Source organism: Paenibacillus sp. MMO-177 (genome assembly GCF_037147795.1).
Lineage (GTDB): Bacteria > Bacillota > Bacilli > Paenibacillales > Paenibacillaceae > Pristimantibacillus.
Genome location: NZ_JBBCUR010000005.1, coordinates 287,363 through 345,033 on the forward strand (window position 1 = coordinate 287,363; position 57,671 = coordinate 345,033).

Here is a 57,671-nt window from a genome sequence, read left to right on the forward strand (position 1 = left end):
CGTCATAATGGCCGCGGTTCCAGCCGCAATTGCCGCGCGGAACGGTGCCAGCTCGATCGCATCCAGCCGCTCCCGGCTATGAGGCAGTACCGGCAAATCATGATGGGAGTCTACCGAGGTGTCGCCATGGCCGGGGAAATGTTTAACCGTTGCCGCAACCTTTGAAGCCTGATAGCCCAGCAGGGCAGCTTTCCCCAGCTCGCTTACGATTTGCGGCCGGTCGCCGTAGGAACGGACGTTAATAACCGGATTATCCGGATTATTGTTAACGTCGAGGCACGGCGCGTAGTTCATCGTAACGCCTAACAAGCGAAGCTCTTCGCCGCATACGCGCGCTGTCTCGCCCGCTCCTTCTGCCGAGCCCGTTGCCCCAAGCGCCATATTGCCGGGCATCAGCGTAACGCCGTCCACAATGCGGGCCACCATGCCGCCTTCCTGGTCAATCGCGACAAGCATGTTTGGCCGGCCGGCACGACCGGCAATGTCCTTCAGCGAGCCGGACAGCTGATGAACCTGCTTGGCATTGCGCACATTGCGCCCGAAATAGATGGTGCCGCCGATGCCGTACTTTTCAATTAACGAAGCGATCTCTTCCGTAGGTTCATAGCCGTGAAATCCGAATACAAACAGCTGTCCGACCTTCTCCCGCAGCGACCAGCCGTTCCAATTATACTCTCCCATTAACGTCCCCTCTTCCCCGGTAATCTAGCTTTCCTGCTCCTTCTGAACCTGCTGATGCTTGCTCCGGTAATCCGTCGGATTCTCCCCGGTATACTTCATAAATACTTTTGTAAAATAGCGCCGCTCCGCGTAACCAACTTCCTTCGCGATCTGCGCGACACTTTTCATCGAATCCGCGAGAAGCGATTTCGCCTTCTCCATCCGTTCGCGGGTGACATATTCAATAAAGGTTTCGTTATAGGTTTGTTTGAACAGCAAGCTGAAATAAGAGGTGCTTAAGCCGACATGAGTCGCTGCTTCCTCAACGCTCAAATCCCGGTAGAGATTGCGTCCCAGGAACGCCTTGGCTTCCGCCATGGAGCGCTCGGACTGTTTTTTCTTATCCGTCGATTTCTCGGCAACGGCCTTTGTCACCTGCAAGATGACCGACAGCAGATCCTTAATGCCAAACCTCCTGTCGAGCTTCAGCCAGAGAAGATCCTCCTGCTCGCGCGAAAAAATCCCCATTTCCTTCGTTTCGCGCATCAGGTTGAGCACAAAGAAATGCAGCATCGGCTTAAACCGTCCAAGCGAGGTCTCGTTCATCATCTGCAGCTGGGCAGTCAGATGCTTAAGCTCCTCGTCAACAACCGCCGTATCGCCGCGTTTGACTGCCCCAATCAGCTTCTCGGAAGTATCCCAGAAAGCCTGGTCTTCTCTCGAAGCACCGACACAATCGTTCGGGTAGACGCAAATCTGTTCCTGCACCGGCGTAAGCTGCATACCCTGCTGTACCATTTTGTACGCCTGCGACAACGCCTTGATATCCGCGTAATCCTTGTAAATACCGGCATACAGCGATAACTTGACGTGGTTTTTCACCGCCGTCAGCAGCAGCTCCGTCCAGAGCGTAATTTGCTTCAAATCATAGGCTAACGTCTTCTCGCATTCGATAAGCACGCACCATTCGCCGTCGCGGATTTGAATCACCGCATGATGAAGGCCGTTCTGCTGAAGCCTCTCCCGCAGGACATTGCAGACCGCGAAGTTCCACAGCTTCCGCTCCTTGTCCGACCATTCCCGCCAGTCCTTGGTGCGTTCCGAGCTGACGTCAAGATCAAGCACGATCAGCACATACTTCTTAACCAGCTCCTGCTCTTCCCCGTTAAACAGCCAATTGCCGCTAGTGACTTCGGTATAATCCATCAAAATATCGTATAAAACCTTCTCGCTCGCAAGGTCGATCATGCGGCCGATCTTCTGCTGTTCCTCGCTTTGCTGCTTTTTCTTCTGGCGTTGATTGGCCATTACCCGGGCAATAACTCCCGTTAATTCGTCGTAAGGGATAGGCTTTAAGACATAATCCTTCACGCCATATTGAATGGCTGCCCGGGTATAGGCGAAATCCTGATAGCCGGACAGCATAATAATGTCGCTTTCCGTCCCTTTTTCCCGAATATGCCTGACGAGCTCGAGCCCGTCCATAACCGGCATCCGAATATCGCATAGCACGAGATCAAACGATTCCGATTCCAGAAGCTCAAGAGCCTCCATCCCGTTTTTTGCCGTTCCGCCAACGGTTAAGCCAAGCATCTCCCAAGGAATAACCTTCTCGAGATTTCTGGTAATGTGCGGTTCATCATCCACGAGCAATACTTTGCCGTTCATAATCGTTCACCTCTGTTTTTCGGAATGGTGCAGCGAATAACTGTGCCATATCCTTCCGCGCTGCAAATCCTTAATCCGTAAGATGGACCATAATGAATACGAAGGCGATCCGCCACATTGCGGAGCCCTAGTCCCCGCCGTTCTCCAAGCTCTGCGGCATTGCGCCGCTTCCCGATTGGCTGCTGCTCCCGCTCGGCGAATTTTCTGAGCGTCTGCTCATTCATGCCATGTCCGTTATCGCTGACCGTAATAACAATCCGATGGGCTTCGACCGAGACATCGATCGTGATCATACCGGCCCCGTCTTCCAGCCCCTCAAAGCCATGCTGAATGCTATTCTCAACAAGCGGCTGAAGCGTCAGCTTCAGAATCGAATATTCGAACGCTTCTTCCGTTACGTTTAATTCATACGCAAATAAATCCTCGAATCTGTACTTCTGAATTTCCAGGTAACTGCGGACATGCTCGATCTCTTGGCTGAGGAAAATCTCTTCGCTATGATGCATGCTTGTGCGCAGCAGATTGCTGAGCCGCCGCACCATCATCATAATTTTCCCGCCCTCATTCTGGGCGGCTAGCGCATTAATGGATTCCAGCGTATTAAACAAGAAATGAGGCTTGATCTGCGCCTGCATCAGCATCATCTCGGCATGCTGCTTGCGCTCTTGCTCCGTTCGCACTTCCGTGAGCAGATCGCCGATCCGCTGCACCATGCTGTTGAAGCTGTTGGCGAGAAGCACCGTCTCATCCTTACCCTGCGCGTTAACGCGGATATCGAGGAGACCTTGCTCAACGAGGCGCATTTTGCGGACGACCTTAATGATGCTTTTCGCTACCCGGTTCACAAAAAAGATATTAAACAATATGGCCGACAGGATACACAGGATCGTAATCATCCCAATCCATTGGACAAACCGTTCGTTCTCGTTCGTCAGCATATCCCATGATTTTACGGATACGAGCACCCAGTCGTTAAAGCCGAGATTATAGGAAGAGACGAGACTGTCTTCTCCGTTGAACCGCAGCCTTGCGCTGGAATAATCGGCCGTTTTTTGCGGTAAAGCGCTGGAATATTCCGATATATTCGTTCCTTCGAAATGCTTGCTGCTGTCCAGCATCACAAGTCCTTCGGAGTTTACGATCACATACCTGGAATTGGGGCCTTCGGCCTCCGGATTGAGGAAGGTATTCAACATGGAATAGACCTCTTCGGTCTTATATTGCGTGATCATAAGCCCAAGATCGTCTAAGGTCTCATAATCTTTGACAAGTCTGAGCTGGGTAAACAAAGGCGGCTCCACCCCGGTCAGCTCCTGATGCTCATAAGGGCCAATCCATTTCGGGCGGCCTCCAAGCTTAATCGTTTCATTATATAAGGGCTGGTCCTTTAACGCTTCGAAGGCAATGGGCCGAAACGTTGTCGGGTCATTGCGGAAGGCGCGGAACATCGTGCCATCCATCGCATACAGCACGACAAAGCTGACAGCCGGGTGCTGGAATAAGATCCGCTTCATTTCCTTTTCCGATTGGTTAATGGCAATCAAGGTGCTGGCATCGTCGCTGGAGTAATATTTGGTGTAATTCAGCGTGTCCTGCACCTCGGAGCTCGTTAAATTACCGTCGGAGAGCTGATCAAGCTCCTTGAAGAAGTACTTGATATTCCCTCCGACAGCCTTGAGAGATATTTCGGTCTGCTCGCTGTACTTTTTCTCCAGTACGGATTCCGTATTAAGAAAAGACACGATGCCAAGGCCAATCATCGGAACCACAACCAGAAAAATAAATGCAAGCATCAGCTTTGGTCTCAAGTTCATCTAGCGGGCCCCTTCCGGTCGTCCTCAGCCCTTCACGCTCCCCGCCGTCATGCCTTCGATAATTTGCTTCTGCAAGAAGAAGTACACGACAAGCACCGGAATAATACTCATAATAACGGCGGCCGATAAAGCGGCAAAATTCGTGCGGTAGCCGTCGTTAAAACTGGCCATGCCCGTCGGCAGCGTGCGGAGCGATTCGGATGTTATAAATAATTGGGATAAAATGTATTCATTCCAGTTGCCAATAAAATTAAGAATCGTAACCGTAACGAGCGCCGGCATGGAGATGGGCAGCACTACCTTTACGAATAAGCCGCCAGCCGTAAGCCCGTCCATAATACCCGCCTCTTCGAGCTCGGCAGGAATAGATAACATAAAGGCATAAATAATAAACACGGTAATGGGCAATGCATATGTGCAGTATACCAAAATAAGGCCAAAATGCGAATTGTATAAATGGATGCCGCCAAGGCTCATTTGCTGAATCAGACGGTAGAGCGGAATGAACAGCGCCCCCGGCGGGACAAGCAGGCCAAACAGGATAAACTGGTACACCGCTTTATTCATCCGCGAGTATTTCATGCGGGACAACGCAAAGGATGTCATCGCCGCAAAAAGCAGCGTTACTAAGCACGCGATAACCGTTACCTTCAGGCTGTTCAAGGCATAAAGACCAATCTTTGCCGTTTCCCAAGCTTGCCTGTAATTGTCAAAGTTGAAATGCTTCGGGAATGCCCAAGTATTGACCGTAATCTCGCGGCTCGTCTTGAAGGAAGACATGAACAGCCACACGAGCGGGAATAACGTTGCGACAATGTACACGATCAAGGAAAAATGAATCCAGAACTTCCCTTTGCGCAGGCCCGTAATTGCTGCATTCATCAGTACTGCACCTCCTCATGCTTCGTCAGTTTCTGCAGGATGCCCGTAAGCACGAGAATCAGAATAAACATCGTAACGCCAATCGCGCTGCCGTATCCAAGCTCCATCGAACGGAAGCCAACCTTCAGCATGTACGTGGACATGACCTCGGTCGACTGGAACGGACCGCCGTTTGTCATAATCTGAACGATATCAAGCACCTTCATCGTGCCGGACACCGTAAGGAGCAGCATAACGAACAACACGGGACGGATCAGCGGAAGCGTAATAAGCCAAGTCTCGCTCCAGCCATTGACGCCGTCGATTTTCGAAGCTTCAACGATTTCTTTCGGAATGTTCAAAATGGCAGCGAGACAAAGAACGATAAAGAAGCCTATATTCTGCCATGCATTTGCGATCAGAATCGAGAGCATCGCGAGCTTTGGATCCGACAGCCATTCGCGTGCCCAGCTGTCCGGAGCGACAAGACGGATGAACTGGTTGATAAGACCCGAATCGTAGTTGTACAACACGCCAAACAATATAGCGACCGTTGCCGTCGAGATAACGACGGGAACAAACACGGCCGACTTGTAAAAGTCACGCATACGGCCAACCTTACTGATCAGAACCGAGATAAGGAAGACGAGCGGAATATTCACGACCAGGGAAAACGCCATAAAATAGAAATTGTTCGCAAGCGATTTCAGGAATACATGGTCTTTCCACAGCCGGGTGAAATTGTCCAGGCCGATAAACACCTTCTGCGTAATGCCATCCCATTGAAAAAATCCGTAAACAAACGATACGATAACCGGATACACAAAAAACAAAGCATACAATACAAGCGTTGGTAGAATGAACGCGATATAAGTATACGGATTTCTGAGAGCCTTGTTCATAACTTCGCCTCCTGCTTCCTTTGAAAAAACCTTTATCGAAGCCATTCGAAGATGAGCGACTTACGATAAAAGGCGGGTTTCTGTAAAAAAGCTAAGGTTCGCAGAAAACCTTAGCTTTTTCCCTTCTTATTTCCCTTGCCTGTGAAGTTGTTTTAGAACTGGATCTCCTCGCGAAGTCTTAGCGGAGCGGAAGTATCATTCTGGAGAAGCGTAGCGTTCGCTTTTGCCACCCGAATTTCATCCGCTATGCGGATTATAATGAAGAAATTCGGTGGCAACGGCGATCGGAAGAATGATACTTCCGCGTAGCGGTCATCATGCGATTCAATCCATTCTAATTCTTACTTCGCAGCAGCGTTCGCCTTATCTTGTGCGGCCTGAATATCCTTAGCAACCTTCTCAGGCTTGCTTACCTTACCGATCAGCTCTTGCAGACCCACGTTTACAACAGCGCCAACGGCAGGCTGAACGATAGCGTCATAAGCTTTCCAGGATGTCGAAGCGTTAGCCATCACCGTCAGCACTTCGGAGATCAGCGGATCTACGCCGGACAGGTCGGACAGCTTCATCGAAGGAAGAACCTTGTCTTCGAGCAGCGTGCGTTTTTGGATTTCTTCATTAAAGAAGTTAGCGATGAATTTCTTAACCATGGCAATTTGATCTTCGTTCAGGTTAGCCGAGAAGCCGAAGCCGTTCGAGTACGAAGCGTTGATCGACGTTTGGTCGCCTGCGCCGCCTGCGATCGACGGGAAGTTGAAGTAGCCGATTTGGCCCTTCAAATCGCCGGCCTCGTCGCCCGTGAAGCGGTTGGCATCCCATGAGCCCGTGAACACCATGGCTGCTTTGCCGGACAGGAGCTGCGCTCCTTGATCAGCGTAAGCAAGACCAAGCGCACCTTTGGTGAAGTAGTCTTTGTTTACTAGCGTTGCGTAATCCGTAAAGCCTTTGATAAAGCCTTCATCCGTCCATTTGGTTTCGCCGGTAACAAGCTTGTTGATTGCGTCAATGCCTACGTTACGCTCCATAACGGTGTTCCAGAGCATGCCGTTAACCCAGCCGTCTTTAGCTGCCAGACCAAGCGGAGTAATGCCGGCTGCTTTGATCTTGTCTGCTGTTTCAAGCAATTGATCCCAAGTCGTAGGAACGGAAAGACCAAGATCAGAGAAAATTTTCTTGTTGTAGAAAATACCTTCCGAATAGCCGCCGAACGGCAAGCCGTATACTTTGCCGTCAACCGTGAACTCGTCAAGGCTGGCGAATTTGTCTTTAATGCCAAGCTCTTCAATGATTGGCGTCAGGTCGAGCATGCGGCCTGCTTTTACATACAGGTTCAGGTCGGCGCCGCCGAACACTTCGAAGATATCAGGCGGATTGCCTGCCGTCATTTCCGCTTTCAGCTTCTGGTCGCGGTTGACAACTTCGTCGATGCCCTCGAGCTTGAAGGTCAGGCCAGGGTTCTCATCCTGCGTTTTCTTTACAACATCCTCGAGAATTTTTAAGCGGTTTTTGCTCGTCTCTTTAATTTGCGTATGGCGGAGGGACAACGTTATGTTTTTCGCTTCCGGAGTAGGGGTTGCTTCAGTTGTAGCTGCCGGCTCTTGCGAAGCTTCTGTGCTTGCAGGAGTCTTATTTCCGCCGTTATTATTGTCCGATCCGCAGGCCGAAGCGACCATGGTGAATGCGGCAAGCAACGTGGCGGTGAGCAAAGTACTTTTTTTCATTGAAGAAGACCTCCTCGATATGATATTGCTTGTTTGCCTTGCACCCTTATTATAGATTCGATAATTCCTTGCTCGGGAGGTCGAAAATAAGCCCGACGAGGGATACAATTCTATTTTTTTTAGAAACAGGGATAAAAAAACACAGCTTCTCGGGTTACTATTCCGGGCAAGCTGTGTAATGATAGATCACCTATTACTTACGCATATCTTCAATATGAGCTCGGATTGCCTTATAAAAGGCTCTCCATTCTTCATTTCCTTGCTCAGAACCTGACGTATCGGGCATCGGGCTCCCCTGATCCGGCTGACCGGGCCCAGGGGAACCGGTGTGACGCTCGCTCATCGCTTTCGCCCACTTGTCCTTTTCTCCAGACATTTATCCCCCTCATCCCTTCAGCCAGTTTTTGCGAAGAGCGAACAGCTCCTTCAGCTCATCCGTGGACAACTCGGTAATCCATTGCTCCGACTGCCCAACGACCTGCTCGTTCAGCTGCTGCTTCCGTTCAATCATCTCGTCGATTTTTTCCTCAAGCGTGCCAAGCGTAATAAACTTATGGACCTGTACCTGCTTCGTCTGACCAATCCGGAAAGCACGGTCCGTCGCCTGATTCTCGACCGCAGGATTCCACCACCGGTCGAAATGGAAGACATGATTCGCGGCCGTAAGGTTAAGACCGGTACCTCCGGCTTTAAGCGACAGCACAAATGCGCAGCATGGCTCCTCCGGATTCTGAAACTTCTCGATCATTTCATCCCGCTTGGCCTTAGGCACTCCGCCGTGCAAATACGGAACCGGAAGCCCCAGTCGTTCCTCCAGAAGCTTCTTAAGCTGCTCGCCCATATCCACGAACTGGGTAAAAATCAGGCAGCGTTCGCCTTCCGATGCAATCTCCTCGACCATCTCCAGCAGCCGAGCTACCTTGTTCGAGCGGCTGTCATCCCACTGCTGCTGAAGCTCGCGCTCTTCATTCAGCATTGCCGGATGATCGCATAGCTGCTTCAGTCTCGTAAGCGAAGCCAGAATCAAGCCACGGCGCTGCATCGGGCCCAGCTTATCCAGCTTCTCGAGCAGATCGGCAACGATATTTTCGTAGATCGCCCCTTGCTCCGCCGTTAAGGTCAAATAAGTCTTTGCTTCATTCTTTTCCGGCAGCGACAGCTGAATCGCGGGATCCTTCTTCACCCTGCGGAGCATAAACGGCTTCACCCAGCGCTGAAGGCCGCTGATAACCTGTTCGTCACGGGTGCGTTCAATCGGAAGCACAATAGCCTTGCGGAACTCGCCCATGCTGCCAAGGTAACCCGGATTAATGAAATCGTAGATCGACCAAAGCTCGGTCAGCCGGTTTTCCATCGGCGTGCCGGTCAGCGCGATCCGGTGATGCGCCGGCAGCGCGCGAATAGCGGCAGACTGCTTCGTGTATACGTTTTTTATATTTTGCGCCTCATCCAGACAGAGAGCATCCCACTCGATCTGATTCAGCTCTTCTTCATCAATTTGGGCAAGAGAGTATGACGTGATGACGATATCGGCACCTGCAACCGCTTCTTGAAGCTCCTCCCCTTTTTCCCTTTTTGGGCCGTAATGGAGATAAGCCGTAAGGGATGGTGCGAACTTCTCCAGCTCCTTCTGCCAGTTGCCGATGACGGAAGTCGGACAAATCAGAAGAGAAGGTCCGAGACTCTGGTTTCCGTGCTCCTTCACATAGGACAGATAAGCCATGAATTGAATCGTCTTGCCAAGACCCATATCATCGGCAAGCACGCCGCCAAGGCCAAATCTGCGGAGAAACAGCAGCCACGAAACTCCCTGCAGCTGGTACGGCCTTAAGGAGCCGCGGAAGCTTGCAGGTATATCCACCAGTGGAATTTCAGCCGTGTGCTGAAGCTGCTCGAGCCATCTCGTCAGATGATCGTTCAGCTCAACCTCTGCCCGCAGCGCGATGGAAGCATCCTCTCCGTCTTCCATAACGGAGCCGCCTAGCAAATGCATCTCCATCACGTCGCGGAACGACAGCCCTTTGCGCTTGCCGACCCGCTTGATCCAGTCGCGAATCTGGGCGACATCCTGGGGATCTAGATGAACCCATTCGCCGCCAATATTCATGAGCCTCCGGTTCTCCTCGGCTAGCCGCATGAACTCGGACTCCGACAGATCGACATTGCCAAGCGCCATTTTCCAATCGAATTGTACGATCTGGTCAAGGCCAAACATCGGCTGCGCATCGGAGCCAACCGATGATTTCATCTTGGCTTTCAGCCTTAAGCGGCGGGAGCGTACCGCCTCCCACCAGCTTGGAAGCAGAACCGGGCAGCCTGCCTCAAGAAGCTGCAGGCTCGCCTTCTCCATAAAGAACCAGGCATCGTTATCCGTGAGCTGTCCGCGCAGCTTCTCCGGATCGGCCTCATCTCTCCAGTCCGGCAGGGCAGCAAGCCATTTGCCTTGTTCCTTCGCCAACCTGGCATCCAGATGGGGCTCCCAATCCGCGGGAAGCGGACCGTCCTGCGCAAACAAAGCCAGCCAGCGCCCTTTGACCCGCTCAACGGGAATCCATGGTCCGCCATTGCGGTCCTGCAGCGCGGGCCGAAGCTGCCAGCTCGCGCCTTCCACAGGCTCCGCCAGCTGCAGAGCCACCTTGAACGGCATCGTATCTTTATGAAGACCAAGGGCAATCAGCCAGTCCTCTTCATCGGCTGCCTTATGAAGCAGCACGGATTCTCCGCCTGCGGCGGCGGCAATTTTGCGCCAAGCCGCCGCGGCGTCGCCGTTTTGGGCCAAAATGTCTTCGACAGCCTCGCTTAACCACTGATCCGCACCGGTTATCCCGGTAACGCTAATAAGCTCCTGCCAGTCCGCGGCAAAAGCGGCCTGTTCCGCCGGAATCTCCAGCCGCCAAGCACGCCGGTGCTCGGACCATCTGCCCCAATCCGGTTGGAACCATCCCTCAAGCAGCGCTTCGCGGAGCTTGCCTGCCACACGCATCAAGCCTTGCAGCCGATCCGTCCATTCCACTTGCAGAAGCCGGACATGACGAGGCGAGGACAAATAATCGATTGCAAGCAGGGGAGGCAGCTTAAGCGCCTTCCCGATCTCGGAATCCATCTCCTCTACCTCCGCGCCATACCAGGAAGCCTGATGCCAGGCAAAGAGCACCTGCTTCAGCCTTGCGGGACTGTCCCCGCGGTCGGCCGCCGCGAGAATAATCGCACTGTCTTCCGCTTTATCGCCTTGCTTCCAATAACCGTCCACAAGTAACGTCCGAGCGCCGATGAATGATTTCATGTTACGATTTTTCCTTTCCACAACTCTTCCTGAAACGCGCGAAGCCGTTGATACTTGCTTGCGATTCCTTCAATGTAATGCTCCCATTTGTCCGCATGCTTATCGGCCTTGTACAGCCTCTCAAGCTTCTTCAGCTCTTTCACCGCAAGGCGGTAACCCTGCCGGTTGCGCGAATTAATGGCCTCTTCGATCGACTGATGATAGAGGGGAATCATGACGCTTGGAGCTGCTTTCGACACCTCGCGCACATTCTGAATGCCAAGATCATCCGGCTTCATGCCGATCAGAAGCTGAAGATCCGCCCATTCCTCGTACTTTTGCACCGCCAGCCAATGATCCGACAAATCCGCGTAAGAATGCGGAAGAAGGTCTACCATGTACCGGGTCCAGCGCGGTTCATCCGGCTGATCCGTATCGGCTCTTCGGCACAAAGTCATAAACGGTCCGATGGTTCTCGCATTTTTCACCCTGGAAATATGGTCGTACAGGAAGCCCATCCAATGGCCGATCAGTTCCCAGTCCCCTTCCTCAAGCCGCTGCGCGACGCAAGGATAGATCACCTTCTGCGAACGTTGGAAATCCGTCTTGCCGAAATGCGCCAACGCCTCTTCGTCATTGCGTCCGAAGAAACAGAGCATGGCCGCCGCCGTGTGCAAGAAGGTCTTATCGACAGGCTCCTCCGAATCCCGGAGCTCTTCCTTCCTCATGGCATCCAGCTCATGCTCATACCATTCGGCGTCCGCGGACATCCGCTCGCAAATTGCCAAATAAATATAGGTCCAATCAAACAGCTGCTGCTCGTTTTTCATAGCTCTGCTCTTGGCATAACCGGCTGCATAATCGACCCAGCTGCGGTCATGGCCGGTCACCTCGGAAGGCTCGAGCTCAAGCGCCAGCGTATAATAATGCTCTACCCATGGCTCCGCCATGCGCAGAAACGACATTTCGTGATAATAACGGCTGAACGAATCGACCGTCTTGATCGCCTGCTCCGCCTGATCGAGCACAAACAAAATCACGCTCATCCAGTGCAGCCGCTGACTCTTTTTGTCCCAATGCTTCGTTGTTCCCTTAAGCGCGGAAAGAACCGGCTGAAGGGCATGAAGCGAATGCCGGCAGCTTCTCCAGGTTTCACCGTATTCGGCGTCCATCCACAATCCCCATTGTTCCGGCGGCGCATCATCGGGCGGCTGGACTTGACGGCCGCTAAACTTAGGTACGCTTACGGTAACCGTACGCTGCTGCTTCTGGTCGCCGCCCAGAATTCGATCGTAAGCCGCTTTGGCCGCCGCCTCGCCGTCCAAACTGTGGCAATAGGCGAAATAGACAGCAGCCATATGTTTGCAATAGTCATTATAGGGACAAGTGCATTTGCTGTATCGAAAATGGTCTGAATCAAGCAACACCGAATAAACGTCAGACCCCTGCACGGCGCCGTATAACGTATCCTCGTCTGCCTGCTTGACATTCAGCACCTGGCCGCTCCGATAATAATTCCATCCGCGGCGAATGATCTCTTCGTTTAAATGCTGCCCCAGACTGTGTTCAAGCGCTGTATGAAGCTTATCATCAAGACTTGCCAAGTTCGTTCACCTGCCCTCTTTCCGTTCACCTAGCATCTTATTAGTATACCACAAAAAATGCGCCCTCTGAAAAGACAAAAGCAGCCCATTTCACTTCGTTGAAAGTGAACGGGCTGCCGAGTGACGAATGTTATTAGTGCGGGATACGGATAAAGAAGGTAATTCGGTCTTCTACGTCAGCATAGATCTGTATGGTACCTTTATACTGCTCGGTAATGGACTTGACGGTAAACAATCCAAGTCCTTGATGGGCGTCATCCTTGGTGGAGAAGCCCGCTGCAAAGAGCGGCTTTTCCTTAACCTCCCGCGCATTCGAGCATGTATTGGCGATGGAGAACTCGATAAAACCGTCTACCTGCTTTCCCGTCAGCTCAACCATGCGGCGTTCCTCGGGATATTTCATAACCTCATCAAAAGCGTTGTCGATCAAATTGCCAAGCATCCGGTTCACATCAAGCGTCTTAATCCCCATCTCCAGACGGTTAAGCCCGCTGAAGGAGCAGGTAAAAACTATCCGGTAGCTTTCCGCCTGCGAGATTTTCGAACGGATCAACGCCGCAATCGCCGGGTTGCCGATATTAATAATATCGTTCATCAGCCGGATCTCTCCGGTAAGCTCTTTCGTATACGCGACGAGCTCCCTCGATTTGTTCAGCTCCGCGAGAGAATGGATGGTCTGGACATGGTTCAGGAAATCATGCCTTTGCGCCCGGATGGACTGGAACATGCTGTTGATCTCGTCTACGTAAGTCTGCTGAGTCACCTCAACCACTTTCTCGCGAGTCTGCCTGAAATAACGCATCGCAAAAGCAGCGATCAGCAGACTGATGCCCGTAACGAGGAATATGATAATTCCGATGTTCAGAAACTGGCTGTCGAGCCTGTCCTGAATGATCTGATAATCGGACACAAGAGAAAGAACGTAGCCCTGAATCGGCGTCCCATTCTCGTCGACCAGGTTTACCCCTGCATCTGCCGAGACGGGTATAAACATTTTGAGCACATGCTTGCCGTCGATCGTTTCTTGAACGGAGACATTCTTGCCGGTATTAAAGGCTTTCTGCACATAATCGACGTCTTTATCCGCCTTATACCGGTACGTACCGTAGAAAACATCCTTCTGCAGCAAATGACCTTGGACTTCGCCGTCTTCATTTATCGTATCGAAGGAGCCCTTGCCAAACGTCTTTGGATTAATAACCGTCGCTTCGAGCAAGGAGTCGCTGCTTCCGATCGATTTATTGATCAGCTCGTTGATGCCCGTCAGCTTCTCGTATTCGGCAAGCGTCGTATAGTTCACGTACGGATCGATAATATAGTTCGTTGTTCCGTCGTAGTAGTAGCCCCATTTGTAAATGCTTTTGGGATCGGTTGACGCGACTTCAAACGGTCCGCTCCAGAAGTTCGGAAGCGTCTGGCCCAGCCAATCGATCTTAACCTCATGCTGGTCAAATAGCTGATTAAAGGCGACATACCAGGGATCCCAGGTTTTTGTCCCCTTTCCCAGCTCTTTCTCGTCCGAGGATTTGTATAAGATAATATTGTCTTTCGTCCGCTTCATCAGCGTGATATGTTCGACACCCAGCTTGGCGCTTAATTCCTTCAGCTGGTCGTTTGTCACCTTCTCCACATCCGGATCAAGCGCATATTGCGCCGCGATCGATACGACCCGGAGCTCCTTACCGATCTGCTCCTGAAACTTGTCGGCGCCAAGCCGGGATTGCTCGACGGAAAATTCAATCTGCTTCGCAACAGCCAGCATCTCATGGTTTAGCGCATCTTCCAACGTTTTTTTGGTTAGAAAATAATAAGCGGCATTGCTTAGTAAAACGATGATAACGCTCAAGCTAATCGCCATGAGCCAGATATTGCGCGGCATATGATGCTCCTTTAAGCTCTCGTAATGTAATTCGATTATGGATGATTTTCACGGAAACAACAATACGGCATGCGGCAAAATAAACAAGCAGTTCTTTCCATCACCCGCGGGTCTTCCGAATGAACAAACGAATCGCCCACTTGCGCTCGACCCGCTTCTTGTATCGGGGCAATGACCGGTAAATCCGCAGCCCTTCCCTAACCGCCTCCATTGCATCCTCTTTGCGGTTCATCTGCTCGTAAATATCCGCAAGCCGATAGTAGGCTTCGCAAGAGGACGAATGAATCTCCTGAAACGCTTCAATATAGGAGAGTGCTCTTTCCGCATCCAGCTTTGAATAATAGGCAGCCAGCCGCAAATAAGGAGCGCCGTATTTCACTCTTGGATTAAGCAGCAGCGCCTTGCTCATGGCCGCCTCGCCGGCTTCCGGTTGTCCGGTCTGCATCAGGCAAAGGCCAAGATCATCCCAATATTCGGCCGAATCGTCCAGCATCCGCTCCAGCGGCTCAAGCAGATTAAGCGCCTCCCGGTATTTCTTTTTTTCAATGAGAATCCGGGCGATTTCAACCTTGGCGGACGTATCGTTAGGAGATTGGGAAATATGCTTCTTCAGCTTGCTTAACCGCGAGGAACGGCGGATCGGCTTCAAGAGGCTTGGGGACAGACCGATAAACCGGCGATCTATGACATAAACGATAACCAACAGCGCAATGATGGCGATAATGGGATTTCCAAACAACCAGGTAAAGAAAACAAACAATAAAAAGAGTTTTCCCATGAGCCCCTCCTGAAAAGAATGTAAGATGAATCATTTTTCATAGCATAAATTTATTTTTTGCGTCATTTTGTGTCGATTTTTGCATCGTACATGCGCTGATTAGGGGAAATTTTGGTGAATTATGCATTAATAATAGTAGCATAAATCCTATCATCTTGAGAAATAGATTTCATCGATAACCTTATCTACTGAAAGCATTAAACGCCTGTTACAGGATATTCCGCAAGCAGTCCGATTAACATTAATAATCGGCGAAATTATGATTATAACACGAAAAAAAGAGCTGTCTATACAGCCTTTAGAAAGGGTGTATAGACAGCTCTTTACATTTCCGCAGCAACGGGTATTAGCTATACAGACTCCGGTCTTCGGCTTCGCGCACCCAGACCTGCATAAATCCCGCTTCCCGGTTATCCCACGCATAATAAGGAATCAACTCGCATGAACGTCCATCATCCGTCCTGCCGCGCAGTACCGTTACTCCGCCTAGCCGGTCGCCGGCATATTCGACAACAAACGGCTCAGCCGCTTTAAACGCGAACTCGTCATAGATAAGCTCCTGATTTCCCGTCTGCTCGATGCAATAAACGACCGGACCGCGCTGGAAGGCGATTCTTCCGCGGTTCGCTTCCACTTCTTCGCGGGAACGCACAGCGGTTACCGGCATATCCAGCTCCAGCACAACCGTGTCGCCGGGCAGCCATTGCCGTTTAAGCACAAGATAGCCGTTCTCCGCCAGCGCCTCCACGCCGGTTACGCATTCGCCTTGCGCGTAGATCCGGTAGCTTCCGCACCAGCCCGGCAGACGCAGACGGAGAGCGAATTCATCCGATTGCTCCGGATTTACGCGAAGCTCTACCCGGCCATCCCAAGGATAAGCCGTTGTTTGAGCAAGCTTCACGCTGCTTCCGCCCGCAAGCTGAACGGTAGTCTCGCTGCTTAAATACTGGTTCACCGAAATCCCGTCTTCCGACGCCGCATACACGTATTGGCCAATCGACGGCAGGAAGCGCGCAAGGTTCGTCGGACAGCAGGAGGTGTGGAACCATTCCACCCGGTGATGCTCGCCTTTGGAGGCGAGCGGATTTACATAGAAGAACCGGTCTCCGGATAACGAGATGCCCGACAACGCCCCGTTAAACAGCTCCTTCTCCACGATATCCGCATACTTGCCGTGACCATGCAGCAGATTCATCCGGTGATTCCAGAACGCCATCGCAATCGCCGCGCAGGTCTCGCAGTAAGCCGATTCGTTAGGCAGTCATAGTCAAACGTAAAGCCTTCATTATGGACGGACGGCCCGATGCCGCCCGTTACGTACATATTCCGTTCAACGGTATGCGCCCATACGCGGTCGAGCGCTTCCATGTAGGCAGGATCGCCGGAAGCGAGCACGACGTCCGCCATCGCCGTGTAAAGATACATCGCCCGTACGGCATGCCCTTTTACCTCTCGGATGTCTTTTACTGGCACATCGTCCTGGCAGTACGCCGGACCCCAATCCTCTTTATCCCAGATCGCTCCGACGCCATGGCCATGGCCGCGTTCCTCGAGAAGCCAGAGCGCAAGCTTCCAGTACCTCTCTTCTCCGGTCGCGCCAAACAGCTTCACGAGCGCCAGTTCAATCTCTTCATGCCCTTCCGCCCAGTGGCGCTTGCCCGGCCCAAACATCGAATCGTAATGATCCGCCATCCGGCAGGCGACATCCAGCAGCCTGCGCTTGCCCGTCGCTTGGTAATAAGCAACGGCTGCTTCAATCAGATGGCCGCCATTATACATTTCATGCTTTTCCATGTCGGTCCATTTCAGCTCCGGCGCTTCGAGGGTGTAATAAGTGGACAAATAGCCGTCGCTCTCCTGAGCGGCTTCGATCAGCTCCGCAATCCGGTCAATCTCTGCCTCCAGCTTGGGATCGCGGTCCGTCATCAGCGAGTAGGCCGCGCCTTCAAGCACCTTGTACACATCGGAATCGTTGTAGTACATGCCTTCAAACTTGCCTTCCGTCAATCCGCCGGCAATGGCGAAGTTAGCAATCCGTCCCGTTTTCTCGCATTGGTCCAGACAGACGCCCATCGTTACGTTTTTGAGAGTCTCCAGGCGCGGACGCCAGAAAGCATCATGAATCTTTACTTCCGAGAACGGAACTCCGCGCCAGCCTTTAATCCGTTGGTTCATTATTGTCACGTTTCTTCCCTCCCTATTCGCCCTAGTTAACCTTTCAGCCCGGTAAGCGTAATGCCTTCCAGGAAAAATCTTTGACCGATCAAAAAGACTAATACGCAAGGCAGTACAACGGCTGTCGAAGCAGCCATCAACAAATCCCATTGCGCATTATAGCTGCCTTGGAACATCTGCAGGCCCAGCGCAAGCGTAAAGCGGCTGTCGCTCTTCAAATAAATGAGCGGTCCCATAAAATCATTCCATGAAGCAAGGAACGTGAAGAGCGCGACAACGATTACGGCCGAACGGCTGAGCGGCAGCAGGATGCGCCAATAGATCTGGAAGTAGTTCGCGCCGTCCACTAGAGCCGCCTCGTCGAAATCCTGCGGGATTGACATGTAGAACTGGCGAAGCAGGAAGATATTAAACATGCCGCCCCCGAAATACGCGGGCACGATCAGCGGGTAGAACGTATCGTAGAAGCCAAGCTCCTTCCAGCCGATAAAGCTTGGAATAAGCGTTACCGCTCCCGGAAGCATCATCGAGGACATCAGAATGGCGAATACCATGTCGCGCCCCTTCCACTTAATGCGGGAGAAGCCAAAAGCGGCGATGGTACTCGAGACAACCGTTCCGAGCAGAACCCCGGCTACGATAATGAGTGTATTTTTGAAGAAGGTCCCAAACGGTACGACAGTCAAGGCCTCCTTGAAGTTTTCAAAGTGAAAAGGCTTCGGTATCCATTGCGGCGGCATGATGAAAATTTGCGACAAATCCATCACCGAGCTGCGAAGCAGCCAAAGGAACGGCACGATAAACATCGCGGAAACGATAAGCAGGGAGGTAAACCCGGCGGTAAGCTTCAGCCTGGACTCTCTCATTGTTTTTCCCCCTCATAATGCACCCAGGATTTCGAGGTCTTAAAGACAAACACCGTAAAGATCATAATAATGATGAACAATACCCACGCCAGCGCGGAAGCATAGCCCATTTCCGTATCGCGGAATGCGGTACGCCACAGATAGAAGACGAAGAACAAGCTTTTGTTATTGGGTCCGCCTTGGGTCAGAATGTACGCTTCGCTGAACACCTGGAAGGAGCCGATAATCGTCATAATGGTATTGAAAAAGATCGTTGGCGTCAGCATCGGAACCGTGATGTGGCGTAGCTTGCTGTACCAGCCGCCGCCGTCAACGTCAATCGCTTCATAATAGGATTTCGGTATACCCGACAGGCCGGCAAGGAAAATGATAACCGTACCGCCGATCCCCCATAATGTCGTGAGCACGATGGACGGGATAACGCTGCCCTCTCCGAACAGCCAGTTGCTAGTTGGCAGATGAAGCCAATTAAGCGCCATATTCAGCAGGCCTAAATCCGGATTCATAAGCCACAGCCAGATCATCGAAGCGGCAACCGCCGGGACAATGCTCGGCAGGTAGATAATCGTCCGGAAAATCGCCCGGCCCTTGACGTTCATATTAAGCAGGATCGCTAAAAAGAACGAAATAATGATAACCGCCGGCACGCGCAGAATAACGAAATAAAAGGTTGTGCCAAGCGACTTGTAGAACAAATCGTCTTCGCCGCTGAACAGCTTGACATAGTTGTCCAGACCGATAAAGCTGGTCGTGTCTTTAAAGACGTTGTAATCCGTTAAGCTCAAATATAAGCTGGCAATCATCGGCCCTAGCGTATAGATAATAAAGCCGAGTATCGCCGGCGCTGTAAAGAGCAGGCCGTAGAACAGGGCCTTGCGCTCCCTTTTGCTGCTCTTTCTGGCAACCGTCTTGACGGACTTGCCCGTGTTTGCCGAAATCTCCATGCCGTAACCCTCCCTGTCTATGGCAGAGGACAGCGATTCATCGAATTCCCGAACCGCTGTCCTCTCCTGTTATCCGCGGTTTGCGGACAGCTTACTCGACGTCGCGCCGGCCTTGTACTTGCTGCTGCGCCTTCGCGGCAATGGAATCAAGCGCTTCCTGGGCGGTCTCTTTGCCCAGCCACACTTTATCCAAAGCGGGGTTAACGACATCCATGATTTTATTGAAGTTTTTCACGTAAGCCGTAGGCGTTGCATGGCTGTGATTCAGAAGCATGTCAATAATCGCGCCGTTATAGCCGGATGGGCGGGCTGCCAAATCTTTGGTCCACTTGTCCAGCTTCTCGCTGTCGGTGTACCAATCTTTAGGAGCAGGCATCCATGTTCCGTTAGTCAGCATGTCAAGCGAAGCTTCCGGATCAAGCAGCGCCTTCAGGAGCTCCCAGGATTCCTGCGGATGCTTGGTCGATTTGAAGATGGAGAACATGCCGGCTACTACGGTCGTTACCGGCTCTTTCATAACCGGCAGAACGCCTACGTTATAGTTGAACTTGGATTCCGCAAGCGAGGACGAAGCCCATTGTCCGTCAATAGCCATCGCAACCTTCTTCGTCTGAAGCGCGACGTTTGTTCCGGGAATATTTTTCGATTGGAGCGGAGATGGAGCGACATGGTACACGTTGATCAGGTCGGCCATCTTCTGGAACACTTCTACCGCCTCCGGTTGGTTAAGGGCGAAGGTTTTGCCGTCGGCCGACAGGAAGTCGCCGCCGTTGGAGTAGATAAAGTTACTGTAAGCGCCCCACCAGGTTGGCAGGTTGATGCCGAATTGCTTAATATTTTTAGGGTCGAAATTCGGATCCGCCGCATTGCGTCCCTTATTGTCGAGAGTCAGCTTCTTCGCAACGTCTACGAATTGATCCCAGGTCCATGCTTTGGAAGCGTCGGATGGAGGCGGTTCAATGCCGGCATCCTTGAATACGTCTTCGTTATAGAACAGTCCGAATGTCTCCGGACCGGGACCGATGCCGATAATGTTGCCCGGCGCCTGGGAGTACGTAATATTCGGAACAATCGAATCGAGTGTGATCTGCTGATCTTTAGAAAGGAAGTCCTGCAGGTTAAGGAACTTGCCTTCTTCCGCCAGAGGGAAGGCAATGGTCGCGGATTCCATCATCGCGACATCCGGCTCGTCGTTGCCGGCTACCATTGTCGTCAGCTTCGTATCGTAATCGCCGCTGCTAATAGACTGAAATTCGACTTTCACGTTCGGATGAGTCTTCTCGAAATTGGCAATGGCGGATTTGTACGCCGCTACTTCCGCCGGTGCGCCCCAGCCGGTCAGCTTCAGCGTAATTTTTTCTCCGCTGCTGGCACCGGTATCGGCACCGGAACTGCTCGTATTGGCCGAGCCGCTTGCGTTATTCGTGTTGGATGAGGAATTGCCATTGCTGGAACTATCGGACTTGGTGCAGCCGGACATGACAAGCACGGCCGACAGAACCGTAACCATAAATGCGGAAGTGTATTTCCATCGATTCATAATCATTTTTTTCGAGCCCCTCTCTCATTTCATCCTCATGGCTCATAGCTGCAGTCTATGATTGCTTTTATTGTAGATGATGGATAACGCTTACAAAACCCGAGCATTTCTAGAATGGTGGACTTTTATTGGGTCTTGCTCGGCAGATGGATGACGATGCTTGTCCCCTTGCCGGGAGCGGAATGAATGCGGATGCCGTATTCGTCGCCATAGGCCATTCGGATGCGAGAGATCGTATTTTTAATTCCGATAGACGCGGATTCCTTGTACAATATCGTATCGATCCCTTCCTTGCTGATCCCCCGTCCGTTGTCGCGAACCTCGAAATAACGGCTGTCGTCCTCGATCCAGCCGCGTATCGTAATCTGCCCGCCTTCCTCCACGCCGCTGAATCCGTGCAGAATGGCATTTTCCACAAAGGGCTGGAAGAGAAGTCTTGGCAGCTTTTTCTCATAGAGCGCCGGCTCAATCTCGTAAGCGACCGTGAACTTGCCCTCGAACCTGGCGGACATGATAAAGAAGTAATTGCGCATCCATTCCAGCTCCTCCGACAGATGAACGGCCTCCCAATCTTTGCGGGATGTATAGTGCAGCATATTGGACAGGCAGACCAGCATCTTGCTGAGCTCCGTCTGGCGATTCTCGAGAGCGGTCCAGTTCATGATGTTCAGCGTGTTATATAAAAAATGAGGATTCATCTGCATGTTAAGCGCCTGAATTTCCGCTTCCTTCTCCTTCAGCTTGATCTCGTAGTTTTCTTTCACGAGCATGGCAATCCTGTCATTCATCCGGTTAAAGCGCTGGGACAGGAGACCAAATTCGTCTTTCCGGTCCACGTCCACGCGGGCTTCAAAGTCCCCTTCCCCTACCGAACGCATCGCGCTCATGAGCTTCTTGATCGGACCCGTAATGCGGCTAATGATGAAATAAGCAAACACTAGGGCTACTACGCTTAAGGCGATGGCGCTGACGATCGTTGACGTCCGGAGAACCGGAACCAGGGAGCTTACGAGCGCGGATTGCGGCGTAATGACAATCGACATCCAGCCCGTCACTTCCGAGCGGGCGAAGCTGACGATCTGGTTATGCCCGTTCAGCTTGATCCGCTGGCTCCCGCTGCCTTGCTCGCGGAAATGATCCATCCAGTCCTCATCAAAGCGCTTCGTTACCTGTGATTGGTCGCTCGAAGCCACGACGATATTGTCGGGATCAAGCACCATATACGAGGAGCCAGCCGGGATACTCCGCTCGAACAGCTCGTCCATCACCGTCGACTTGAAGCTGATCGCAAGCACGGGACGCTCGACTTCCGGCTTCAGCTTGACCAGCGTGCTGTCCTCCATGTGGGAGAAGTTAAGCAGCCTGGTTGCGGAGAACAAGTAACGGTAATCTATCGTCCCGTCTTGAAGCCAAGGCTGGTCGTACATCTTGATGAAATCGTAGGTCGGGTACCAGACCATCTTGCCCCCTGCCTTAACCGCTTCCTTGTAAATCGCGGACTGTACCGGATTGCCAAGCGGCATCAGCATCGTGCTTCCGAAGGTGTAGTAAGAGGTCCACAGCTGCGCGGAATAGACATCCGAATTCTGGGAGAAATATTTGCTTAAGATAGCCGTAACCTGCCGGTCGGCGGCGACAAGCTCCTCTTCTTTTGCCGGATTCAGGTTGTTGAAAATCTGGAACAGGTCCTTGTCCACGAACAAGGACCTGCTATTCTGGTCGACGATCCCCAGCTTGGTGTCGATCACGTCATTGTTTTTCATCACGACATCGTGAACATTGTTTTGCGCCTGCTCGGTAACGACCTTTAAGCTTGAATTGTAAAACAGCGTGCTCAGCACAAGCAGCGGCAAGGCGATAAGCGTCAGATAGCTGAGCAGCAGCCTTAATCGAAAAGTCATGGCCTATCCCCGCCCCCCGTCTGCGGACGCAGCGTATGCTTATAAGCTTCCGGCGACAACCCTACCTGCCGCTTGAATATCCGGGTGAAATATTTCGTATCCCGGTAGCCGCATTGCTCCGCGATTTCATAGATTTTAAGCCGCCCGCCGGCCAGCAGCTCCTTCGCAGCCCGTATACGGGCTTCCGTCAAATGATCGGAGAACGAGCGTCCGGTGCGGCTTTTTATCAAGGTGCTGAAGTAGGAGGGGTTGAAATGAAATTGTTCCGCTGCTCTATCAAGCGTCAGATCCTCCGCATAATGCCCCTGAATCCAATTCAGGCATTGCTCCACCGCCAGCTCCCCGCTGCCCTGCTTCCGGTCCGTCAGCGATTTGTGCACCTCAGCTAGTCTGACCAGCATCAGCTCCATCAGCATACCGCTGCTCGCGCAAGAAGGAATTGCCGTAGACGCGGTATCCGCGAGAGCGCTTCCAACCTGTTGGTCTATGATGCCCGAGGTCCGGCTCTTCAGCTTCATCAGCGTAAGAGACGCATAATTTTTCATCAGTTTCGGCTCCGTGTAACCCTGCGAGGACAGCTCGGCAAAGGCAGCCCGGCACATGGCTTCTGCTCTTTCGAGCGACTGCTCCTGCAGCGCTTCGAACAGCAGCTCGCCATCCAGCTGGAAGACGGGATTCGTATGGCCCAGCCCGATTTCATGCCCAAAGGTTACGACGCTCGCCCATTCCTCATGGAAAGCATATTCCAATGCTTCCTCCGCCTGGCGGTAAAGCTTGGGGATAAAGATCTCGGCGGGATTCAGACTATGCTCCGTCTGCAGAACCGCAATGCCATGGGAAACCGCGCCGCAAGAGCGCCATATCTCCGTCTGCTCCGTCAGGCAGGAGCGCAGCTCCTCTATACCTGCTGCCGGCTGGCTTTCTTGCTTTAAGACGGTGACAAGACGAATGCTGTGCTGCGATACGGTCTGCAGAGGGAATACGCAAGCCTCGCCATGGACGGACACCCTCTGCCTAAGCTCTTCAATCAGCTCCGGCAGCGGGAATAGCTGCCCGTCAGTTCGGAGTTCCGTCAAGATGAGAGTGTTTATTTGGGTTAGCAAAGTCCACTCTTCAAGGTCAACCTCTTCGCCCGCAGGAAGCTCACCGTTCAGCCACTGATGCAGAAGCCTGATCCGGTAGGCATTGGATGCGAGCTCAAGCTTTTGCTTCATTTCGGCCGACTCTCCGCGCTCCCGCTCTTCTTCCGCAAGCTGGCGGTCAAGCCGCTGCAGGAGGACCTCGACCTTTTCCATGTCAACGGGCTTGAGCAAATAGTCGTAAGCGCCGTGGCGGATCGCTCGTTGAGCATACTCGAACAAATTATAAGCCGAAACCATAACAACCTTGGTCGGCAGTTCCTCTTCCTTCAGCCTCTGCAGGAACGCAAGCCCGTCAAGCTTAGGCATTTGTATATCGCTAAGCACGACATCGGGCTGTTCTTCCCTGACCAAGGCAAGGGCGGCTTCACCATCCTTGGCCGTTTTCACCTTGGCATCCGGTCGCATCATTTGAATCATGCCGGCCATTCCTCTCAAATGCCGCGGCTCGTCGTCGACGATCAATATGTTCATGAGACTAGTCCTTTCCACCCTTTTGAAAAAGCAGGCTGTTTTCTTAATACAGTACTACGCGCCTTGCCGCTTGAATAGGGGGATAAGGCTTCAACTATATGCCAATTGTTTTCATAAACTTTTTCGGAATGAGGAATAGTAGTGGAGTATTAAGCGAAAAATCGACTTGATTTTGGAAATGGAGGAAATCCAAGAATGTCCGCAAACGAAACAAACGGCACTCATGCGGAAGGCGCTGGAGGTGCCGCCGATAACCGCAAAGCGGCAGGAGAAACCGGTCTGACGCTGACGACGAGACAAGGCCATCCGGTATCCGACAATCAGAATACCCGAACGGTTGGCAGCCGAGGTCCGGCTACCCTTGAAAATTACCATTTTATCGAGAAAATCACGCATTTCGACCGTGAACGCGTTCCCGAGCGGGTTGTTCATGCCCGCGGAGCAGGCGCGCACGGCTATTTCGAAGCTTACGGCACGCTTGGCAACGAGCCGATCGGCAAATATACGAGAGCGAAGCTGTTTCAGGAAAAGGGCAAGCGGACGCCTGTCTTCGTCCGATTCTCCAGCGTTATCCATGGCGGGCATTCGCCGGAGACGCTCCGCGACCCGCGCGGCTTCGCGACCAAATTTTATACCGAGGACGGCAACTGGGACCTGGTCGGCAATAACCTGAAGATCTTCTTCATCCGCGATGCGATGAAATTCCCGGACATGGTACATGCCTTTAAGCCGGATCCGGTAACGAACCTGCAGTCGATGGAGCGCTTCTTCGACTTTGTCTCGAATTCGCCGGAAGCGACCCATATGATTACCTTCTTGTTCTCCCCTTGGGGAATTCCGGCGAATTACCGCCAAATGCAAGGCTCCGGCGTCAATACATACAAATGGGTAAATGCGAAGGGCGAAGCGGTATTGGTCAAATATCACTGGGATCCGCAGCAAGGCGTCAAAAACCTGACTCAAGCCGAAGCCGAGCAAATTCAGGCTAAGAATTTCAACCATGCTACGCAGGATCTGTATGAAGCGATCGAACGAGGAGATTACCCTGCCTGGGAGCTGAAGGTTCAGATTATGGAGGATGGCGACCATCCGGAGCTTGATTTCGATCCGCTCGACGATACCAAGCTATGGCCGGAAGACCAGTTCCCGATGATGCCGGTAGGCAAGATGGTGCTAGATAAAAATCCGGAAAACTACTTTGCCGAGGTGGAACAAGCGGCATTCGGGACAGGCGTATTGGTAGACGGGCTGGACTTCTCGGATGATAAAATGCTGCAAGGCCGCACGTTGTCCTATTCCGACACCCAACGTTACCGCGTTGGCGCGAACTATCTGCAGCTGCCGATCAATGCGCCGAAGAAACGCGCCGCTACCAATCAGCGCGACGGCCAGATGGCTTTTTACGTAGACGTGGCTCCAGGTCAAAATCCGCATGTGAACTACGAGCCTTCCAGTCTGAACGGACTTGCAGAGGCCAAAGCCTCCGGCGAGCCCCATGAACCGCATTACGACGCGAATCTCGTCAGACAGAAGATTGACCGGACTAATGATTTTGCCCAGGCAGGCGACACGTTCCGCAAGTTTGAACCGTGGGAGCGGGAAGAGCTTATTCGTAATCTCGGTGAAGCCTTGGCAACCTGCGCGCAAGTCATTCAAGACAAGATGCTATCTAATTTGACGCAGGCGGATCCGGAATACGGCCGTCTTGTGGCGGAAGCCATTAAGAAGTCCTCCGCTGCGAACGCCGGACATGCGGGCACTTTCCCTGCTCGCGAGGGTATGGAGATCGCCGAGGAGCTTGGACACAAAACCGACGGGTACTAAGGTTCGGCCGAAGCACGGCAAAATAACATAGAAGGGCTGTCCCCCATGAGAAATAATGGCATGCGGACAGCCCTCTTTTATTATAAGCGCCTATTTTCCCTACATACAGCACCATTGCTGAGGCCATTTCATACAATAATTTGACTGTATCCCTTAACCTTGTTAAACCATAAAAACCCGAGCAAGGAGGGGTGACAAACTTGAAGGGTAGCGACCATAAAAGCAAGTTCTTATTAACACATCGTGAACGCGAGGTATTTGAGCTGCTGGTGCAGGACAAAACAACTAGAGACATTGCGCAGCAATTATTTATCAGCGAAAAAACCGTCCGCAACCATATTTCGAATGTCATGCAAAAGTTAAATGTTAAAGGTCGTTCGCAAGCGGTTGTCGAGCTAATCAAGCTTGGGGAGTTACAAATCTAACCATCCCATTCATGATTTGGGCTATTTCCAGTTTCCCCGCTCCTTATATAGGGTGCGGGGTTTTACTTTGTTTCAATTTCGACAAAGTTCTTTAATCTTACACTAAGGTTTCTTCGATACAATCATATGCATCAACCCCACAGTTGATACCATTTCTAGGACAGGCCCGCTTTCGCAAGCGGGCCCTTTTTTTGTTTATATTCGGTTATTAGCGGTGATCGTAAATATAAGGAGAAGTATGCTTGGCCGTACTGGAATTCAGCTTCGTTGCATTAGCAGGGAAGATGCGCTCCACCATGGCATTAAATTCGGAGACAAAGCCTTGAATCGGGTGACCCATTCGAACATCGCCCATATAGCTGTGCATGCGGTCAACAAAGTCCGGGTTAGCGGATACATAAACATTCTGAACCGACGGATGCAGCCTTTTCACTTCTGCGGCGATATCGCTTTTGATTTTGTCCGTCAACTGGCTCTCGCCGGTGTCGGTTGTGCTCAGGCCGCGAATGCCATCAGTGTGGTAACCGCCCATCGTACCGTTCATGCCATACGTTCCGTTCATGCCATTCATGCCGTATTTCCCGCCGTTAGCGCCATAAGTACCGTTCATGTGGCGGTTTGTATCGGTAATCGGGCTGCTCAGGTTTGTACGGTTGTAGCTTTTGGCGCTGAGGCCGCGCGCATGATCTTCGAAGGATACGGCAACATAAGCATTGTTGTCAGTCAGCATTACGTTGGCTGTCTTAACCGTATTCATAGCTACAAGCTTCTTGGCGATTTCCTCGCTCATTTCCATTTTATAATTTTTATGACTGCCAACAATATTGTTGCTGTTGAGGCGACGGCCATTGACGCGGTTCATTTCGTTCATTTGATCATTCGCGAAACGTTTGTCGGTCAATGTTCCCGGAGCCGCATAGTTACGGATCATATTTCCGTTAGCATCGTAACGTACGCTGTTCGGGCGGATATTTTTGTTGCCGATATCTCCCTGATTGGACGCGCAACCCGCTAACGTTGTTGCTAAAGCCACACTTGCTGTAAGAAGAATGAATTTGTTTTTCATGACCTGGCCACTCCTCCATTCGAATAGTTAGGCTTTGACCCGTGACTTATTGTGCTCGGTTAAGAGGAAGCTATTCGCAACAAAGCTTGACAAATCCATTCAAATTCAGTAATTTAATATCAAGTATTAGTACCAGGTACTAACTGTTTGCTAAGAATGAAAAAAGAGGAGCTGTTTCTAATGGAAAAGCAATTGCAATCCAACGCAGCTATTACGGCCATCGGCACTTATACCCCCGAAAAAATTCTATCCAATACGGATCTGGAACGTATCGTCGAAACTTCGGACGAATGGATTGTCCAGCGTACCGGCATTCGCGAGCGCCGGATAGCGGCCGATGATCAGTTCACGAGCGATTTATGTATCCGGGCGGTAAGGAATATGCAGGAGCGGTACGGGGTGGAAATCGAGGATGTCGATTACATTATCGTCGCTACTTCGACGCCGGACAATGTTATCCCAAGCGTTGCCGCCCAGGTTCAAGCAGGACTCGGAATCCGGCATTGCGGCGCGATTGATATTCAGGCCGCTTGCGCCGGCTTTACATCAGCCATTCAACTGGCGAACGGACTGCTCCTGTCCCGCGTTTACCGTAAAATCCTGGTGATTGGCGGAGAAACCTTGTCCAAGGTAACCAACTACGACGACCGGACAACCTGCATTTTGTTTGGCGACGGCGCTGGCGCGTTCTTAATGGAGGCCCGCGAGGAAGGCGATATTCTGGCGATCTCCTCGGAGACGGACGGCGCAGGCGGACATCATGTGTACCGGAGCGGCTTGTCTCCTGTTATCAATGCGGCGGATATCGATACAACAAGCCGTATTGTCCAGAATGGCCGTGAAGTGTACAAATGGGCGTTGACTCACGTGTCGGAAGGAATTAACGCTCTGCTGAAGAACAGCGGTTACGCGCCATCGGAAATCAACTGGTTCGTTCCGCACAACGCCAATCAGCGTATTATCGACGCGTTATGCGAACGGACCGGCATAAGCGAGCAGCAGGCTTTGTCGAGCATCGAGCACTACGGCAACACGTCTGCGGCATCCATTCCGCTTGCTCTTGACGCCGCCGTCCGCGACGGCCGCGTATTGCCCGGACATTTGCTGCTGCTCTATGGCTTTGGCGGCGGATTAACCCAATCAGGCGTCCTGCTCCGTTGGTCCATTTAATTCATGAAACGTTAGAGGAGCGGGAATAATATCGTCAGCATCGTCTGAAGACGGTTTGCGTATTTATGGTCCCGGAAAGCCCGGTACATGCCGCGGAGGGCGATTTGCTGCCGCTCCTCTTCATGCTTCAGGTAATATTCCATCTTCTCGATCAGCTCCGCCGGTGAGGAATAGGTTACGATTTCCACTCCGGGGGTAAAAAAGGTGGCAAGATCATCCCGGATATCGCATACCTGCAATACGGCACACGCAGCGATTTCAAAAGTCCGGGGATTAGGCGAAACGGCCGTTAATCCGACTCGGTTGCTGTTGTACAAGGCATCGTCATGCGCCCGGTGCATGTTAATCACGATTTTGGAAGCATTATAAGCCAAGGCCGTATCTGCCGGTCCCATCCAATTGTTGAGCTTGATTTTGGAGCGAAGTTTATCGAATTGGGCTAAACGGTCCCACCAAATGCCGGATATTAATGTATTTTTCCCCGCTAGATAAGGTGTTAACTCATTGAAATAGCTGACCCGGTTCAAATAAGCAGATCCGATAAACGTGATTTCCTTGCGGCTTGACCTTTCGGGATTCGTTGGCCGGTATTGGGCCGGATCGAAGCAAAACGGCAGATAATGCACATTCTGGCAGCCAAGCTGCTTGTAGTACTCCACCGAGTTGCGCTCCAACGTAAATATCGTGTCGTAATGCGGGACAATCGTCGTTGTAATATCCATGTAATACGGATCGTCGGTTAACCAGATAGCGGTCCGGATGCCGTTATCCCGAAGCGCTATAATCTGCCCCACATCAAACTGCAGTCCGTCCAGCACAATAACAACATCCGGACGATCCGCCAATGCCATTTCGACGACCGGCTGCGAGGAGTTAACAACCGTTAACCTCTGAACCATAGTCGTTAAAGTCCCTCTAACCGCTTCATCTATAGGCGAGTAAGGGAATCCTTTGCCCGTCTCTACGTACATGACATGAATCGGCCATACTTTGTTCACCTGCGGAATACGGCTGATCGCTTCCTCGCATAACCCGAACCAGTAACCGTGATCCCAGCCCAACTTATACCCTGCCGCTCTTCCAGCCTCCTCGCCCGACTTCCGTTTGACTACTGGCGCCATATTCGTCACTCCTACTTCAATAAATTCAAAAGCGTAGCCATTCGCGTAGTCATCGTATGATCACGCAAAGTCCGGTACAAGCCTCTCATCGCGATGCGCAGCCGCTCTTCCTCATGCGTTAGATAATAGTCGATCTTCTGGACAAGCTCCTGAGCATTGCCGTAAGTTTCAATCTCGTAACCGGGACGGTATTGGGAAGAGAGGTCAGCCCGGATATCGGTTAATTGCAGCGTCGCGCAAGCCGCAACATCATAGGTTCTGGGATTCACCGACAAACCAGGTACCTGGACTTCGATCTGATTATCCTTTCCCTGTACATCGGTACGGTGCATATTGATAACAATCTTGGAACCGTTGTAATAATGGGCGGCTGCTTCAGGCGCAATGCCTTCAAGATGGATGTTCGATTTCAAGAGAGGATAATGCTTCAGCCGCTCCCACTGGCCCCCGGCAATAAACAGCTTCCGCCCCGACAGCTGCCCGGCGATCGAATCAATAAGCTCTACCCGATTCCAGAAAGCGACCCCGATAAAACAAACCTCGTATTCATACGCTTTATCCGCGCGGAAAGGCCGGAATACCGCATCGTTGACGGCGAGCGGTATATGATGTACTTGAAGACACCCATGCTGCCGGTATAGAGGAACGGTCCCCAGCTCATGGGTTAATACAACGTCGTAATGAGGCGCGATCCGGACCGTTTGAGCCGTCATATAAGGATCGTCCACAAACCAGATAACCGTCTTGATTCCTAGAGCCCGAATTGCCGCGATTTGCTCCAGATGATCCGGCGGGAATGTATATAAGCCGTTAAGCACAAGCATCATATCCGGCTGTATGGCGGCCGCTTGCTGCACCAAGCCTTCCTGTACCCCCACATGCACTTCGCTGACGCATCGTTGAAGCGCCTGAACAATCCCGGAATCAATAGCGTCAAATCCTAATGAGCCTTGCGGAATGTACAACACCCGCAGGGGGATGACTTCCGGTATCGGAGTTAAAGGAGAGGACTTCGCCCATTCGCATGCTCCGTCCCGCCATCCTGCTTGAAATCCGGCCGAATAACCCTGCTGCCTGCCTTGTTGAAAGGACGCCGCCGCTGCCGTGTTCAAATTACCCGCTCACCTGCCCGTTATCCTAAGTTATACAAAAAAAGCCTTATTCCTGATTTGTCCATTCTGGCATGAACAAGGCAGAGCTAAGACCCTATCTTCCGTTTGTGCAATTAAACCTGCGTCTCGTAAGCAATCTGATGGCCGTCTTCAAAGCCTTTGGCGAATCCGGTGTTATATCCGTCGTTATAGGCTTGGTTATAACCGTAATCATAGCTGGCTTGATCAAAGGCTACGCTTTTTCTTCTTTTTCTAACCGAAGACTTCCGGCGTTTCACCATGCTTTTGCCCGTTTTCTTTCCCGTTATCTTCCGGACTCCGCTTGCTTTGCGCTTAGTCCGGGCACCAGGCTTGCGTTTGGTTCTCCGTTTGGCTAGGGCAGCACTTTTTTTCTTCATATCAAACGCCTCCTTCCGTGATGACTACTAGGATGAAAGCCTGCTGATTCTGGCATTCAGCCACGGGATGCCGGGGCGGCCGCGCTTGAGGCGCTTGCCCCGCATGGTCAACCCCGTTACCGATTCCGCTATATTTTTCTGCATGGACGTTAGCAGCTTCACATTCTCCGCAATGCTTCTGGCAAGTTCCGGAGAAGCCTCGGATACGTCGGCGATGCTGTTCAGAATGCGGGCAAGCGCCGTCTGGCTGCTTGCGAGGGAGGAAAGAATCTCCAGCTTTACTTCCTGCTCTCTCGATGCCCTGAATCTCAATTCATGTCACCCATGCCGCCGAACAGCATTTCCTCTTCGTCCCCGCCATGACCGCCTCCGCCTTCATTTGTTTTAGGCAGAACCGATCGCATGACGGAAAGGATCCCTTGGCTCATTTTATTTACGCCGTCCAACACTTCAATAACCTGCTCATTGATTTGGGCGGTCTGCTTAAGCTGCGTCTGATCGCCCAGGAAGGATGCCGCGGTAATATGATTGCATATCCAATTACGCGCTTTCTCCGACTCTTCCGCTTTGGCCTCCAGCATCCTGGCGATATTCCACTGCATATTGGCGGTAGCGCCAAGCATGCGCATATAAGCCTGTTCCCGGTTCATTGCAAACATCTTCCTTCCGGACGCTTACTCATCTTCCTCCAACCCAAGCTCTCGGACCGTCAACGTCAGCTGCGCAGCAAGCGTCTCCTGCAATTCGGCTATCGTTGTCAGGTAAGAGACAACTCCTCCAAGCAGAGCTTGCGTATTGGACAGCAATCCGTCCGTGCCTCCAAAGTTCGGGTTGTTATCGGGGATGGCCTTAACAACCTCCGCCATCCGTACGACAATATGGCGCTTGGAGTCCATCATGCGAGCCATTTGTTGATGGGAGTGAGATAAATGCTCTATTATTTCGTTTACGATCTGCTGCAACTTCAAGCCCCTCCTTTGCAGCAATAAACGTCTTCAGTTCAATTGTCGCCGTCATACCAGCATATGCATCTTCTAAAAACGGTGATACTTGCGCATGCCTACAGGACCTGGCGCAGCTTAATCGGCGGAATTAGCGGCAGCCCTTCCGGCATTTCCTGCAGCTGTTCCACGGTCAGCGGATATTTCGCCCTCTCGTTCAAATGCCAGGAGACAGCAGCTGCTTCGGTAATGATTCTCCGCTTGGTGCCATTCTCCAGATAATAAAGGAAGCCGTCCAGTCCGCTAGCAATCTGCCCGTGCATCGGCGCGCCGTAATGAGCGGAATGAAGAGCATTCCATTTGGATGCCGCCTCAGCGGAAGTCAGCGCTTCTGCCGCCGGCCAGCTCCGGAGCAGCACCTGCGGCAGGCGTACGACCGGCCCGGACCATTCTCCTTCAATCGGTCGTTTGATCCCTTGCTCGATCCAATAAACTTGAGGGCCAATCCCTTTCACTACGACACTTTCCGGGTAAAAGGCGGTCTCTCCCTTGGCGGTTAGCGAAGTAAGCTTCGGATCGCTTGCGCGGACTTGATGAATCCACGCATACGGATTATTCCATTTGGTCATATAGTAAACCATATTCCGGGTGTTAACTTGATCGAGCTGGTCGCCTAGCGCCTTGATACTGACGCTTCCGAAATGATGGATAAAGGAGTCCCTTGCAATAACAAGAGAGTAACCGAGCAGCCTGGTCCGAATATTATAATCATCATCCTCGTAATTGCCGAATTCGAATCCTTCGTCCAGAAATCCGATCCGCTCCCACAATTCGCGGCGGAACAAGAGGCAGAAGCCCGGCAGCCTGTCTGTTCTCTCCCATCGCTTCGGGTCGGAAATATTATGGAGTCTCGCGAATTCCGGCATATCTTCGATTCTTTCATAAGGGACCTGGATCTGCTGATCGCCGCTGATGTAATTCGTGACAGGTCCTACCATTCCGATTGTGGGGTCGCTGTGCAGGCAGGTGAGCATATTGCCGAGCCAGTTATCCGTCACGAGCGTATCATTGTTAAGAACTAGCATCGTTGTGCCTTTGGCCATCATCAGGCCCGTGTTGACCGCACCGGCAAAGCCGTAATTCTGTTTAAGCACCCTGTACCGCACCTGACCGTCCAACTGCTCCAAATATTCGGCTGTCCCGTCGGTCGAAGCATTATCGACAACGATAATCTCATGGGGCTGCTCCGTATTGTCCATGATGCTGTCGATGCAGCCTCTCAAATAATTCACCTGATTATAGCTTGGGATAATAATACTCGTTCCCTCGAACAATGAATGATAGCTGCTTTGACCGGCCAGAAGTCCCTGATTGTATCCCGCCTTCAGACCGGCTTGATAGTTAGCCGTATGCCTTCCTTCTTGCGTTCGTTTGAGACGACGAATGCCCCGCGGTTTACGTCTCACTCAAAAATCTCTCCCGTCTAGTATTCAGTATCCCAATATCGGGCAGATGCTTCCTTCAGCGAATCAAATGTGCCCGCATCCATCCACCAGCCGGATAACGTCCGGTAGGTTAATAGACCGGCAGCCGCGTAAAGATTATTCAGATCCGTAATCTCGAGTTCCCCTCTGCTTGACGGACTGATATTCTCAATCCGCTCGAAAACATCCGAGCTGTACATATATAAGCCGGTAACGGATAGATTCGACTGCGGATCCACGGGCTTTTCTTCAATGTGCTGGATCGCGCCGTTAGAATCAAAGACCGGAATCCCGTACCGGTGAGGGTCGTCGACCTCCTTGAGAAGCACCATCGCCCCGCCTTGCTGCTGCCGAAAATCATGAATATAAGGCGTTAAATCCTCTTCAAACAAATTATCGCCAAGCAGAACAAGGAACTTCTCGCCATCCGTAATAAACGGTCTGGCCAGCTGCAAGGCATCCGCAATCCCTCCGGCACCTTCTTGAATCCGGTATGCGATAGACACGGCCAGGTCTTCGCCGCTGCCGAAATAATGGATAAACATTCCCGCAGACTGGCGGTTTGTAATAATCAGAATCTCCTCGATTCCTGCTTTGCGCAGCGTTTCGATACCATGATGGATCATCGGATGTCTGCCAACCGGCAGCATATGTTTATTGATATAAGAAGTAAGGGGCATGAGCCTAGTACCTGTTCCACCCGCCAAAATAACAGCTTTCAACGTGCAATCCTCCTAACCATGTGCAGACTTACAAGGCCATCTCGCGCTTGCGCAGCCGATCCTCGAACCCGCCCCGTTCATCTGTGCATGACAGCAGCCAATAGATCGCCTCCAAATGATCGCCTAAAATTAATCGTTCAAGCGGATTTTTCCTCTCCCGCTCCGGCCGGGGTTTATTTATTTTGCCGACATTAACCGTGTGTACGGCCTTCACCTTAAGTCCTTGCTTTACGGCCATTGCATGGGCAAGCGGAGGAACCGACAAGGCTTCCGCGCCTATCGTATCCAGACATTTGCGGCTGATCGCGTGCGGTACGGCCGTGAAGGATATTCCCTTCAAGTCAGGCCTTTGAAGAACGGCATTCAAGGCATGTTTGGCCAGCACAACACTATGAACCTTCGCTTTGCGGACTGGACCGGAGTAGTTATTCAACGCCGCGTCTATCCCTTTCTCTCTCACTGCGTGAATGAAAGGACGTAGTTTTGCAGCTGATATAACCATATCGCCGTCAATAAACAGCAGAACCTCTCCTTTGGCTTCAAGAGCTCCTACCGTCCTTCCTACGTCATGACCTAGAGGCTTCTCGAAATACAGCACTTTCGCCCCCATCCTTCTAGCAATTGCAGCGGAACCGTCCGTAGAACCATTGGCAACAACAATCACTTCCGTACGGGGATGTACTTTCGCAGCTTCTCGAATGACGCGCCCGATGGTCGATTTTTCATTCATAACAGGGATAATGACCGATACTTCAGGATTAGGATGAGGTGCGCGTTTCATCCACTGAATCACCTCAGTTTTTAAGCCTATTAAAATTTGCAAGCATATTGATTTACATCATATAGTATGTATGCAGACTGCTGGCGCAACGGCATTTGTACAACTTCCAAGACGTCTGTCCCCTCCCAAATGAAAAAAGAGGATAAGAGCATAGATTTCACTCCCATCCTCTATTGAAACTATCAATGTCACCTGCCAACGGCGATCCAGTTCATATATCCCTCAGGCTCAAACGAACCTCTTGAACGGATAATATTCAGAATGGCGCTGCCTTCGGATTTGCTAAAGACGGATACATAACATTCCGGATTGTCGCAGATAGCGGTAATGGCATAGTTCGTATTGCTGAACGGCTCGTCGAACGTAATTTCAACCTCCAGCATCTTCCCTTTTTTGAAGAACGAATACGGAGCAAGACCAAACTGTTGAATAACCTGGCCGGTACCCGTGGAACGGATAAAGGCCGGCGCCGGTTCCGGTTCTTGTTCCGGCTGCGCTTCCGCATCTATAACCGGCGGGAATAAAGCAGATACAAGCTCGGGTGCCAATTTATCCAGCGTTATTGCCTCCGTGGCAATATGCCAGCCGCATACGCTGTCTTCCGCCAGCTTCTCGCGGGTCACGCTCTCGTCGGCAAGCTTCTCGCTCGTTACGCTCTCATCGGCCAGATTGTCGGTTGTAATGCTCTCTTCCACCAGCTTATCGCCCGTGATGCTGTTGCCGGCAATTTTATCGCCCGTCACACTGCCGAATGCCAGCTTCTCGCGGGTAATGCTGCTATTCGCAAGCTTCCCGGTTGTGACGCTAAGATCCGCGAGCTTCCAAGTGGTTACACTGCCGTCAACCAGCTTAAGCGTTGTAATGCTCTCGTCGGCCAATTTGTTGCCGGTCACCGACTGGTCGGCCAGCTTATTCGTAGTTACGCTTTCGTCTGCAAGCTTGTTGCTTGTGATGCTCTCATCAGCCAGCTTGCTTCCGATTACCGCTTGATCGGCCAGCTTATCGCTTGTTACACTTTCAGCGGCAAGCTTATCGCTTGTTACACTTTCATCAATCAGCTTGCGGCTCGAAATACTGTAGTCAGCCAGTTTTCCTGTCGAGACGCTCTCATCGGCCAGCTTGCTGCCGGTGACGGACAGATCGGCCAGCTTTATATCTGTGACACTTTCGTCCGCAAGCTTGTCGCCGGTCACACTTTCGTCAACCAGCTTCCGGGTTGTAATACTGTCATCAGCCAGCTTCTCGGTCGTGATGCTTTCATCCGCTAGTTTTCTGCCGTCAATGCTATCTGCCGACAGCTTATCAGCCGTAATACTTCCAGGTGCCAGCTTCTCGCCTGTAATGCTGTTGTCGGCAAGCTTGCTTCCGATTACCGCTTGATCGGCCAGCTTCTCGGAAGTGATGCTCTCGCCTGCCAGCTTCTCCGTTGTAATACTTCCGAAAGCCAGTTTGTCGCTTGTGACACTTTCATCGGCCAGCTTACCGCTTGAGATGGTGCCCTCGGCAAGCTTATCTCCCGTCACACTGCCGAACGCCAGCTTGCGGGTCGTAACACTCTCATCCGACAGCTTATCGGCCGTGACGCTCTCGCCCGCCAGCTTCCAGGTGGTCACACTTTCATCCGCAAGCTTCTCATTCGTTACGCTGCTGCCTGCCAGCTTCTCCGATGTGACGCTCTCGTCAGCCAGTTTGCTGCCTGTAACAGCCAGGTCGGCCAGCTTGTCGCCGGTAACACTTTTATCAACCAGCTTACGGCTTGTGATGCTATCATCGGCAAGCTTCCCGTTTGTAACACTTTCATTGGCGAGCTTGCTGCCGGTAATGCTATCTGCCGACAGCTTATCGGCTGTAATGCTTCCAGGCGCCAGCTTCTCGCCGGTAATGCTGTTATCGGCCAGCTTGCTTCCAGTAACGGCCTGATCGGCAAGCTTATCGCTTGTAACACTCTTATCGGCCAGTTTATCCCTGGTCACACTTTCATCGATCAGCTTGCGGCTCGAAATACTAGAATCCGCTAACTTCCCGGTCGAGACGCTCTCATCGGCCAGCTTGCTGCCGGTGACAGACAGGTCGGCCAGCTTGCTTGTAACGACGCTTCCGTCAGCTAACTTCTCGGTAATTACGCTTTCGGCGGTCAGCTTGCGGCTTGTAATGCTGTCGTCGGCCAGCTTCTCGGTTGTTACGCTTTCGTCAGCCAGTTTACGCCTTGTAATACTGTCTGCCGCAAGCTTCTCGGCCGTAACGCTTTCCTCGGCCAGCTTTTGCGTCGTAACACTCTCATCGGCCAGCTTACTGCCGATAACAGCTTGCTCGGCAAGTTTGCCGGTTGTGATACTTTCGTCGGCCAGCTTGTCGGTGGTTACACTTTTATCGATCAGCTTTTGGCTTGTAATACTATCGTCGGCCAGCTTCTCGGAAGTGACGCTATCGTCGGCCAGTTTGCGGCCTGTCACCGCTTGATCGGCCAGCTTGCTCGTAGCCACGCTATCTTCGGCCAGCTTTTCGGCTGTCACGCTTTCGTCAACCAGCTTGCTGGTTGTAATGCTATCGTCGGCCAGCTTCTCCGCCGTAACGCTTTCGCCTGCCAGCTTCCGGCCCGACACGCTTTCATCCAGCAGCTTCTCGGCCGTAACGCTTTGGTCGGCCAGCTTGCTGCTCGTGATGCTTCCGTCCATGAGTTTATCGCTTGTGATGCTTTCACTAGCCAGCTTGCTGCCGATGATACTCCCGTCTGCCAGCTTGCCGCCCGTAATAATGCCATCAGCGAGCTTCCGGCTTGAGATGCTTTCATCCGCCAGCTTATCGCCGGTTATACTGCCTCCGGCCAGCTTGCTGCCCGTGACGCTCTCGGCAGTCAGCTTATCGCCCGTGATGCTTTCAAATGCAAGCTTCCGGCCTGTCATGCTTGCATCGGCCAGCTTATCTGCCGTAATGCTGTTATCAGCCAGTTTATCGTTTGTAATACTGCCTGCCGCCAGCTTGCTTCCCGTAACGCTCTCATCCGCCAGCTTCTCGCTAGTGACGCTCTCGTCGGCCAACTTGCCGCTTGTGATGCTTCCTTCCGCCAGTTTGCCGGTTGTGACGCTCTCGTCGGCTAGCTTCTCCGTTGTGATGCTGTCATCAGCCAGCTTGCCGGTAACGATGCTGCCGTCCTGCAGCTTGGAGGATTGGATAATCCCTTCAGCCAACTGCTCCGGCAAAATCATTTTTGGCTTGAATTCATTCAAAACATCTGCGCTGAGGTGGTCGAAGGTAACCGTGCTTTTCCGAAGATGGTAGCTTTGAATGGAATCCGCCTTTATATGCTTGCTCGCGATCGTCTCCAGGCGCAGGTGATCGCCCGATACGGTGTCGACCGCCAGCTTGGAGGACGTTACAGCCCCGTTTTGCAGCTTGCTTTCATCGATGCTGCCCGGTGTCAAATGCTTCTCTTGAATGGACAACGGCTGGATATGATCGGCATTAACGGATAAGGAAGCCAGCTTGGTTTCCTGAACCGCACCGTCTGCGAGATGCTCAGTTCCGATGATTTCTTCCTGCAACGCTTCCGAATTCACCGCGCCGACTTGGATATGGACTTCCCCGACGCTGAACGGAGCAAGCTTCGCCTCGGTGACAGCTTCATCGGTTAGATGGACGTTACGTACACTGCCTTGGACGATATGAATGCCAAGGATGGAATCATTCGCCAAGTGCCGGCTCATGACCGCTTCATTTCCGATATGGCTGGACTGAACAGCGCCGGTCGACAGCTTCGACGAGGTTATCGACTGGTTAGACAATGCTTCCGTTCCAACCGCTCCGACGCGAATATGATTCGCTCCGATAATGCTGTCTGTCAAATGCCCGGATTGAATCGAGTGGGCCTCGATATGGCCGGTTTGAATCGATAACGGACGTATTAATCCCGAGTGAATGGAGCCCTCCGCAAGTTTGCTGGCCGTAACGCTGCCGTCCGCCAGCTTGGAGGTTGTTACGCTTGAATCGTTCAGCTTCTCGGTTGTTACCGCATCCTTCGACAGCTTGCTTGCCGTTACGGCCTGGTCGGTAATGTGATCCGTGTTCACGATATCATACGACAGATTCATCTCGGTAACGGACTGATATCCCATGTGCTCCGCTTGAATAATGCCCGTCTGCAGATGCTCTGATTGGATCGCCTGAGGAGCTATTAATTCGGAATGAATCGAGCCCGGAGAAATATGATTCGAGCGCACGCTGCCATCCGCCAGCTTGGAGGATGTTACGTTCGAATCCGCCAGCTTCTCGCTTGTTACCGATTGGGAAGCCAACTTGTCGGTAGTTACAGCGTGGTCGGACAAATGCTCCGTCTGTACGCTGCTTCCCGACAGATGCTGCTTCGTTACAGCCGCGCCTGCCAGATGAACGGACTGGATTGTACCGTCCTTAATATGCTCGCCGGCAATGGAAGACGGCTGTACGTGACCGCCATGAATGGAAGCAGGCTGAATCGCCTCGGACCCCACGGCGTCATGCGCAATGTGCCGTTCGTTTACGATGCTATCGCCTAGCTTCGAAGCCGTTACGCTGCGCTCGGCCAGCTTATCGGTCGTAACGGATTCCGGAGCAAGCTTCTGGGAGCCGATAATTTGATTGGCCAAATGATGCGGATGAACGGAGTTCGGAGACAGGTTGAGCTCGGAAATCGCTCCGTAGGCAATCTTGTCGCTTGTAACCGATAGATCCTGAATGGCATCCGTGCCTACTGCCTGATCAGCAAAATGCTGCTTTTCAATCAACTTTGGCTTCAAGTGCTCGCTGGAGATCGATTCCGGGGAGATCGCTTCACCGGTTACGGCGCCTGCCGAGAAATGATAGGCACGGAGCGTATCGGGTGCAATCTTCTGAAACGTAATAATCTCGTTCTTCAGATGGCCCGTTTCGATGGAGCCGGTAGCCAGCTTGGAGCTTTTGATCGCACCGTCCGCAATTTTCTTGTCCGTTACGGCCTGGTCCGCAAGCTGGTGCGTACCAACCGACTGGTCGTTCAGATGCTCGGTCGTGATCGCTTGGGGAGCGATCTTCTCCCCTTTGACCGAGCCGTCCTGCAGCTGCTCTCTGCCTACCGAACTGGACTGCAGATGCTGGCGGGACACCACCTGATGGGCAATATGGCGCTGCTCGATTTGACCGATGGCAATATGGTCCGAAATGATGCTGCTGCGCCCGACATGCCGGGTCTGCACGGCTTCATTCGCCAGCTTGCTCGAATTGACGCTCTGGTCGCCAAGATGCTTGCTCCCGATCTGTCCGGCCACAATATGTTCGCCAAAGACACTCTCCTGCTGGAGATGACTTGCGTTAACGGCTCCGTGTGCTATCTGCTCGGCGTTTACGGATCGAGGTTGAAGGGCTTCGGTCCTTACCGCCCCTTCCGCCAGATGCTCCTGCGAGATGGCGCCTGGAGCCACGTGCTTCCCCAAGATGGCTCCGATCGAGACATGCTCCGCGAGGAGCAGTCCTTGCTTCAAATGGACGGATTCAATCGTATCCGAGGCAAGTTTGCTGCCGGTAATTGCCCCGTCCCGCAATTTGGAATGAGTAACCGATGCCTCGCCAAGCTTCGAATTCGTTATAGCTTCATTGGCGATTTTTTCCGTATGGACGGCACTGTTTTGAATTTTATCCGCTGAAATGGAATGGTTGTCGATCAGCTCTTCGGTGACGATAAAAGGTTGAAGATGTCTCGAATTAATCGATCCGTCTGCAATTTTGCTGGAATCAATCGTCCGGTCTGCCAGCTTCTCCGAGGTGATGCTGCCGTCCTCCAGCTTGCTGCCGTTAATGGAGGAATCCACGATTTTATCACCGGTAATGGAGCTGTTCGATAGATGATCGCCCGTAATGGCTGAAGAAGACACTTTATTGCCCGTTACGGCCCCGGGGGCAATATGAATGTTTTGCACCGCATAATCGGAGAGGGTGGATGAACTGATGCTTCCCGGGCGCATTTTATCGGAGCCTACCGAATAAGGGGCAAGCTTGCTGCCGGTCACGGCGCCATCCACGATATCGTCCGTATAGATAAACGGAAACGGTTTGTACAGATCCTGCTTCTCCACCAGTTTGTCGAGCTTCTCCTCGTAAGTCGGCTCTACCATCGGCGCAGACGCTTTCTCTTGCTTCCTCTCCGGCTTCAACTCCTGCTTTTGCGCAAGCCTAACTTCCTGTTTCGGTTCCTGTTTAACCTCTTGCAGCTTCAATTCTTGGGCAGGCTCTTGCTTCCGCTCCTGCTTCAGCTCCGGAACCGGTACTGGATCAGCATCATAAGAAGCAATTTCCTCGATAAGCAGCTCTGCGTCAGCATTGCTTATTTCAGCCGGCGAGGAGGCATCGGCTTCAAGGATCAATTCTTCCGTCAATGCAGGGACCAAATACGTCTCCGCTTGCGGGGCCTCTTCCATGGGAGCTATTGCGTTAATACTTACCGGCCTGTTCTCTACAGGCTTAGGCTGCGGAACCAGTAGGTTGTTATTTTGAACCTTCGTTTTTTTGCTTTTTAATTCATCCAGCCACTTTAATTCCGAGGCATTCGGATTATCAACATAATAACTCGGCTTACGCCCTTTGGCGTTTTTCGACGATTTACCTTTTGTCATTGACCTCTCCTTCTTTCTTCCTCCCCAAAGTTATTTCACTATATGCTCCTACCCATAGGCGCGCTACTGCCGTTTTAGGCACAAAAAAAGGACAGCAGCTCTTAACTGCCGTCCTCCGGGGGATAAGGCTTTAGATTTAAAAAGCCCATTTGATAGCTGATTATCTGCTCATCCTCATGAGCCTTCCCCTGTTTGTGCTGAGGAAGCGGCTCAGAATCGATTCCATCCGATAGATCCGGGTTGTCATGGAATCTCATATCCATTTCATTTCGTTGAATCTTTAACCACCGCTTTGCCGTATGTTCCCATGTGAACAGCTGCTCCACACGTTGTCTGCTCTTTATCCCCATCTGCCGGCGCAGAGCCGCGTTATGCAGCAAAAGCAGGAGCTTGGCAGTCAGCTCGGATTTAATTTCTTTCTGATTAATGAGAAAACCGGTCTCTCCATCCTGGATAATTTCCTGCATCCCGCCAGCCCGCGTAGCGATAACCGGAAGACCCGTTGCCATCGCTTCCACATTCACAAGTCCAAACGCCTCCCGCTTGCCTGAAGGCATTACGGCAATATCGGCTGCCATGAACCAGCCCGGAACTTCCGAGTATGGCACATAAGGCACGAACCGGATATGTTTCTTGTTCCGTTCACCCATCTTTAGCAGCTTGCGGGAATAGGCCGTAGTACGGTGAGATCCGTAATAGGGGCTTCCGACAATAACAACAAGAAGATCCGGATGGGTCTTGATCAGCTTTGGCACGATGGCCAGCAAATGATGCACGCCTTTAAGCGGTATAAGCCGGCCAAGAAATACAACTACCTTCCGGTGGGCAAGGCCTTTACGCTCCCTGTGATGTCTTCGTACCGCTTCCCCTTCCGCCGTATAGCGGGACTGGAAGCGTCTAGTCTCCACTCCGGGATAAACGACGCGGACCTTCGCTCCGGCTTCAGGCACCTTCTTAAGGATCAAACTGCGCAGAAAATCGCTGTTTACAATAATCCGGTCTGCTATAGCAAAGCTCTGGCGAAGCCGCGTTTCGGAAATATGTCTTGGACTAATATACGTGGAAGAATGCAGATTAAGCCAAATTTTGGCCTTCGGATTGGTCCGATTCAGCTTTATCACATACGTCGGCCTGTTCTCGACCTGTATAATATGCGGGCCAAATCCCTGTAATGCACGGCCTATTTTCTCAACGTAGGCCGATCGTTTGGCAGCATGGAATCTTTCGCAAACAACATCGTTAACTAAGCTTCGCCGGGGTAAATTCAGCCCGATTTTCCCGTAAATACGAGGTTCGATACTAGGACGCAGCAGAGGAACGAACTTTTCAACAACGCGTTCGACAGAGCTGCTTTTTCCCGATGGAATTGGATAGGCTCCTGGCGTAACGAATGCCACTTTCACTGACGACATGTCGAAGGAAGGCCTCCTTCGTTATCAATTTGCAGTTAGCATACGCGATCCCTCCCGATATTGATACAAGGTTGCGCGGACGCCTATGCTATTGATTTGTATGAACGGTTGTGTCACACTGTTCGGAGGACATCGAAAGGCAAGATGCAAGGAAAGGACGTGAGTGAGCGGGTATGATGGGATGGTTGTTTCAAGCCATGACGGAGCTTAGTTCGCGCAAATGGATATCCAGACTGACCGGCCGCTTCGCGCAATCGAAGGCAAGCCGCGGCTGGATTCCGAGATTCGCCAGCATGTATAACATTAAAATCGAAGAAGCGGAGAAGCCGCTGGAAGCATACAGCACGTTAAATGAATTTTTTACGAGGCGCCTGAAGCCGGGCTCCCGGATTATACATGAAGAGATTACGGCTCTTATAAGTCCGGTGGACGCCTTGATCACGGGGGCAGGCCCCATTAAAGCCGGTACGATCGTTAATGTAAAAGGACAGGATTATACGATCGAGGAGCTGCTTAACCGCTCTCCCCGAACAGAACTGTACCTCGACGGGTATTACGTCGTACTGTACTTAAGTCCAACCGATTATCACCGCATACATACGCCGGTAGACGGACAGATTGTCGAGCGCGAGCATGTTCCGGGCAAGGTATACCCCGTTAACGACTTTGGCCTTCGCCGCATGCGGCGCGTCCTCAGCCGGAACGAAAGACTCATTACCTACATCAAACATGCCGGAGGCGAAATGGCCGTTGTCAAGGTTGGCGCCATGAACGTCAGCAGCATTCGTTACGTCGAGCCTATCCGCGACAAAGCTGAAAAAGGCGGCGAGCTTGCCTATTTCGAATTCGGCTCAACCGTTGTCCTGCTTATGGAGAACGATACTTTTATTCCGCGGCAGGATCTTGCGCCAGGGTTAAGGGTGCGGATGGGCGAGAAGCTGGGGCAGTTGATTGAGGGGTAAAGAGCATGCTCATTGCGCGTTAAAAGGCATGCTCATTGCGCATTAAATGTTCTTCCGATCGCCATTGCTCGGGGATTCCTTTGAACAATCCTGGCGGATTGGAATCCCCTCACAAAAGCGAACGTTACACTTCTACAGAATCATTTAATGCTCCAATCGCACTCCACCCCTAAATCAACTTAATTTTAAGAGGAATAGGGCTAGCCATTTCATTGTTCGAAATGGCATTGATAGAAGAAAGGCGCCGAGGGAGTTACCCTGCGGCGCCTTGTTTGCGTTTAACGGATTTCGGATGGGCTTCGGCCCGTGTATTGCTTGAACTGCCTGCTGAAGAAGAAGATATCCCGGTAGCCAAGCGCATCCGCAACCTCCGTCACGTTCATGCCTTCGTACATGAGCAAATGCTGGGCCCGTTCAATCCGTGTCCGGATCATATACGATTGTACCGACATGCCGATCATTTCTTTAAATTTTACGGAAAAATACCGCGGAGACAGCTGCGCGCGCATCGCCAGATCCTCGACCCGGTGAGCTACGCTTGGATGCTGCTTCACGTAATTGGCAACCTCCTGAATCGCTTCGGTCAGCTGGTTGCTTCCTTTGCGCTCAACCGGCATCTCCCGGTCCTCCCGCAGCAGATGAATCATCAGCTGCTTGAGCACAAGCAAAGCTTCTTCCTCCGCCGCGTATGTCTCAACGAGGAACAGCCGGACATAACGGGAAAGCAAATATTCGAAATCAACGGTATCCGTCAGCTTCCGGTAACGCTCCGGCACAAACTGCACCGGCTCGCGTACGTCAAAATGGATATAAGTCAGAACAAGCGGCTTTTGGGGATTATGGGTAGCGCTCGTATGGTCACCCGGCCGGAACAGAAAGCAGCTTCCTTTCCCTACCGGGTACGTTGTTCCGTTAACTTCCACTTCCCCTTCGCCGCTCCATACATAAAATAAATCATAGTTCGCCATCGGCTTTTCGCGCCGCTGCCATCTCCAGTTTGGTTCACATACGATTTTGGCAATAGGCGGCAATTTAATGTAAGAATCCGGAGATAAGTGCAGCATGTGAATCCTCCTAAAATTTTTCTCGATAACGCACTTTGTTATCGAGAAAAATACTTCGTAAGCATAAACCAAATTTTTCACGATGACGCACTTTGTTATCGTGAAAAATACTTCGTAAGCATAAACCAAATTTTTCTCGATAACGCACTTTGTTATCGTGAAAAATTACATCGTAAGCATATCTCGCATTCCATTTTTCGCGAAATTTCGAGTTCTTGCCGACATCATACAACAGCCGGAATCTCGCACGCAAGCGGGTATTGCCCTCCCGTTTGCACAAAAGTCAAAAAGATTTGCATTTTGATTGGTGTGCTTTGTTAAAAAAATGTTATAATAGCACCCGATAAGCGTTAAATGACGAATTGATTTCCCGGAAGGATGGAATGAAGTCCATGAACCCACTTGCTCAGCAGTTGAATGAGACGCTCGAAGCCGAAAGTCCGAACGTCTACGACATGTTGTCCGCTTTAGGAAAAGCGATTTATTTCCCGAAGGAAGGCATACTCAGCCAATCCGCAGAAGCAAAGGCCAAGGCTAAGAAATTTAACGCCACGATCGGCATAGCAATAGAAAACGGTCAGCCCATGCACCTTAAGGTTATACAAGACACCTTGTCCTCGTATGATCCAAAAGATATATACGAATACGCTCCGCCAGCCGGCAAGCCGGAGCTGCGTTCCGCATGGCGCACCAAGATGGTTAAAGAAAACCCTTCCCTGGAAGGCAAAAAATTCAGCAACCCTGTCGCTACGAACGCATTGACACACGGTTTGAGTATTGTTGCCGACTTGTTCGCCGATGTCGGCGATGCGGTTATCATCCCGAACAAGAACTGGGAGAACTATGAACTGACATTCAACATCCGCCGCGGTGCCGAGATCGTTGAATACCCGCTATACAATGAGGATTACCGCTTCAACAGCGCCGGTCTGCGCGAAGCTCTTCTCGCTCAGAAAGACAAAGGCAAAGCGATTGTTATCCTCAATTTCCCGAACAACCCTACCGGCTACTCGCCGGGTCCTCAGGAAGGCGATGAGATTGTTGCAGCAATCCGCGATGCGGCAGAAGCAGGCATTAACGTTGTTGCCGTAACGGACGACGCGTACTTCGGCTTGTTCTTTGAAGACTCGCTGCATGAATCGCTATTCGGCAAGCTGGCTGATCTGCACCCGCGCGTACTGGCTGTAAAAGTCGACGGCGCGACAAAAGAAGAATACGTATGGGGCTTCCGCGTTGGTTTTATTACTTACGCTAACCCTTCCGATAAAGCACTCGCTGCTCTTGAGCAAAAAACGATGGGTATTATCCGCGCGACAATCTCGAGCGGCCCGCATCCATCGCAAACCTTCGTATTGCGCGCGCTGCAGTCTGCTGAGTTCGACGAGCAGAAAGCGGAGAAATACGACGTAATGAAGAAGCGTGCCAATAAAGTAAAAGATTTGCTCGACAGCGGGCGTTACGGCGATGTTTGGAGCTACTATCCATTTAACTCCGGTTACTTCATGTGCCTTAAGCTGAAAGGCGTATCCGCGGAAGAGGTCCGCACCCGTCTCCTGGACGAATACGGTATCGGGACCATCGCGCTTGGCGAGACCGATCTTCGCGTTGCATTCTCTTGCATCGAAGAGCCGAACCTGGAAGAACTGTTCGATACGATCTATAAAGCGGTTACCGAATTGATCGGTTAATTTGCCCAAATAAAAAAAGCGGTGCAGGATTCCTGCACCGCTTTTTTTATTTGGGATAACCTCTACTCTTCCTCCGCATCCTTAGCCAGTTTGCGGCGCATGCGGCCTGGACGCAAGAACAGAATCTGCGCATAAGCCACCAGCAGCGCGGCAATTGCAGGAAAAATGAACCCTTGAACGAGCAGCATGACGGCTCCCGGCAGCCACATGAGGAACGCAACAACCGCGAGTGCCCATCGGTCAACGATAAGAAGACTATCCATCCGTTTGGCCTCGGGCAGCGGATAGACATGCCGCCATACGGAGTAGCGATGCGCGTGCCTCAACCCCCCGAGCTGTACGGCAACCAGCTGAAGCAGGATGATATAAGCTGCAGCTGCTCCCCAACCAGACAGCCATCCGTCTTCTCCAAACCAGTAAACAATAAGCGCAAACAATACCGTAAGACGCAAGACGATGCCGCCAATTTCCGTCCGTACAAGGGACGCCGCGTATAAATACACATAAGTCAGGCGGTGACGGTTCGGAATATACCTTAGAATCCATGCCAAATAAGCTCGGGATGCCGTACGTGAAGGCATCGTTGGAACATCGATAAATAAACCGAAAAATTGATAGTAGCTTCTTCGGGTGCGAGCCTCCTCTTCAATCAGCCGCTCCCACGGGAAGGAATGCTTGTCCGGCAGCCGGTAGAGCAGGGCAAACAAGCCAAGGAGCAGCAGCAGGAACAATGCAGCCTGCCATGGCGCTCTTGTAAGTATGACCACAAGCGAAAGAGCATTCGCTGCCCAGCGTAATAGGCGGAGAAGCCGGCGGACACCGGACCAGGCTAATTTCCGTTCTTTCCACGCCCCCCACAGGTTTGCCGCCCGCATAACCAGGCAAAAAAGCAGCAAAGTCCAGAAACCTGCTTCCCCGTCACCTTGCCGGTAAATCGGCCAGTATAGCAGGAGAACAATAATCCCGAGCAAAGATGTCATGATTGCCGAGCGGCGGAAGCTTCTTGCCATATAGCTGCCCATCTCCGCTTCCCGGGGCATATGGAAGACGATATCCGGCGAATTCAGCCAGGTTCTAAGCGGACTCCAGCTAAGAATAATAAACAAGGCTACTGTACCAACAAGCGTAATCGGAAATCCGCTTGGCAGGTCCCGAATCAGCTTGATGTAGCCAAATGCAGACGACAGCACAATAAACGACATAAACAACGGAAACCCGCTTTGTGCCATGTAACCGAAGTATGGGGTTACTTCTTTACGGAATTCTCCCGAACGCTTTAGCCATAATGCCTCAAGCGACCGATCCCCCCCGCTCATTGGCGTCCCTCGGTAACAAGCTTGTAAAAGGCATCCTCCAGCGCTCCGCCGCGCAATTCGATTCCGGCAGTCTGGCATACCTCTTCCAGCGTGCCGTATGCAGCCACCTTGCCTTGATGCATAACAATAAACCGGTCGCAATACGCTTCCACCGTAGACAGGATATGGGAGCTCATCAGAATGGCCGAGCCTTTCTTCTTTACTTCAACGAGCCGTTCAAGCAAAGAGCGTATGCCAAGCGGATCAAGTCCAAGGAACGGTTCGTCTATCATATAAAGCGGCGGTTCAGAGAGCAGCGCATTCATGATCATCACCTTCTGCTTCATCCCCTTGGACAAATGCGAAGCAAACGCTCCGCGCTTGGGCCTCATCTGGAATTCATCTAGGAGCTGCTCCTGCCGCTCCCCAAACTGCGGCTCCGCCACATTATAGGCCATCCCGGTCAACCGCAAATGCTCCTCGACTGTCAGCTCGTCGAACAGCACTGGTGTTTCAGGCACATAGGCAAAAGCGGACCGGTAACGCTCCGCGTTGTCCTCAAGCGTAACGCCATCTACCTTCACCTGCCCCTGATGCGGCTTCATAAGCCCAAGAATATGCTTGATCGTTGTGCTTTTACCCGCACCATTGAGTCCTATTAATCCTACCATTTCTCCCGCCCGCACCTCGAACGTCACATCATGGAGCACGGGACGCCGCGGGCTGTAACCGCCGGTTAATCCGGCAACCTGCAAAATGGGCTCGCTCATATTCCGTCACCTACAATTACCTATAATATAAGTTGCTTTTTCTCTTAACAGCATACCGAATTACTGCCGCAATATCAAAAAAAAGCAGGCATTCCTTTCCACGAGGGAAGGAATACCTGCTTCCATTCAATTCTTATTAAAGGATAGTAATACCCGCAATAACGCCGTCTTTGCCTTGAATTCTAACATCATGGCCCGTTACAAGATTATTTCGGTCGCCGGCAATAAGCGCGTTATCCGCAACGTTATAAATGGTTACCGTTGTTTGATTTCCGTCTTGCTTCGAGATGGAGATCGTGGACAGCTTGCCGTTAGCGTTATAAGTAATCGTGTTGATCTTGCCCGTAACGTCAAATACAGTGGACTGATCAACGGCTGCTTTAGTTACTTCAATAAACACGATTTTGTTCTGGTAAGTGCGGACAAGAATCTCGTCGCCGGCTTTCAGCGCGCTAACCGCAGCTTTCTTGTCGTCTCTGAAAATAAAGACGTTAGGATCAAGGCTAAGCGTCAAATCCGTACCGCTCGATTGCGTAATCGTAATTTGACCATTCGAAGCAGCTGCTTTGAGCTTGCCGGTGATCGCTTGTCCGTCGTTATCCGGAATTTCGGAATCCGTGCGGTCGAGCAAGGCAGCTAGCTCCGCGCGGGAAACCGGCTGGTTCGGACGGAACGTATTATCGTTGTAGCCCGTAATGATTCCTTTTTTGATGGCGAGAGCCACATAACCAACGGAACCCGCCGGAATATTTTTCGCATCCTTGAAGTCTAGTTGAGTGTTGTTGAGCGCCTTCGCTTCATCTTCCAATTTAAGCGCTTTAACGAGAATCGTTGCCGCCCACAGACGAGTTGCATTTTCTTGAGGCTTCACCTCGAAGTCATTCTCGTTAAACAGATCGTTCTCAACCGCTACCGCAACGTAACCTACAGCCCACGGATACTTCTTCTTGATTTGATCGGCATCCTTGAAGTTCAGCTTCGTGTTCATTTCCGCCGTCGATTCCGCCTGATCGCGAAGTCCCATCAAACGAACCGCCGCAACCAATGTCTCAATGCGGGAAATTTTTTGGTTCGGTTTGAACGATCCGTCCTCATAACCGGTAAATACGCCTTTCGATGCAAGACGCATAATATATTCCATTGCCCATTTCATATCATCTTCGTCTTTGAATTTCCAGTTCACTTTAACTTCTTTTTTCTCGCCACGATCGTCGCCTTTTTTTCCGCCATTGTCGTTATGGTTACCGTTTGCGAAAGCCGAAGACGCGCCGCCTGCGAGCATCATAACAGCTAGCGAAGAGATCACCGTTTTTTTCCATACCGCTTGTTTCTTCATAAAAAGCCACTCTCCCTTGTACTTTATTCACGGAAATTATCCGCTTGTACCTTCGCCTATACGTTTTCGTCGAAGGTCTAAAGTTTTGGGAGGGTGGCTTCTAAAAAAATTTCTTTTTATTGGTTTTTTATTGGTTATCCTGACTTTCGCGCTTAGCCTTCAGCCACTTCGGAGCACCCTTGTCTTTCTTGTCGCGGAGCCGCTCCTGCTTGGTTGCAGCCGGCTTTGGACGCGGTGCCGGAGCAGCGCTGTCAGGCTTGGCAGCGCCTTTTTTCGGCTTGCGTTCTTCCTTCAGCAATGATTCCCATTCCTTGCTGTTCTTTGGCGCAACAAAGGAACGCGTACTGACTTCCTGTTCTTCGGAAGCCCGGCGAGGAGAGGGTCTTGTCGACACTTTGCTTGGCAGTTCGGTTGGAGCCACAAATTCGCCTTTGTACATCGCTTTCTCCGGCAGCTCGATGCGAAGCGACTTGCGGAATTTATCCATAATAAACCGTTCTTGCGGCGTAATTAGCGAGATAACGGTTCCTTTACGGCCCATGCGCCCGGTACGGCCGGCGCGGTGAACATAATGATCCGCATCGATAGGGGGTTCCAGATTAATGACAAGAGGCAGACCCTCAATATCAAGACCTCTGGCCGCTACGTCGGTTGCGAGAAGCAGCTGCGTTTTTCCTTCGCGGAATCTGGCTAGCGTTGCTGCGCGGCGCTGCTTGTCCGAATCGCCGTACAACGTCTCTACGGAGAAGCCCTCATAGCTCAGCTTTGCTTCCCAATTCGCGATATTTTCGGTAACGTTCAAGAACAATAGCGCAGATTCCGGCTTCAGCATGCGGACAATCCGTCTTGCGACATCCGGCTTGTCCCGTTTATCGCATACGACGTAAAAGTTATCAATCGTCTCCGAGACCCGTTGCTCCGGCGCAATCTGAATGCGGACCGGCTCCTTCATCCAGCGTCCTTCAAACCGTGCCATCACATCCGGATACGTTGCGGAGAAAAAGGCCATCTGGCGCTCTTGGCTCATAGCGAACAGGATCGTCTCCACCTCTCGGGTTGAACCAAGCTCAAACACCTGATCCGCTTCATCGATAACGATATGACGCACATCGCTTAACTTCAGCTTGCGCAGCTTTAGCAGCTCGTGAATCCGCCCCGGCGTGCCGATGACAATCTGCGGGCGAAGCTTTAGCTTCTCGATTTGGCGCTTCATCGCCGCGCCGCCAATCAGCTGCTGAACGCGAAGGCCAAGCGGCTCCGCGTATCCTTCGGCTACACGGACGATTTGCATCGCCAGCTCCTGTGTGGGGGCAAGGATAATCGCTTGGATCGCCCCCGATGTTGGTTTCAGCTGCTGAAGCATCGGCAGCAAATAAGCCAGCGTCTTGCCAGAGCCCGTCTGCGAACGCGCGGATACATCCCGGCCTTCCAGCAAAGTCGGGATCGCCTCGGCTTGAATAGCCGATGGAACCTTTATATTGTTCGCTTCCAGCTTATCGCCCAGCGCCTTCGTAATGCCTAGATCATTCCATGTCTTTTGACTCATATACGTTCCTCTCTTTTTCCACCGCTATTTTCGATTAAACCAACCGCCAAACAGGCGATCGGCGATGCGCGGGAACAGCTGATACAGCTTAATGCCAACAGCCGCCGTTTTTGGCAGATCCACTTCGGCTTTCCGCCGTTCCATTACTTTAATAATTTGCGATGCCACATATTCGGGCTTCATCATAAACCAGCTTACGTTTTTCACGTAAGTGCCGGAAGGATCGGCGACATCAAAAAATTCGGTGCGGATCGGACCCGGATTCACCGCCGATACCGTAACACCCGTTCCGTTCAGCTCCATCCGCAAAGAATTGGTGAAGCCCAGCACCGCATGCTTTGTTGCCGAGTAGCCGGTAGACTTCGAGGAACCGATTTTCCCCGCCATGGAAGCGATATTAACAATATGTCCGCTTCCCTGCTTCAGCATGTAAGGCAGCACGGCTTTCGTACAGCGGACAATTCCCATATAGTTGGTGTCCATCATCTGCTCGAAACTCTCTACCTCTGCTTCCAGGAAGGTCTCGAATTTGCCAAAGCCCGCATTGTTCAGCAGGATATCGATTTTGCCGTATTTCGCTAGGATGGCATCAACGGTCTGCTGCACCTGCCTCATATCGGTTACATCCATCTGATACATCGGACATGCCGCGCCGATGACGGCCGCATGCTTGCGAAGCCGCTCCAGATTTCGCCCGGTCAGGATCGGCACTGCTCCAAGCTTAGCCAGCTGTTTGGCCGTTACCGCTCCAATTCCGCTGGAGGCTCCGGAAATAAGGACAATTTTCCCCTTTAACACTCATCATCACCTGCATCCGCTTCGCTCATTCTCATCTCTTCAGTGTACTTGATCAGTCCCCGATTAGCAAAAAATAAAGCAAAAAAAATAGCTCCCGAAGGAGCCTGCTTCTATGTTACGATGCGACTAGGACTTGAATATCGAATTGACCGATTCCGTCCATAATGAGAGGTACCGTTAAAGCCTTTCCTGCGGATAAGCTTTCGGCGCTAGCCGACTGAATTATTCTTGGAGGCGTAATATCTACGTTTACCCCCTGATTGTACAGCATGGTGCTCGCATTGCCGCTTATCATATTACCAAGCTCGGATATCGCGCTGCGTCCGATCTCGTCTAGCTCAGAGATCATAAATCCGCCCATCATCGCTGAGACCATCTTCAGAGCTACCTGCTCGCTCAGTCCGAATACAATGTCGCCATTCATTTGCCCATTAATCCCAATCTGAATCCAAATATGATTCTCTACTAATTCGATATTCTTCAGGCCTAGCTTTCCGGTGGAAGGCCGAATCTGTACCACCTGTTCGATGACGATCGTTGCGGCTTCAAGAAACGGATTAATGTATTCTGCCTTCATTAGCGGGAACGCTCCTTTTCGACAAAATTCGCACGTAGTCTATTCTGTTTCCATTATACTTAAATTCATAGGACAAGTATACTAATATTATCATTATTGAAACTTAAGTCCTAAGTAAATGGTCACTTCTTCATACTTAATTTGACAAAATGTGGAGGTTTTCTTCCATGCCTAATGTTTGGGCTCATCTCATATTTGGCCAAAAAGTACTTGATCATCTGCAAGAGGCCAAGCTTGTCGCCTCGGAACCGCTTCGCCGGTTATTTTATATGGGCTGTCAGGGTCCGGATTTCCTATTCTATCATCGGTTTTTGCCGTGGCAGGGACAATCGCCCATGATTCAGCTGGGCACCGAAATGCATAACCGGGACTGCGGGCCTGTTCTTATGAAGCTGCTTGATTCGGTTCTCGGTCGCCCGGCAGAGGCCGGTCAGCCTGATTCGGCTGTTGTCTATTCGCTTGGATTTGTCCTCCATCACGTGCTGGACCGGCATATGCACCCTCTTGTCTTCAGCAGGTCGGGATTCCGCAAATGGGATCATCAGCGCTATGAGGTGATGATGGATACTTTAATTGCGAGGCAGCAATGGGGAATCGAAACGTGGAAAACACCGGTATGGCGCAAAATCGATGTAGGGGGTGGGCTGCCGGAAGCTATCATTCAAGCCTTCCAGGCCATTGCGGACAGCTTCTATTCCAAGCTTGCGCCAATCATTCGCAAGGAAGATTGGAATAACGCGATCCGGGATATGATCCGGGCTCAGCGGCTGTTTCACGATCCTGCTTCTATTAAACGAACCGTTACCTTTGGGCAAATTGAACCGTTTGTCTTCCGGAAGCAGGTGCCTTATGACGTGCTGAACGAGGCCGGAACTTCATGGATTGATCCTTCGGACAAAACGGTTATCCGTAATGAGACCGCCTGGACCTTATGGGACCGCGCCATGGAGGATGCGAAGCTGGTTATTCCAGCCGTCCTTCATTATTTAAGAGAAGGCAGCAAAAGGCCGAAGCTGCGACAGATTGCAGCCGACCGGATCGGCAATCTCTCCTATGAGACCGGACTGCCTTGCGATTCCGACGCCATCATTCGATATGCGGAACCGCTTTGGCCGGATGGCGGAATAAAGGAAGCACCCTAAACCGGGGGCTTCCTTTATTCCTTCCCAGACAACTACATCGCTTGCTGCTTTACGGACTTCCGGTAATGGAGACGGACAAGGCGCAGCCTTTCATAGAGGACATCCATTTGTTTCTCTTTCAGGCTGTCTTCCCCGTATACCTGCTGCAGTACGGGCTTCAAGTAGCGGTCGCCTGCCTGGCGGAACGTTTCCCAGATCAGCTCTCTTTCCGTGTCCGGCATATCGGCGAGCTCCCTTGCGATAAGAGGCTCAAAATCGTAGCCTTCCGTCTCCAGCTGCTCAATTCGGTCCATAATCTCGCGTCGCGGAAGCTCCAGCTCCGACTGCAGCTGCTCCATCGAACCGCCCTCGAATACAAAGCTCAAAATCCGCTTCTTCTGCTGCTGCCGGATCATATCGTTTTTGTAGCGAGCCTCCTTCTGCTTGTACATCCATTGGGTATACGCTGCCGGCTCCAGCTTCTCGGTTACCCATTTCAGCGGAAAATCGGTCTCGCGGCCATGCTGTTCCGTAATCTCTAGGAGCTCCTGCCCGTACGCGGCATGCTTCTGTTCCCCCCAGCCCGGAATTTGCAGCAATTCTTCCGTTGTATAAGGAACAAATGCGCTAATCATCCACAGCATCCGGTTGGTGGCAACGAGATAAGCCGAACGCTTTTCCGAGACGGCCTTCTTGCGGCGCCATTCCCGAAGCGCTTCGAACAGCTCCTGCTTCGCATGCAGCTCTCCGTAACATTGCAGCATGGACAAGAAGCTGCCGGCTCCTCCACGCTTCTCCTCCAGCATCCCGTCTACGACCGGCGTATAGCCTTCGCCCATTTTCACCGCAACGCCATGACGGAAGCCGATCAGCATTTCTTCCCAAGACGTGCCTTCAAACCAGCTGACCGCCTCTTCCTCACCCTCCGACCATAAGACTGCCCAGATGCCTTCTCTCTCGCAGATGGAGAGCTTCCCCGTTACAATGGCGCCGTCCTCGGCCGGTTTTTCAAACGTGTTCAAAAAAACGATTTGCATGCCTGCTTCACTCCTCAATCAAAATGGATAATCGCGCGAATAAACGTAATCTAGCCTTAAACGAAAAAAAAGCACCCCTCCTGCAAAAAATGCAAGAGAGGTGCTTCCTCACGTTCGTTTATTCGATTAGTTCAATGCTATCATAACCGAACCTTTCTTACAAGCGTTTTCTTATTGTATAATGTGTGCAAACGATTAGTGGAGGCTTTGCCATGCTGCTGCCTGATTATGATTTTATGTCCGATACAACGGAAGATACGTCCACAAGATTCGTGACGTTTATTACGCCAAGTATGAAGCGTTTCGACCTCGCAATTATGTCGACGGCAAGATTTTACGGCAAGAAGCTGATTACCGATCTGCAGGCCGGACGCACGGCTATCATTGGACCGGATGATTTGGAGGAGGAAGGGTACCTGGAATACACCTTTAAACTGACGGAGGAAGAAGCGGCCGAGCTTGCCCAGTTTTTATATTTTGTAGTAGGAACGGTGAATTTTACCGACTAAACGGGGGTAAACTGAGAGGGCGAACGCAAACTTACGCCATTTCAGGAGGAGATATCGGTGGATCGGTTTACGAACGAAGACCGCAGCGAATATACGGATTTTTCGACGGTGGAATCACAGAGGAATGATCTCTCCCACGAGGAGTTTCCGGACGGTTCTTACGGCTCGAGCATAACGGGGCCAACTGGCAAAAGCGGTCCTTGGCGCATTGATCAACGTTCCTCAAGGCCTTACGGCTATGAGAATCGCCAAATGCACGAGGACTATAACCGTGATTTTGCGGGCGATGATGATTACGACGCGCTCCCTGATGCGATGGATGAACCATAATGGAAAGAAAAGCCCTGGCTATGTTCGTAGCCAGGGCTTTTCAAACCTAGTGTCTAGGCGGAAAAATACCTTGAAGCGCAATAATATAATTCATGGCAACATAAGGCTGCATATTGTTATGCGGCTGATTTTTCCGCAACAAGAACTTAGTGTTTTATGGTAAAAAAAATAAGGCAGCTGCGCTCAGCGCAACTGCCTTCCAATTAACCGATTAATTTCAATAATGATGCCAGACGATATTTTTCAAATACAACCTCTGCTTCAGCCGGTATGCTCCATACGCATTCTTCCAAGCTGCACGCAACCGGCACTTCAATGTTAATCCGGGCCAGCGTCCGGGACAGATGCAGCATATCCAGATCCGCTTCAATCTTCGCTTTAATGCTTTTGGACACCGAGTCCAGGTTGCTCAAAATGCCATCGATGGATTCAAACTCCTGAAGAAGCTTCAGCGCCGTTTTTTCGCCAATTCCTTTGACGCCCGGGTAGTTATCGCTTGTGTCGCCGGTCAGCCCTTTCATCTCGATAACCTGGAACGGATGAATGCCTTTGTCTTCTCTGAGGAAATCCAGGTCGTAAACCGCATAATTGCCTCTGCCTTTTTTCATGATCACAACATGAATGCGGTCCGTGACAAGCTGCAACATATCTTGGTCACCTGTCAAAATATACACGTGAGCCATTTCGCTAAGCTGCTTCGATACCGTGCCGATACAGTCGTCCGCCTCGTAACCCTCAATTCCGATATTCGGAATACCGAGAGCGGCTACAATATCTTTCACGAGCGAGAATTGCGGAATCAAATCGTCCGGAGCTTCCGGCCGGTTGGCTTTATAGTTCGAGTACATCTCGGTCCGGAACGTTTTGCTCCCCATATCCCAGCAGCATGCCACATGGGTTGGCTGGAACTGATTCACCGCATCAAACAGATATTGCATAAAACCGTAGATCGCATTGGTAGGCGTACCGTCCGCCAATCGTCTAGCGCTGTATTGCTGAGCAAAGAAGGCTCGGAAAAGCAGCGCCATTCCGTCTACTATAAGAATTTTATTTTCGTTCATTCGAAAGGGCCATCCTCTACACCATAATATGATTCTATTGTACAGCAGTTTTGGCTTTCATTGTAATGCAAAAGCTGGCATTGGAGGCTAGGTCGCTGGGCGGTCATTTCGCAAGCTTTCTCGGGGAATGGGTCGCTGGGGTCGCTGCGTAAGGGAATATTCTTTCGATCGCTGTTGTGTCCGGATTCCTTGAACAATCGGACGAGGTCCGAATCCGGAACACAAAGGCGTACGCTCCGCTTCTCAAGAACATTCCCTTACTCTCCTTCCCGCTCCCCACCCCCTTTACTCGCTCCGTTCCCTCGCTCCCAAC

General features: G+C 51.6%; 46 protein-coding genes and 1 pseudogene (1 of these 47 cut by a window edge). 8 read left to right on the plus strand and 39 right to left on the minus strand.

Going from position 1 to position 57,671, the window contains the following annotated elements:
• The 18 genes and pseudogenes from WFK81_RS19460 to WFK81_RS19545 all read right to left on the minus strand — a co-directional run.
• Nucleotides 1-681 carry the 5' end (the start) of a glycoside hydrolase family 3 protein gene (locus WFK81_RS19460; protein WP_336788046.1) on the minus strand. Its footprint begins 927 nt before the window's first position, so only the first 681 of its 1,608 coding nucleotides appear in the window; it begins with the start codon at nucleotides 679-681; the stop codon falls past the left edge of the window.
• 24 nt (nucleotides 682-705) lie between these two features.
• The gene (locus WFK81_RS19465) at nucleotides 706-2,328 is read right to left on the minus strand and encodes a response regulator transcription factor (RefSeq protein WP_336788047.1); all 1,623 of its coding nucleotides are present in this window, start codon (nucleotides 2,326-2,328) and stop codon (nucleotides 706-708) included.
• Nucleotides 2,325-4,142 carry a cache domain-containing sensor histidine kinase gene (locus WFK81_RS19470; RefSeq protein WP_336788048.1) on the minus strand — a complete coding sequence of 606 codons (1,818 nt, stop codon included), beginning with the start codon at nucleotides 4,140-4,142 and terminating at the stop codon, nucleotides 2,325-2,327. The genes WFK81_RS19465 and WFK81_RS19470 overlap by 4 nt, the downstream gene beginning before the upstream one ends.
• A 24-nt stretch (nucleotides 4,143-4,166) precedes the next feature.
• Nucleotides 4,167-5,024, minus strand: a complete 858-nt coding sequence (locus WFK81_RS19475) for a carbohydrate ABC transporter permease (protein ID WP_336788049.1) — start codon at nucleotides 5,022-5,024, stop codon at nucleotides 4,167-4,169.
• Nucleotides 5,024-5,905, minus strand: coding sequence for a carbohydrate ABC transporter permease (locus WFK81_RS19480; protein ID WP_336788050.1), 882 nt, complete (start codon nucleotides 5,903-5,905; stop codon nucleotides 5,024-5,026). Before WFK81_RS19480 ends, WFK81_RS19475 begins: the two co-directional genes overlap by 1 nt.
• A gap of 341 nt (nucleotides 5,906-6,246) precedes the next feature.
• Nucleotides 6,247-7,626, minus strand: a complete 1,380-nt coding sequence (locus WFK81_RS19485) for an ABC transporter substrate-binding protein (protein ID WP_336788051.1) — start codon at nucleotides 7,624-7,626, stop codon at nucleotides 6,247-6,249.
• A gap of 193 nt (nucleotides 7,627-7,819) precedes the next feature.
• Entirely contained in the window at nucleotides 7,820-8,002 is a 183-nt protein-coding gene (locus WFK81_RS19490; protein ID WP_336788052.1) for a hypothetical protein, read from the minus strand.
• A 9-nt stretch (nucleotides 8,003-8,011) separates the two neighbouring features.
• On the minus strand, nucleotides 8,012-10,909 hold the full coding sequence (locus WFK81_RS19495; RefSeq protein ID WP_336788053.1) for a DEAD/DEAH box helicase: 2,898 nt from the start codon (nucleotides 10,907-10,909) through the stop codon (nucleotides 8,012-8,014).
• Nucleotides 10,906-12,492, minus strand: coding sequence for an SWIM zinc finger family protein (locus WFK81_RS19500; protein WP_336788054.1), 1,587 nt, complete (start codon nucleotides 12,490-12,492; stop codon nucleotides 10,906-10,908). The genes WFK81_RS19495 and WFK81_RS19500 overlap by 4 nt, the downstream gene beginning before the upstream one ends.
• Before the next feature lie 133 nt (nucleotides 12,493-12,625).
• Nucleotides 12,626-14,371, minus strand: a complete 1,746-nt coding sequence (locus tag WFK81_RS19505; RefSeq protein WP_336788055.1) for a sensor histidine kinase — start codon at nucleotides 14,369-14,371, stop codon at nucleotides 12,626-12,628.
• Between the two features lie 100 nt (nucleotides 14,372-14,471).
• Nucleotides 14,472-15,149, minus strand: a complete 678-nt coding sequence (locus WFK81_RS19510; protein ID WP_336788056.1) for a tetratricopeptide repeat protein — start codon at nucleotides 15,147-15,149, stop codon at nucleotides 14,472-14,474.
• Nucleotides 15,150-15,495: 346 nt separating this feature from the next.
• Nucleotides 15,496-15,816 carry a hypothetical protein gene (locus WFK81_RS30990; protein ID WP_442956082.1) on the minus strand — a complete coding sequence of 107 codons (321 nt, stop codon included), beginning with the start codon at nucleotides 15,814-15,816 and terminating at the stop codon, nucleotides 15,496-15,498.
• A gap of 57 nt (nucleotides 15,817-15,873) precedes the next feature.
• Nucleotides 15,874-17,474: pseudogene (locus WFK81_RS30995) on the minus strand (glycoside hydrolase family 127 protein); the annotation flags it as partial.
• Complete coding sequence (locus tag WFK81_RS19525) at nucleotides 17,360-18,190, minus strand: carbohydrate ABC transporter permease (protein ID WP_116393833.1); 831 nt, start codon at nucleotides 18,188-18,190, stop codon at nucleotides 17,360-17,362. The gene WFK81_RS19525 and the pseudogene WFK81_RS30995, both read right to left, overlap by 115 nt.
• The gene (locus tag WFK81_RS19530; RefSeq protein WP_127494995.1) at nucleotides 18,187-19,134 is read right to left on the minus strand and encodes a carbohydrate ABC transporter permease; all 948 of its coding nucleotides are present in this window, start codon (nucleotides 19,132-19,134) and stop codon (nucleotides 18,187-18,189) included. Before WFK81_RS19530 ends, WFK81_RS19525 begins: the two co-directional genes overlap by 4 nt.
• Nucleotides 19,135-19,225: 91 nt before the next feature.
• Nucleotides 19,226-20,680, minus strand: coding sequence for an ABC transporter substrate-binding protein (locus tag WFK81_RS19535; protein WP_127494996.1), 1,455 nt, complete (start codon nucleotides 20,678-20,680; stop codon nucleotides 19,226-19,228).
• Between the two features lie 119 nt (nucleotides 20,681-20,799).
• The gene (locus tag WFK81_RS19540) at nucleotides 20,800-22,575 is read right to left on the minus strand and encodes a sensor histidine kinase (protein ID WP_201003896.1); all 1,776 of its coding nucleotides are present in this window, start codon (nucleotides 22,573-22,575) and stop codon (nucleotides 20,800-20,802) included.
• Nucleotides 22,572-24,188, minus strand: a complete 1,617-nt coding sequence (locus WFK81_RS19545) for a response regulator transcription factor (protein WP_336788058.1) — start codon at nucleotides 24,186-24,188, stop codon at nucleotides 22,572-22,574. The genes WFK81_RS19540 and WFK81_RS19545 overlap by 4 nt, the downstream gene beginning before the upstream one ends.
• A gap of 195 nt (nucleotides 24,189-24,383) precedes the next feature.
• Here WFK81_RS19545 and WFK81_RS19550 point away from each other — a divergent pair, with 195 nt between their 5' ends.
• A complete protein-coding gene (locus WFK81_RS19550; protein ID WP_336788059.1) occupies nucleotides 24,384-26,012 on the plus strand; it encodes a catalase in 1,629 nt (542 codons plus the stop codon).
• Between the two features lie 200 nt (nucleotides 26,013-26,212).
• A complete protein-coding gene (locus tag WFK81_RS19555) occupies nucleotides 26,213-26,437 on the plus strand; it encodes a helix-turn-helix domain-containing protein (protein WP_006040330.1) in 225 nt (74 codons plus the stop codon).
• Nucleotides 26,438-26,645: 208 nt separating this feature from the next.
• Here the strand turns inward: WFK81_RS19555 and WFK81_RS19560 are convergent, their stop codons facing one another.
• Complete coding sequence (locus WFK81_RS19560) at nucleotides 26,646-27,503, minus strand: YhcN/YlaJ family sporulation lipoprotein (protein ID WP_336788060.1); 858 nt, start codon at nucleotides 27,501-27,503, stop codon at nucleotides 26,646-26,648.
• Nucleotides 27,504-27,683: 180 nt separating this feature from the next.
• Between WFK81_RS19560 and WFK81_RS19565 the strand changes: the two genes are divergently transcribed.
• Nucleotides 27,684-28,673 (plus strand): ketoacyl-ACP synthase III, encoded by a 990-nt coding sequence (locus tag WFK81_RS19565; RefSeq protein WP_336788061.1) that lies wholly within the window; start codon nucleotides 27,684-27,686, stop codon nucleotides 28,671-28,673.
• A gap of 11 nt (nucleotides 28,674-28,684) precedes the next feature.
• Here WFK81_RS19565 and WFK81_RS19570 read toward each other — a convergent pair whose 3' ends face one another.
• The 11 genes from WFK81_RS19570 to WFK81_RS19620 all read right to left on the minus strand — a co-directional run bounded on the left by WFK81_RS19570 (nucleotide 28,685) and on the right by WFK81_RS19620 (nucleotide 43,264).
• Nucleotides 28,685-29,794, minus strand: coding sequence for a CgeB family protein (locus WFK81_RS19570; protein WP_336788062.1), 1,110 nt, complete (start codon nucleotides 29,792-29,794; stop codon nucleotides 28,685-28,687).
• Nucleotides 29,795-29,805: 11 nt separating this feature from the next.
• The gene (locus tag WFK81_RS19575; protein ID WP_336788063.1) at nucleotides 29,806-30,906 is read right to left on the minus strand and encodes a CgeB family protein; all 1,101 of its coding nucleotides are present in this window, start codon (nucleotides 30,904-30,906) and stop codon (nucleotides 29,806-29,808) included.
• Nucleotides 30,907-31,019: 113 nt separating this feature from the next.
• Nucleotides 31,020-31,304 (minus strand): hypothetical protein, encoded by a 285-nt coding sequence (locus WFK81_RS19580; protein WP_336788064.1) that lies wholly within the window; start codon nucleotides 31,302-31,304, stop codon nucleotides 31,020-31,022.
• A gap of 27 nt (nucleotides 31,305-31,331) precedes the next feature.
• Complete coding sequence (locus tag WFK81_RS19585) at nucleotides 31,332-31,616, minus strand: hypothetical protein (RefSeq protein ID WP_336788065.1); 285 nt, start codon at nucleotides 31,614-31,616, stop codon at nucleotides 31,332-31,334.
• Nucleotides 31,613-31,954, minus strand: coding sequence for a restriction endonuclease subunit S (locus WFK81_RS19590; RefSeq protein WP_336788066.1), 342 nt, complete (start codon nucleotides 31,952-31,954; stop codon nucleotides 31,613-31,615). Before WFK81_RS19590 ends, WFK81_RS19585 begins: the two co-directional genes overlap by 4 nt.
• 24 nt (nucleotides 31,955-31,978) lie before the next feature.
• Nucleotides 31,979-32,266 carry a nucleoside-diphosphate sugar epimerase gene (locus WFK81_RS19595; protein ID WP_336788067.1) on the minus strand — a complete coding sequence of 96 codons (288 nt, stop codon included), beginning with the start codon at nucleotides 32,264-32,266 and terminating at the stop codon, nucleotides 31,979-31,981.
• Nucleotides 32,267-32,364: 98 nt separating this feature from the next.
• Nucleotides 32,365-33,711 (minus strand): glycosyltransferase family 2 protein, encoded by a 1,347-nt coding sequence (locus tag WFK81_RS19600; RefSeq protein WP_336788068.1) that lies wholly within the window; start codon nucleotides 33,709-33,711, stop codon nucleotides 32,365-32,367.
• Between the two features lie 17 nt (nucleotides 33,712-33,728).
• The gene (locus WFK81_RS19605) at nucleotides 33,729-34,451 is read right to left on the minus strand and encodes a sugar phosphate nucleotidyltransferase (protein ID WP_336788069.1); all 723 of its coding nucleotides are present in this window, start codon (nucleotides 34,449-34,451) and stop codon (nucleotides 33,729-33,731) included.
• Between the two features lie 28 nt (nucleotides 34,452-34,479).
• Nucleotides 34,480-35,232, minus strand: a complete 753-nt coding sequence (locus WFK81_RS19610; RefSeq protein ID WP_336788070.1) for a glycosyltransferase family 2 protein — start codon at nucleotides 35,230-35,232, stop codon at nucleotides 34,480-34,482.
• A gap of 188 nt (nucleotides 35,233-35,420) precedes the next feature.
• The gene (locus tag WFK81_RS19615; protein WP_336788071.1) at nucleotides 35,421-41,852 is read right to left on the minus strand and encodes a WIAG-tail domain; all 6,432 of its coding nucleotides are present in this window, start codon (nucleotides 41,850-41,852) and stop codon (nucleotides 35,421-35,423) included.
• A 101-nt stretch (nucleotides 41,853-41,953) separates the two neighbouring features.
• Nucleotides 41,954-43,264: a glycosyltransferase family 4 protein gene (locus WFK81_RS19620; protein WP_336788072.1), complete on the minus strand. Its 1,311-nt coding sequence runs from the start codon at nucleotides 43,262-43,264 to the stop codon at nucleotides 41,954-41,956.
• A gap of 173 nt (nucleotides 43,265-43,437) precedes the next feature.
• On the opposite strand from WFK81_RS19620, the gene asd reads away from it, so the two are divergent.
• On the plus strand, nucleotides 43,438-44,226 hold the full coding sequence (asd, locus tag WFK81_RS19625) for an archaetidylserine decarboxylase (protein WP_336788073.1): 789 nt from the start codon (nucleotides 43,438-43,440) through the stop codon (nucleotides 44,224-44,226).
• A 278-nt stretch (nucleotides 44,227-44,504) separates the two neighbouring features.
• Here the strand turns inward: asd and WFK81_RS19630 are convergent, their stop codons facing one another.
• Entirely contained in the window at nucleotides 44,505-45,290 is a 786-nt protein-coding gene (locus tag WFK81_RS19630) for an AraC family transcriptional regulator (protein WP_336788074.1), read from the minus strand.
• A gap of 392 nt (nucleotides 45,291-45,682) precedes the next feature.
• On the opposite strand from WFK81_RS19630, the gene WFK81_RS19635 reads away from it, so the two are divergent.
• Entirely contained in the window at nucleotides 45,683-46,978 is a 1,296-nt protein-coding gene (locus WFK81_RS19635; protein ID WP_336788075.1) for an aminotransferase class I/II-fold pyridoxal phosphate-dependent enzyme, read from the plus strand.
• A 62-nt stretch (nucleotides 46,979-47,040) separates the two neighbouring features.
• Here WFK81_RS19635 and WFK81_RS19640 read toward each other — a convergent pair whose 3' ends face one another.
• From WFK81_RS19640 to WFK81_RS19665, 6 genes are all read right to left on the minus strand, one after another.
• Complete coding sequence (locus tag WFK81_RS19640) at nucleotides 47,041-48,294, minus strand: ABC transporter permease (protein WP_336788076.1); 1,254 nt, start codon at nucleotides 48,292-48,294, stop codon at nucleotides 47,041-47,043.
• Nucleotides 48,291-49,043 (minus strand): ABC transporter ATP-binding protein, encoded by a 753-nt coding sequence (locus WFK81_RS19645; protein ID WP_336788077.1) that lies wholly within the window; start codon nucleotides 49,041-49,043, stop codon nucleotides 48,291-48,293. The genes WFK81_RS19640 and WFK81_RS19645 overlap by 4 nt, the downstream gene beginning before the upstream one ends.
• A gap of 136 nt (nucleotides 49,044-49,179) precedes the next feature.
• Nucleotides 49,180-50,379, minus strand: coding sequence for an S-layer homology domain-containing protein (locus tag WFK81_RS19650; RefSeq protein WP_336788078.1), 1,200 nt, complete (start codon nucleotides 50,377-50,379; stop codon nucleotides 49,180-49,182).
• A 127-nt stretch (nucleotides 50,380-50,506) separates the two neighbouring features.
• Complete coding sequence (locus WFK81_RS19655; RefSeq protein ID WP_336788079.1) at nucleotides 50,507-51,925, minus strand: DEAD/DEAH box helicase; 1,419 nt, start codon at nucleotides 51,923-51,925, stop codon at nucleotides 50,507-50,509.
• 24 nt (nucleotides 51,926-51,949) lie between these two features.
• A complete protein-coding gene (locus tag WFK81_RS19660) occupies nucleotides 51,950-52,723 on the minus strand; it encodes an SDR family NAD(P)-dependent oxidoreductase (protein WP_336788080.1) in 774 nt (257 codons plus the stop codon).
• Between the two features lie 115 nt (nucleotides 52,724-52,838).
• Nucleotides 52,839-53,300: a chemotaxis protein CheX gene (locus WFK81_RS19665; RefSeq protein ID WP_336788081.1), complete on the minus strand. Its 462-nt coding sequence runs from the start codon at nucleotides 53,298-53,300 to the stop codon at nucleotides 52,839-52,841.
• Nucleotides 53,301-53,467: 167 nt separating this feature from the next.
• On the opposite strand from WFK81_RS19665, the gene WFK81_RS19670 reads away from it, so the two are divergent.
• On the plus strand, nucleotides 53,468-54,442 hold the full coding sequence (locus WFK81_RS19670) for a zinc dependent phospholipase C family protein (protein ID WP_336788082.1): 975 nt from the start codon (nucleotides 53,468-53,470) through the stop codon (nucleotides 54,440-54,442).
• Between the two features lie 32 nt (nucleotides 54,443-54,474).
• Here the strand turns inward: WFK81_RS19670 and WFK81_RS19675 are convergent, their stop codons facing one another.
• A complete protein-coding gene (locus tag WFK81_RS19675; protein WP_336788083.1) occupies nucleotides 54,475-55,458 on the minus strand; it encodes an HRDC domain-containing protein in 984 nt (327 codons plus the stop codon).
• 212 nt (nucleotides 55,459-55,670) lie between these two features.
• Between WFK81_RS19675 and WFK81_RS19680 the strand changes: the two genes are divergently transcribed.
• The gene (locus WFK81_RS19680) at nucleotides 55,671-55,967 is read left to right on the plus strand and encodes a DUF3055 domain-containing protein (RefSeq protein ID WP_336788084.1); all 297 of its coding nucleotides are present in this window, start codon (nucleotides 55,671-55,673) and stop codon (nucleotides 55,965-55,967) included.
• Nucleotides 55,968-56,024: 57 nt separating this feature from the next.
• The gene (locus WFK81_RS19685) at nucleotides 56,025-56,297 is read left to right on the plus strand and encodes a hypothetical protein (protein WP_336788085.1); all 273 of its coding nucleotides are present in this window, start codon (nucleotides 56,025-56,027) and stop codon (nucleotides 56,295-56,297) included.
• 203 nt (nucleotides 56,298-56,500) lie between these two features.
• Here WFK81_RS19685 and WFK81_RS19690 read toward each other — a convergent pair whose 3' ends face one another.
• Nucleotides 56,501-57,358, minus strand: coding sequence for a 5'-3' exonuclease (locus tag WFK81_RS19690; protein ID WP_336788086.1), 858 nt, complete (start codon nucleotides 57,356-57,358; stop codon nucleotides 56,501-56,503).
• Nucleotides 57,359-57,671: the final 313 nt, after the last annotated feature.

Coding starts and splice junctions, on each gene's coding strand:
- WFK81_RS19465 (WP_336788047.1), bottom strand. CDS start 2,328: ATGAACGGCAAAGTATTGCTCGTGGATGATGAACCGCACATTACCAGA.
- WFK81_RS19470 (WP_336788048.1), bottom strand. CDS start 4,142: ATGAACTTGAGACCAAAGCTGATGCTTGCATTTATTTTTCTGGTTGTG.
- WFK81_RS19475 (WP_336788049.1), bottom strand. CDS start 5,024: ATGAATGCAGCAATTACGGGCCTGCGCAAAGGGAAGTTCTGGATTCAT.
- WFK81_RS19480 (WP_336788050.1), bottom strand. CDS start 5,905: ATGAACAAGGCTCTCAGAAATCCGTATACTTATATCGCGTTCATTCTA.
- WFK81_RS19485 (WP_336788051.1), bottom strand. CDS start 7,626: ATGAAAAAAAGTACTTTGCTCACCGCCACGTTGCTTGCCGCATTCACC.
- WFK81_RS19490 (WP_336788052.1), bottom strand. CDS start 8,002: ATGTCTGGAGAAAAGGACAAGTGGGCGAAAGCGATGAGCGAGCGTCAC.
- WFK81_RS19495 (WP_336788053.1), bottom strand. CDS start 10,909: ATGAAATCATTCATCGGCGCTCGGACGTTACTTGTGGACGGTTATTGG.
- WFK81_RS19505 (WP_336788055.1), bottom strand. CDS start 14,371: ATGCCGCGCAATATCTGGCTCATGGCGATTAGCTTGAGCGTTATCATC.
- WFK81_RS19510 (WP_336788056.1), bottom strand. CDS start 15,149: ATGGGAAAACTCTTTTTATTGTTTGTTTTCTTTACCTGGTTGTTTGGA.
- WFK81_RS30990 (WP_442956082.1), bottom strand. CDS start 15,816: ATGCCGGTAACCGCTGTGCGTTCCCGCGAAGAAGTGGAAGCGAACCGC.
- WFK81_RS19525 (WP_116393833.1), bottom strand. CDS start 18,190: ATGAGAGAGTCCAGGCTGAAGCTTACCGCCGGGTTTACCTCCCTGCTT.
- WFK81_RS19530 (WP_127494995.1), bottom strand. CDS start 19,134: ATGGAGATTTCGGCAAACACGGGCAAGTCCGTCAAGACGGTTGCCAGA.
- WFK81_RS19535 (WP_127494996.1), bottom strand. CDS start 20,680: ATGATTATGAATCGATGGAAATACACTTCCGCATTTATGGTTACGGTT.
- WFK81_RS19540 (WP_201003896.1), bottom strand. CDS start 22,575: ATGACTTTTCGATTAAGGCTGCTGCTCAGCTATCTGACGCTTATCGCC.
- WFK81_RS19545 (WP_336788058.1), bottom strand. CDS start 24,188: ATGAACATATTGATCGTCGACGACGAGCCGCGGCATTTGAGAGGAATG.
- WFK81_RS19550 (WP_336788059.1), top strand. CDS start 24,384: ATGTCCGCAAACGAAACAAACGGCACTCATGCGGAAGGCGCTGGAGGT.
- WFK81_RS19560 (WP_336788060.1), bottom strand. CDS start 27,503: ATGAAAAACAAATTCATTCTTCTTACAGCAAGTGTGGCTTTAGCAACA.
- WFK81_RS19565 (WP_336788061.1), top strand. CDS start 27,684: ATGGAAAAGCAATTGCAATCCAACGCAGCTATTACGGCCATCGGCACT.
- WFK81_RS19570 (WP_336788062.1), bottom strand. CDS start 29,794: ATGGCGCCAGTAGTCAAACGGAAGTCGGGCGAGGAGGCTGGAAGAGCG.
- WFK81_RS19580 (WP_336788064.1), bottom strand. CDS start 31,304: ATGAAGAAAAAAAGTGCTGCCCTAGCCAAACGGAGAACCAAACGCAAG.
- WFK81_RS19590 (WP_336788066.1), bottom strand. CDS start 31,954: ATGAACCGGGAACAGGCTTATATGCGCATGCTTGGCGCTACCGCCAAT.
- WFK81_RS19610 (WP_336788070.1), bottom strand. CDS start 35,232: ATGAAACGCGCACCTCATCCTAATCCTGAAGTATCGGTCATTATCCCT.
- WFK81_RS19615 (WP_336788071.1), bottom strand. CDS start 41,852: ATGACAAAAGGTAAATCGTCGAAAAACGCCAAAGGGCGTAAGCCGAGT.
- WFK81_RS19620 (WP_336788072.1), bottom strand. CDS start 43,264: ATGTCGTCAGTGAAAGTGGCATTCGTTACGCCAGGAGCCTATCCAATT.
- asd (WP_336788073.1), top strand. CDS start 43,438: ATGATGGGATGGTTGTTTCAAGCCATGACGGAGCTTAGTTCGCGCAAA.
- WFK81_RS19630 (WP_336788074.1), bottom strand. CDS start 45,290: ATGCTGCACTTATCTCCGGATTCTTACATTAAATTGCCGCCTATTGCC.
- WFK81_RS19635 (WP_336788075.1), top strand. CDS start 45,683: ATGAACCCACTTGCTCAGCAGTTGAATGAGACGCTCGAAGCCGAAAGT.
- WFK81_RS19640 (WP_336788076.1), bottom strand. CDS start 48,294: ATGAGCGGGGGGGATCGGTCGCTTGAGGCATTATGGCTAAAGCGTTCG.
- WFK81_RS19645 (WP_336788077.1), bottom strand. CDS start 49,043: ATGAGCGAGCCCATTTTGCAGGTTGCCGGATTAACCGGCGGTTACAGC.
- WFK81_RS19650 (WP_336788078.1), bottom strand. CDS start 50,379: ATGAAGAAACAAGCGGTATGGAAAAAAACGGTGATCTCTTCGCTAGCT.
- WFK81_RS19655 (WP_336788079.1), bottom strand. CDS start 51,925: ATGAGTCAAAAGACATGGAATGATCTAGGCATTACGAAGGCGCTGGGC.
- WFK81_RS19665 (WP_336788081.1), bottom strand. CDS start 53,300: ATGAAGGCAGAATACATTAATCCGTTTCTTGAAGCCGCAACGATCGTC.
- WFK81_RS19670 (WP_336788082.1), top strand. CDS start 53,468: ATGCCTAATGTTTGGGCTCATCTCATATTTGGCCAAAAAGTACTTGAT.
- WFK81_RS19675 (WP_336788083.1), bottom strand. CDS start 55,458: ATGCAAATCGTTTTTTTGAACACGTTTGAAAAACCGGCCGAGGACGGC.
- WFK81_RS19680 (WP_336788084.1), top strand. CDS start 55,671: ATGCTGCTGCCTGATTATGATTTTATGTCCGATACAACGGAAGATACG.
- WFK81_RS19690 (WP_336788086.1), bottom strand. CDS start 57,358: ATGAACGAAAATAAAATTCTTATAGTAGACGGAATGGCGCTGCTTTTC.